Origin of the sequence: Paenibacillus sp. JMULE4, assembly GCF_013337105.1 — a bacterium.
Lineage (GTDB): Bacteria > Bacillota > Bacilli > Paenibacillales > NBRC-103111 > Paenibacillus_G > Paenibacillus_G naphthalenovorans.
On the sequence record NZ_SGWF01000010.1, the window covers coordinates 1 to 57,671 of the forward strand.

Here is a 57,671-nt window from a genome sequence, read left to right on the forward strand (position 1 = left end):
CTTTGTGCCAAACGAGCACTTCTCCGGAGAGCGTTTCACGTACCTCCACCGTTGTTCTGGCTTCAGTACGGAAGTCATAGGGATTAGCAAACGTATAAATTTTTCCGTTGTATGAAAGTGTATTTCCGTGCCCTAACTGACGGTACTCACGAATGGTAAACACATGGTCTACATTCACAGACGGATCCAGCTTCCTATACGCCGATTCCGCCTTTTTAGGCTTAACGGCAAATTTGCGATTATGCTTTTGAACTAGGCTTGGCAGTACGACGTTTGCCTCTTCCAGCGTGTTTACACCGAGCAGCCGCAGTTCGATCACCAAGCGGTCTTGGAATGTCTGCCATAGCCGTTCTACCCGGCCTTTAGCCTGCGGTGTAATGGCCTTGATATGCTCGATATGTAGATCAGCCATCGCCTTGCCAAAATGGGAAAGGGGCTTCGTTTCACCGGCCAATTCCTGCTCGATCGTTAACTTCTCGTTAGGTGAGCGAAAGATCGTATGGCGATCGCTGTAAAGGCCCAGTGGTACGCCGTACTCCTTGATGCCCTGTTGCATGACAAGGGAATAGCCTTCACGACATTCCGTCGGACGGAAAACGGCGCCTACTACCGTTCCGGTCGCATCGTCAATGGCTGCATGGAGAGCGAAAGAGGGGGCTCGATCTTCCAACCAAGCATACGGTGTAGCATCGATCTGCCACAGCATCCCCGCTTGTGGTTTGCGTTCACGCGGTCGATGAGCCTTACTGCGCCTCCGTTTCTTGGATTGTTTGATTCCACGATCTAACAGAATTCTCCGTACGCTGGAAGGGCTGATGCATATCGATTCATGCTCCTCCAACAGCTCTGCAAAGTGGCAATTATTGCTCCCGTGGTATTTCTCTCTGAATAATTCAACAACTCGTTCTTTCAGTTCATCCGTTAACGCGTGTACTGGTTTTCTCCCCCGATTTTTATGTGCAAGTTCTTGTGCTCCTCCAAATCGATATTTGTTCTTGAGGCGAATAACTTGTCGTTCTGTCAAACCTAAAGCCGCCGCTCCTTCCTTATTTGTCATCCGACCGTCAAAAATCTTTTCCACCACTAATACCTTTTTCAGTTCTACTTGTGTCAATGTCATTGTCTCCTGTCCCATGGTGACATTATCTCAGAACAGTTATGACGTGACATTATCACGGACGAACAACACCGCAGCGGGTGCCCAAGGTTGAGTCGGCTGAATATTAATGTTAATATCTAAATATTATGCGCAAGCGTATCATACATAGCAGGACTTAAGGAGGCTCGATGGCTTGGACAAATATACGCTTAACAATGGGCTGAGAGTCGTGGTAGAGAAAATACCGACAGGCCGCTCGGTGGCTTTCGGCATTTGGGTCAAAACCGGATCTCGCGATGAAAATGAAACGAACAACGGTATCTCGCACTTGATTGAGCACATGCTCTTCAAAGGTACGGATAAATATTCGGCAAAGGATATTGCCGAAATTTTCGACGGTATCGGCGGCAACGTGAATGCATTCACGTCCAAGGAATATACCTGCTATTATTGCAAAGTGCTTGATGAGCATCTGCCGATGGCGGTGGAAGTATTAGCCGATATGTTCTTCCGTTCCACGTTTGACCCCGTGGAGCTGGAGAAGGAAAAAAATGTAATCTATGAAGAAATCTCCATGTATGAAGATACGCCGGACGATATGGTTCACGATTTGATTGCCAAAGCGGCTTTCGGCAACCACTCGCTCGGATATACGATCATCGGCACGCAGGACAACTTGGCGGCCATGAGTTCCGATACGCTCAAGAATTATATGAAATCCCGTTATACGATAGAGAATACGGTGGTCAGTATTGCCGGTAATGTAGATGACAACGTCGTTGAACTGATTGAACGTCATTTCGGTGAATTTTCCGTTCAAGGCGGGGACCGCATCACGCCTCCGCCAGGATTTCGCAGCGACCTTCAGTATTTTCAGAAAAAGACGGAACAAAACCATATCTGCCTTTCGTTCCCGGGTTTTTCAGCCAAGGATGATCAACTGTATGCGATGATTCTGCTGAATAATGCGATCGGCGGAGGGATGAGCTCCCGGTTGTTCCAGGAAATTCGCGAAAAGCGCGGACTTGCCTATTCCGTGTACTCTTATCATACGGCTTATCAGGATGGCGGCTTGTTCACGATTTACACCGGAACGGCTCCAAAGCAAACAGAAGAGGTGCTTAAGATTACAATGGAGCTCCTCGCTGATTTGAAAGCAAACGGCTTAACGCCGGCGGAGCTGAAAAAAGGCAAGGAACAAATGAAGGGCAGTCTCATTCTAAGTCTCGAAAGCACCAGCAGCCGTATGAACCGTCTCGGCAAGAACGAACTGATGCTGGGTAAGCATTACAGCTTGGATGAGATGATCGAGCGGATTGAAAGGGTAGAGATGGAGCACATTCAACAGCTGACGGCAAGGCTGCTTTCCGAGCCGTTCGCTTTGGCAATGGTAGGGCAAACGGATGAAGCCATCGCCGGGTTCGGGAGGGATCGCCTTGTTTAATGCATTTGAAGTTAGAATCAAGCGTCTCCCGGGCAATGAGGATATCCCGCTTCCACAGAAAATGTCTCAGCTGGCAAGCGGGTTCGATCTGTATGCCGCGGTAACCGAGCCTGTGACGCTTGAGCCGGGCGCCCGGGCACTGATTCCTACCGGTTTTGCGCTTGCCATGCCTGACGAGCTGGAGGCGCAAATCCGGCCTCGCAGCGGGCTGGCATTCAAACACGGCATTACCTCCCTCAACAGCCCCGGGACGATTGATGCGGATTACCGGGGAGAAGTGAAGGTGCTGCTGATCAATCACGGTCAGGAGCCCTTCATCATCGAGCGGAAGGAACGGATTGCGCAGATGGTTTTCCAACTGGTGCCGCAAATCCGGCTTACGGAAGTTGAAGAACTGGACGATACGGTGCGCGGTGCAGGAGGCTTCGGGCATACGGGCACAAAATAATATCATATCCCGGAAGAAGGCGTTCTCCCATTCCAAGCCACGGCTCGGAACGGGAGAACGTTTTTTTTGTTCAAGAGAAGATGCGGCAGGGGCATTAGCCGGATTTTTTCAGAGTTCCGCTGTATTCCCGGCCGGCCCCTTGGAACCCATCTTTGGACTTACGCATAAGATGTTTTATCGAAAGCGACATAGAAAGAGGTGAGATTGATGCTGACCGGGATTCATGTGGCGCTGATCGGCGGCGATGCCCGTCAGCTCGAAGTCATACACAAATGCTCCGAGCTGGATGCTACCGTAGTGCTGATCGGATTCGACAATTTGCAAAACGGGTTCAGCGGAATCACCAAGGCAGAACTGACGCCCGAGGTTCTTGAGGGAATGGATGCCGTCATTTTGCCTGCTGTAGGTACGGACGACTATGGACATGTAGAAAGTCTCTTTGCGTCAAAGGAATTGCGTATAGAGGGTAAACATATAGCGGCGCTGCCGAAGAAGGCAAAGGTATTTGCCGGCATGGCGAAGACTTACTTGCGTGAACTGTGTACCAAGGAGGGTATAGAGCTGATAGAGCTATTTGACCGGGATGATGTGGCCATATACAATTCGATACCCACCGCCGAAGGCGCCATCATGATGGCGATTCAAAATACGGATATTACGCTGCACGGTTCCGAATCGATGGTGCTTGGTTTTGGCCGGACAGGGATAACGGTAGCCAGAACACTGCAGGGCATGGGCGCCAGAGTGAGGGTTGGCGTGAATAAACCGGAATATTATGCCAGGGCCTTGGAAATGGGGATGAACCCTTTTTATACCAAGGACCTGATCACCAATGTATCTCATGTCGACTTGCTTTTCAATACCATTCCGTCGATGATTATTACGGCCCAGATTATAGCCAACATTCCTCATCGAGCCGTCATTATCGATCTGGCCTCGAAGCCGGGGGGAACGGATTTCCGTTTTGCCGAAAAACGGGGAATCAAGGCGATCCTTGCCCCCGGGCTTCCGGGCATCGTTGCGCCGAAAACGGCAGGACGCATCATTGGAGACACCATTACGCGGATTATTATGGAGGATGCAAATTCAAGGAGGAATAGGTAAAATGAATTGGCAGGGTCTTACGGTAGGTTACGCTATGACGGGCTCTCACTGCACTTTTGAAGAAGTCATGCCGCAAATTCGGCGTTTTGTGGATGCCGGAGCCAAGGTGATTCCTATTGTATCCAATACGATCATGACGACGGATACGCGATTCGGAACGTCGGAAAGTTGGCAAAAACAGTTGAAACAGATCACAGGAAATGATATTATTTCTTCAATTGTAGATGCAGAACCGCTCGGACCTTCGAAGCTGCTGGATGTACTGGTTATCGCTCCATGTACAGGCAATACGACAAGTAAATTGGCCAATGCCATGACAGAGAGCCCGGTACTGATGGCGGCGAAGGCGCAAATGCGCAACGGCCGGCCGCTGGTGCTGGCGATATCGACGAATGACGGGTTGGGCCTGAACGCGATGAATGTGGGCAAGCTGCTCATTACGAAGAATATTTATTTTGTCCCTTTCGGTCAGGACAATCCGCAAGCCAAACCGAATTCGCTTGTGGCCCGGATGGACTTGATTATGGAAACGTGCGAAGCGGCGCTTCAAGGCAAGCAGCTGCAGCCGATGCTGATTGAACGGTTTAATTACTGATCATACATTTTACTTATATCATCATAGGGGAGAGACGTACACATGTCGAATCAAAAATTGTTTAATGTCGCTGTAGTAGGTGCAACAGGTGCTGTAGGAGAACAAATTATCCGTTTGCTGGCCGAACGGAATTTCCCTATTGGTGAACTCAAGCTTCTCTCATCCGCACGGTCAGCGGGCAAGAAAATCAATTTCAAGGGTCAAGAAATTACCATTGAAGAAGCCAAGCCGGAAAGCTTCCGGAATGTGGATATCGCTTTGTTCAGCGCCGGGGGCGACGTAAGCCGCGCGCTCGTGCCGGAAGCGATCAAGCACGGAACGATCTGCGTGGATAACACCAGCGCCTTCCGGATGGACCCGGATACACCGCTAGTGGTGCCGGAAGTGAACATTGATAAGATTAATGAAAACAAGGGAGTCATCGCGAACCCGAACTGCTCGACAATCCAAATGGTGCAGGCCCTAAAGCCGTTGTACGATCGTTACGGGATTTCGCGCATTATCGTTTCCACATATCAGGCTGTATCGGGTGCAGGGGCAAGCGCGATCAGGGAAACGCTGCGCCAATCCCGTGCCGTACTCGACGGCCAGCCGGTGGAACCGCAAATTTTGCCGGTCGGATCGCTTCCGGTCAAGCATCAAATTGCGTTTAACGCCATTCCGCAAATCGATAAATTCGTAGATAACGGATTTACGTATGAAGAAATGAAAATGATCAACGAAACCAAAAAAATTATGGGCGACGAATCTCTGGAGGTTACCGCCACCTGCGTGCGCATTCCGGTCGTTTATGGACATTCGGAGTCCGTATATGTCGAATTGAAAAGCGACTTTGACGTGGAGGAAGTGAAGAATATCCTCGCTGAAGCGCCGGGAATCGTCCTGCAGGACAATCCGGCGGAGCAGCTGTATCCGCTCGCTACGGAGGCGGCAGGCAAGCTGGAGACATTCGTTGGACGTGTACGCCGCGATCTGAGCAACCCTCGGGCGCTGAACATGTGGATTGTTTCCGATAATTTATTGAAGGGCGCTGCTTGGAATGCGGTCCAAATCGCGGAATATATCGCGATCGAAAAATAATCACGGACAACTTCGGCACCAAATCGGCTTCCTGCATGATGCGGGAAGCTTGGTTTTTGCTCTATCTTTGAAAGGCTACTCAAGAAGGGGAGATCTTAATGAAGATCCTAGTGCAGAAATTCGGAGGCACGTCCCTTTCCACAGCTGAAGCCAGAGCACACGTTATCGAGCATATCCAGGACGCATTGAAGCAAGAATACAAACTAGTAGTTGTCGTATCGGCTATGGGACGCAAGGGCGAACCTTATGCAACGGATACTTTACTGGAATGGATCCGTCAGAACGGAGACCGGCTGCCTGACAGGGAACAGGATATGCTGCTCTGCTGCGGAGAGCTGATCTCGGCGGCGACCTTATGCAGCCTGTTGAACGCGGCGGGCATTCCATCGACGGTGTTGACCGGCGCGCAAGCCGGAATACGAACCAACGATACGTTTGGCAACGCTCAAATCACATCCTTGCAGCCGGGGCGTATACTTGAACTGCTCGACCAAGGAAACGTTGTCATCGTTGCCGGTTTTCAAGGCGAAACGGCTGACGGCGATTTTACGACGCTGGGACGAGGCGGAAGCGATACGTCTGCAACCGCTCTGGGCGCTGCGTTGAACGCGGAGATTGTCGATATCTTTACCGATGTGAGCGGCATATTGACGGCTGATCCGCGAATCGTTGACGACGCACAGCCCCTGTCGGTCGTCTCGTATATGGAAATATGCAATATGGCGCATCTCGGCGCCAAAGTCATTCATCCCCGAGCGGTGGAAGTAGCCATGCATGCCGGTATTCCGGTTCGTGTGCGTTCCACGTTCTCGAAGGATCCGGGTACGCTTGTCACGCATCCTGACGCGATCAAGGCTGCAACGGGAACCGTTCAAGACCGATTCGTTACAGGGATAGCCCATGTGCCGGGTATTTCACAGATTCGCGTATCGGCAAAGGAAGGCAGCTATGACCTTCAGCTGAATGTATTTAAAGCGATGGCCCGTCAACGAATCAGCGTGGATTTCATCAATGTGAATCCTTCGGGAGTAGTGTATACCGTCTTTGATCATGAGGCCAACCGGGCGGCCGATACGTTGGTGGAAATGGGGCTCAGTCCCCAAATTACGCCGAATTGCGCCAAGGTGTCGATCATCGGCGGGGGCATGAACGGCGTTCCGGGCATCATGGCACATATTGTCGAAGCGCTGACGGAGGCAGATGTGCAAATTTTGCAGTCCGCGGACTCCAATACCACCATCTGGGTGCTGGTTCAGGAGGAAGACATGGCCAGAGCCGTAAGAGCGCTGCATAAGCAGTTCAAACTATACAGAACAATGAAGTAGGAGGAGTTTTGTCGTGGATTTTGGAAGACTTATAACGGCAATGGTAACGCCTTTTGATACCGACCTGAAAGTAGATATCGCTGGGTTTGAGAAATTGATCGACTACCTTATCGACGAACAGCAAAGCGATAGCCTCGTGGTTAGCGGTACAACGGGGGAATCTCCGACGTTGACGGAGGAAGAAAAACTGGAGCTTTTCCGGACCGCGGTGAAGCATGTCAATGGTCGTTGCCCTGTTATCGCAGGCACAGGCAGCAATGATACCGCCCACTCCATCCATTTATCCAGGGAAGCGGAAAAACTCGGTGTAGATGCTCTGCTGTTGGTGGCTCCTTATTATAACCGTCCTTCTCAAGAAGGTCTGTATCAGCATTTTAAAGCGATTGCCGAGTCGGTAAACATTCCGGTCATTTTGTATAACGTTCCCGGACGTACAGGTGTGAACATCGACGCCGATACGACGATCCGCTTGTCTCATATCCCGAATATCGTTGCCACGAAGGACTGTGCGGATACGGATCAGCTGACCCAGATCGTAAGCGGAGCTGCTCCGGGTTTCCTGGTCTACAGCGGTGACGACAGTGCTGCGCTTCCGGCCATGTCGGTTGGAGCACATGGCATCGTGAGCGTAGCGAGCCATGTAGTTGGAAAAGAAATGCAAAATATGATAAGATGTTATGTACAGGGAGATGTACAGGGTGCGGCAAGACTTCACGGTCAATTGCTTCCGATATTCAGAGGATTGTTCTTCTGTCCGCATCGCGTGCCGAATCCTGCGCCGGTGAAGCATGCGCTTCAACTCAAAGGAGTATCGACGGGAGGCGTGCGTTTGCCTCTCGTGAATGTTACCGAACAAGAAGGACAATTCATTGCATCCCTGTTTGAATGAGGTCTTCGAATGAATCGGTGCCATTCCGGCATCGGTTTTCTTTTTTTTGGATACAATACGAATAACTAACGGCGGACGGCGTGATGCTGATCAGCTTGTAAATGGTTAATTTGTTCATGTATAATGGTGGCAAGTGACTGGTGCGGTATATTTTTGGTTTTAGCTCATATCTGAATCGTCGTCAATTAATTTGAGGAGGTTTATGTACTTGTCCAAGAAAAATATAGACAAATTAACGATTTTCGCCTTGGGCGGCGTAGGTGAAATCGGAAAGAACATGTATGTTGTGCAATACGCGAACGATATTGTAGTGATTGACTGCGGATTGAAATTTCCCGAAGAGGACATGCTCGGAATCGATATCGTGATTCCGGATATTTCCTACCTGACGGAAAATCGCGATAAAGTCCGGGGCATTCTGATTACCCACGGACACGAGGATCACATTGGCGGATTGCCTTACGTGCTGAAGCATTTGAATGTACCTGTTTACGGTACGAGATTGACCATGGGACTCATCGAAACGAAATTAAAAGAAGCGAGTCTGCTTGGCGAAACCAAACGAATCGTCATTACGGCCGATTCCGAATTGAAGCTGGGCTGCATGACCGCAACATTCTTCAAAACGAATCATAGTATTCCGGATTCGGTCGGGGTGTGCTTGGAGACTCCGGAAGGGAATGTTGTGCATACCGGAGACTTCAAGTTCGATCAGACACCGGTAAACGAGCAGCATGCTGATCTCCACCGGATGGCAGCCATCGGACATAAAGGCGTGCTGGCCCTGTTATCGGACAGTACGAATGCGGAACGCCCGGGCTATACCGGTTCGGAACGCAGTGTCGGGGCGGAGATTGAAGAGGTGTTCCGCAAAGCGAAGCAGCGTGTCATTATCGCAACCTTCGCGTCCAATATTCACCGGATTCAGCAGGTAATCGACGCATGCGAGAGCACTCGCCGCAAGCTCGTTGTGATCGGCCGCAGTATGGTGAATGTAGTAAGCATCGCGAGCGAGCTCGGCTATCTGCATATTCCGGACGGCATGCTGATTGAGCCGGAAGAAGTGAATAAACTCGCTTCGGACCGTGTTGCCATTCTCTCGACAGGATCTCAGGGCGAACCTATGTCAGCCCTTACACGCATGGCGCGTTCGACCCACCGGAAGGTGGACATTTTACCGGGAGACACGGTCATCATCGCGGCCACACCGATTCCGGGCAATGAACGCTATGTGGGACGTACAGTGGACGAGTTGATGCGGATCGGCGCAAATGTGATTTACGGACCGGGTTCCATCACAGGTGTGCACGTCTCGGGACACGGAAGCCAGGAAGAGCTGAAGCTGATGCTCAACATCATGCGTCCTAAATATTTCATCCCGATTCACGGGGAGTACCGCATGCTGCGTCAGCATGGGATGTTGGCGGAGTCTGTGGGCATACCGCGGGAAGATATTTTCATCGTGGACAACGGGGATACCGTGGAGATCCAAGATGGCGTGGCGCGCAAGGGCTCCAAAGTTCCGGCAGGCAACATTCTGATTGACGGACTGGGCGTGGGCGATGTAGGCAACATCGTACTGCGCGACCGCAAACTGCTCTCACAAGACGGAATTCTCGTTGTCGTGGTGACACTCAGCAAGCAGGATGGGGCGATTTTGTCCGGCCCGGATATCATTTCCCGAGGTTTCGTATACGTGCGGGAATCGGAAGGGCTGCTTGAAGAAGCGAACCGCATTGTGACCAGCACACTGCATCGCTTGATGAATGAAAATGTGAATGAGTGGGCGTCTCTCAAAACTCATGTGAAGGACGCGCTCGGACGATTTTTATATGAACAAACCAGAAGAAGACCGATGATTCTCCCTATTATTATGGAAGTCTGAAACTGTCCACCAGTCATAGCACCGTTAACTTAATAAATGTCACTTACATGAAAAAAGACCGCCTGTGTCCATCATCGACGCAGAGCGGTCTTTATGCGGTTCGGCGCATATTTTTGCGCTCCCGTATCATACTAAGGGGAGATTTTAACACTCTAGGGGGAATGTGACATGGCATTTGAAAATAATCAAGAGCAGACGCAGCCCATGACAGAAGACGCGAGAAAGAACGCTACAGTCGATGCTATTCAGCAGTTAGGACAAACGAATGTTCCAACCAACGAGTCTAATATCTTCTGCATGACGATAATTGGCCAGGTAGAGGGCCATCTTGTGCTTCCTCCGCAAAATAAAACGACAAAGTATGAGCATATCATTCCGCAGTTGGTAGCGGCGGAGCAAAATCCGAAAATCGAAGGCGTATTGATCATTCTGAACACGGTCGGCGGCGATGTGGAAGCGGGGCTTGCCATCGCGGAGATGATCGCCACCTTATCCAAACCGACGGTGACGCTGGTTCTGGGCGGCGGTCACAGCATCGGCGTTCCCATAGCCGTTTCGGCCAATTACTCCATCATTGCCGAGACGGCTACGATGACCATTCACCCCATCCGGCTGAACGGATTGGTTATCGGAGTGCCGCAAACGTTTGAATATTTGGACAAAATGCAGGAAAGGGTTATTCGTTTCGTCACACGCCACTCCAGAGTCGAGGAAGACAAATTCAAAGAGCTGATGTTCAAAACGGGGGAGCTGACCCGGGATATCGGAACGACGGTGATCGGATCGGATGCGGTCCGCTATGGTTTAATCGACGCGTTAGGCGGCGTAGGGGAAGCGATTCAAAAGCTCAACGAGATGATCGAAGAACGGCGCAGAGCCCAGGGAGGAATGGTCCAATGATTCATTATACGGTGCTTCCGCTTGAAGCAGTGATGGAAGGCATTGATCATGAGGACTTTCCAAGACCGGTTGAAATCGTCATGAATGGAGTCACGATGCAGGTGCACCCTATCAATGCCCGGCAGGCGAAGATCGTCCGTTTAATCAGCTGCAACCTGCAGGACTATTTGAACCCGCAGTATGCACCCGGAAGAATGATTGAATTTCAGCCGTTTCTGCAGGGCTAAGGATCGAATTTACATTCCTTACATTCAGCTTCACCCCAGTTTATGGTATAATGAATCCTCGGGGGGTGAGCGGTCTTGTCCAAGAAGAGGAAGAGGGGCAAAGGACTTAAAACGAATTTGAAATTTGAACTGTACGGCATATTGATTTTGACATTGTCAATCATCGCTTTATCCCGTGAGGGTTCCGTAGCCCGCGCCCTGACTTATCTGTTTCGCTTTCTGATCGGAACGTGGGACTTTGTTATACCGTTAGTGTTTATATACGCTGCCTTGTATGCGATGATGAAGCGGTCGTGGCCGGTCTGGAGGACATCCCGTAAAACGGGTCTGCTGCTGATTCTTCTTTCCCTTCTGCTGATGAGCCATATTAGTCTGTTTGCCCAGCTTTATGAAAAAGCGGAGTTTACCGCAGGTCAAATCTGGTCGCAAACATGGATCGGCATGATTGACGGACTTGAACCGACGATGCAGGGCCAGGAAATTTTGACTGCCGGGGTAGGGGGCGGGATGATCGGCGCCTTGATCTACTCCGTTCTGTACTATTTGTTTGATAATTTGGGGGCGCGGCTGATCCAGTATACGTTGTTTATTGCCGGGTTTCTGTTGGTGACAGGTATCTCGCTGGGCGATGTACTCAACCGGGTAAGAGGCCGGAAGCCTTTTGCCGATACGCTGTTAGGTCAGTATATCAAACGGAAGCTGCTGGAACGTCATCAGCGGAGGCAAGCTGTCAATAAGGTGAAGAAAAGAAAACCGGCTGTTGCTTATATTCCGGAACCGGATGAAGAATATGACGAGGAAACGTACAAGCCGGAAAAGAAAAACCGCGGGTCCGGAAAGAAGCGCGCGCTTTTCTTCGAGCTGTTAAATCCCTCCAAAGGCGGCAGCAAATCGGCTGATAAGGTGTCAGGAGGTCCGGACTCCGACCATTCTTCCGATAGCGAGGAAGAGATGGTGACCGTGTATACCAGAGCAGAGGATGAACGATCGCTTCTGCCGGGAAATGAGCCTCCTGTGGCTGAATTCAATGATCCTGCCATCCCGGTTATCCGCGATTTCCAGGAGCAGGTACAGCAGGAGACGGTGTTAGCCACGGGAACCAAGGGAGAAGGCGGCGCTTCCTCCGGCTCTAAAGCCGCAGCTCAAGAGTCGGCCGAACACGAAGGCGGAACGGAAGATTTCGATATGAAGAACAAGCCTTTGGAGATTCCCTACGAGCTTCCGTCCCTCCAGCTGTTATCCAAGCCGTCGTCAGGCAAAGGCAGCGATGCGCTCGATTACAAAGCCGTTGCCCGTAAGCTGGAGGCGACGCTGGAAAGCTTCGGCGTTAGAGCGAAAGTGCTTGAGGTGGTCCGTGGTCCGGCCGTGACCCGGTATGAAATTCAACCTGATGTCGGTGTGAAGGTGAGCCGAATCGTCAGCTTAACGGACGATATTGCGCTTGCCCTGGCTGCCAAGGACATACGGATGGAGGCGCCGATTCCGGGGAAATCCGCTATCGGGATCGAGGTGCCGAATACCGAGGTGTCCGTCGTTACGATGCGCGAGGTCATGGAGAGCCCTACGTTCCAGGATGCCGCTTCCAAATTGTCTATAACACTGGGCCGGGATATTTCTGGACAGCCGATTGTAGGCAATCTCGCGCGCATGCCGCATCTGCTCGTTGCCGGAGCTACGGGTTCGGGAAAATCGGTCTGCATCAACGGCATCATCACGAGTATATTGTATAAAGCGAAGCCGGATGAAGTTAAATTTTTGATGATTGACCCGAAAATGGTGGAGTTGAATGTGTACAATGGCATCCCGCATTTGCTGGCTCCGGTCGTTACGGATCCGAAACGGGCTTCCTTGGCGCTGAAGAAGGTTGTCGTTGAAATGGAGAAGCGGTACGAACTGTTCTCCAAGAGCGGCACGAGAAACATTGAGGGCTATAATGCGATGCTGACGGAAACCCAAACGGGAGCTCCGCTGCCGTATATTGTGGTGATCGTGGACGAGCTCGCGGATCTGATGATGGTCGCTGCCAACGACGTAGAGGATTCGATCTGCCGTCTTGCACAGATGGCTCGGGCTGCAGGGATCCATTTGATCATCGCAACCCAGCGGCCGTCCGTCGATGTCATCACGGGCGTCATTAAAGCGAATATTCCTTCACGGATTGCCTTTGGCGTTTCATCCCAGGTGGATTCCCGGACGATACTCGATTCGGTCGGAGCTGAAAAGCTGCTGGGACGCGGGGATATGCTGTATTTGCCGATGGGCGCTTCCAAGCCCGTGCGTGTGCAAGGGGCTTTCCTGTCCGATGCCGAGGTCGAGGCCGTTGTGAGCTTCGTGCGGACGCAGGGAAAAGCCGAATATGTCGAGGACATGGTGCCTCAAGTGGAAGAAAAGCAGGAAGAGCAGAATGAATTTGAGGATGAGCTGTATGATCAGGCGGTTCAGATCATCCTGGAAGCCAAGCAAGCCTCTGTTTCCCTGCTGCAGCGCCGGATGCGCGTCGGGTACACGCGTGCGGCGAGGTTAATCGATACGATGGAAGCCCGCGGGATTGTCGGTCCGTATGAAGGCAGCAAGCCTCGCGAAGTGCTTGTTTCCCTCGAGCAGTATCAGATCAACCGAATGAGCTCGTGATGAAGGTCGTACATAACACCCGGATATTACCAATTCTGCTTGAATAGAAGCTGACTCCCTTTCTCATAATAACCGTAAAAAGGTTGCCAAAATGAAGTGGGAAAGGTGAGTATGATTACAATGAATAAACGATTGGTTGTTATTACCGTTTGTTTAATTTTCGTTTTGTTTGCCGGTTTTGAACTTAAGCATCGCTATAGCACGGAGCAAACGTTCAGCAAGAACGAAATCCGTTATGGAGCTTCCTCCACTGCGGATGTGTACGAGCTTCAAGGAAGGCTTAAGTTTTTGGGCTTTTATAAAGGAAGGGTGGACGGCGATTTCGGCTATCAGACCTTAAAGGCGCTCAAGTGGTTTCAATCCGAGTTCGGGTTAAAGGTTGACGGTATCGCCGGAAGTAAAACCAAATTGAAGCTTTGGGAAGCGACGAAGGCCTGGAAGCCCAAAGCCGAGGACTTGCCTCCTTGGGTTACCGGGGGACGGCAGGGTCAAGCCTCGGGCGGAGGCGGCCAGGAGCGGGCATCCGGGGCACCGACAGGAATGACGCCCTCAACGCGTTTCGGATTGTCACAGCAGGATCTGAATATTATGGCTAACGCTGTGTACGGGGAAGCCCGCGGGGAGCCGTATATCGGCCAAGTCGCCGTAGCGGCTGTTATCTTAAACCGCGTGAAGTCTCCAAGCTTCCCCAATACCGTTTCCGGAGTCATTTTTCAACCTAGAGCATTTACCGCCGTTGACGATGGACAAATCTGGCTGACTCCAAACGATACGGCACGCAAGGCCGTTCAAGACGCGTTGAACGGCTCGGATCCTACCGACGGCTGCCTGTATTATTTCAATCCGGAGACAGCGACGTCCGCCTGGATCTGGACGCGTCCTCAAGTCAAACAAATCGGAAAACATATTTTCTGCAAATAAAGCATCAAGTAGAAGTAACCCTGCTGCGGTTGCTTCTTCTGTTTATAGAGGAATATAATGGATCATGTGAAGGAAGGCGGATGGTCGCGATCATGAGAGGAGTTGTTTCGCCATTGAAGGATACCCAATTTCAGCGAGGTACGGTGCGTAACGTACGTGTACATGTGCTCCCGACGGAGCAGTTCAAGACATTCGCGTTATCGGTGTATATCGGCAGTCCGCTTGACGAGGAGACGGTGACCCCGACAGCTTTGATACCGTTCGTTCTTCGGCGCGGCAGCAAAGCTTACCCGCAGACAAAGCAGTTCCGGGAACGGTTGGACGACATGTACGGTGCGGGCTTTGGTTTTGACATCTATAAACGCGGTGATTATCAAATGCTGCAGTTCCGAATGGATGTAATCCAGGATGAATTCGTTTCGAGCAGCCGCTCGCTGCTGGAGCAGGCGATCGAGTTTATGGGCGGCGCCATAACGGAGCCTGCGCTCGAAGGCCGCACGCTGGTCCGAAAGTATATTGAATCGGAAAAAACCACGCTGGAGAAACGGCTGCAGGCGATCGTAAACGACAAAGTCAAATATGCGGCCGAGCGCTGCATTGAAGAAATGTGCAGCGAGGAGCCTTACCGGCTGCATCCGCTGGGCAAGCTTGATGTGTTGGAATCCATCGAAGCCGAGCCGTTGACGGCGCGGTTTCACGAACTGCTGCAGAGCGCACCTATGGATGTCTATGTTGTCGGAAATACGAATCTGGAGCAAGTGCTTCCATGGATTGACCGTTATTTCTCGGTGCAGCGTTCCGCGGCTCCTTCGTACAGTCTCAGGATCGAACACAGAAATGCGGCGCAGGTCAAAGAAGTGGTTGAGCGGCTTGACGTAAGTCAGGGCAAACTGAACATGGGACTTCGCATACCGACATCCTACGCGGACGAATCTTATCCTTCTGCGCTGCTGTACAATGGTATTCTGGGCGGTTATCCGCATTCCAAGCTGTTTACGAATGTCAGGGAGAAAGCAAGCTTGGCTTACTACGCTTCCTCGCGTCTGGACGGCCATAAAGGAATCATGACGATCCAATCGGGGATTGAGATTGCAAACTATGAGAAAGCCGTTACGATCATCAGAGAGCAATTAAAAGCAATGGAAGAAGGAAAGATATCGGACTTGGAGCTCCAGCAAACCAAAGCGATGATTTCGGGCCATTTGCGCGAGCTGCAGGATTCCGCATTCGAATGGATTGCTTTTGATTTCAACAACCGTCTGTCAGGTGCGGAGCGTACGGTTCCCAAGCTGATCGAACAAGTCGAACAGACGACCCCGGAGCAAATCCGGAATATAGCGCAGAAGGTTCAGCTTGATACGATTTATTTCCTGCGCGACCGCAAGGGAGGAGAATAAATGCAGGTCATCCCTTATCCACATGTGAAAGAAACATTGTATACGGAGCAGCTTCCGAACGGACTTTCCGTTTTCATCCTGCCGAAAGAAGGCTTTCAAAAAACGTATGCTACCTTTTCCACAAAATACGGTTCTATCGATAATCACTTTCAGGTAGAAGGCGGAGAGCGGCGAAAAGTTCCTGACGGCATTGCGCATTTTCTCGAGCATAAAATGTTCGAAGAGCCGACGGGCGACATTTTTTCCGTATTTGCGGCGCAAGGAGCCTCGGCAAATGCATTTACCAGCTTTGACCGGACGGTTTATTTATTTTCTGCCACCGGACATATCAAGGAAAACTTGACTACGCTACTGAATTTTGTTCAAAATCCGTATTTTACAGATGAGAACGTGGAGAAGGAAAAGGGCATTATCGGTCAGGAAATCAATATGTATAAGGACAATCCGGACTGGCGCGTGTATTTCGGGTTAATCGAGACGATGTACCATGTCCATCCCGTGCATATAGACATCGCCGGTACGGTGGAATCGATCGGTAAAATTACCAAAGAAATGCTTTATGATTGCTACCATACCTTTTACCATCCGAGCAATATGAGCTTGTTCGTCGTTGGCAGAGTGGATCCGGAGGAAATCATGGAACTGGTAAGGCAAAACCAGGCAGCCAAATCGTTCAAAGCTCAAGGGGAAATCCACAGATATTTCGATGAGGAACCGGCCGCGGTAAAGGCGCCGCGCAAGGTGGCCGTGCTGCCCGTTTCTTTGCCTAAATGCCTCTTCGGCTGCAAGGAGCCGGATCAGCCGCTCAGAGGACGGGAGATGCTGAAGCGGGAGCTGGCGATGAAGGTCCTGCTTGATATCCTTGTGAGCCCAAGCTCGGCCATTTATCAAAAGCTGTACGACGAGCAGCTGATTTCCGACAGCTTCGGTTCGGAATACAACATAGCGGAAAACTATGCCTTTACCGTGATGGGCGGAGACACAAAGGATCCTGAGAAATTAATTTCCCGGGTCCAAGAAGAAATCGACCGTGTCAAATCGGAAGGCATCGCCGTCTCGGATTTTGACCGAAGCAAGAAGAAAAAGATCGGCGCATTCCTGAGACAGCTCAATTCACCGGAAGCGATCTCTAATGAATTTACTAAGTACCGATTTAAAGGTATTGAGCTGTTTGATATTCTGCCCGTTTACGAGGAGCTGCAGCACGCCGATGTGAACGAGCTGCTTCACAGCCATTTTGATTGGAACCGCCTTGCGGCATCCATCGTGACAAGTGATTCCAATGGAGCATAACGCGAACAAACCATTTACGGAACAAACGGTATTGATCACGGGGGCGAGCCGGGGCATCGGCGCGGCGATCGCCCGCCGTTTTGCCTCTGCGCGCTTGAATGTAGTCATTCATTATCTGCAGTCTCATGAAGCGGCTAATGAAACCGCTCGTAGCTGTATGAGCCAGGGAGCCCGCGTGCTGACGGTGACTGCCGATTTGCGGTCGCAGGAGCAGGTGGAGCGAATGAAGGAGAAGCTGCTGCATCACGGAATGATACCCGATATTCTTGTAAACAATGCAGGCGTATCGCATTACGGAATGCTCGCCGACGTAACGGAAGAGCAGTGGGACGAAATGATGGGAATCAATCTGAAAGGAACCTTTCTCATGACCCGCCAGTTTATGCCCTATATGGTATCTCAAAAATACGGCCGCATCATCAATGTATCCTCCATATGGGGCATTTCCGGGGCTTCCTGCGAGGTCGCTTATTCTACCGCCAAAGGGGGCATTAATGCCTTTACGAAAGCGCTGGCCAAGGAGCTGGCGCCATCGGGGGTTACCGTCAATGCTGTGGCTCCCGGCGCTGTGGATACACTGATGATGGCCGGGTTTGATGCCGCGGAGAAGGCTGCCATCGAAAATGAAATTCCGGCAGGCCGATTCGGTCGTCCGGACGAAATCGCTTCGCTTGTTTATTTTCTTGCTTTGCCGGAATCGGGTTATATTACCGGACAAATCATCAGCCCCAACGGCGGTTGGCTGACGTAAGCCTGCCGTATAATCCCCTTTGTTATTGCAGACATTATAGTTGCAACGACCATTCATTCTTACAAGGAGGAATTGCGACATGGCTACGGTGCTGAAGGTGTTCGAGCGTTGGAAAGAATTCTTGGGTGAGCGCGTAAAGCAGGCTGAAAAGGCCGGAATGACAGAGGAGACGATTTCGAATCTGGCCTTCCAAATCGGCGAGTTTCTGGCCGACAAGGTTGATCCCGAGAACAAGGAAGAGCGCGTGCTGAAAGAGCTTTGGGATGTCAGTGACGAACAGGAAAGAAAAGTGTTGGCTCAGATCATGGTCAAGTTGGCTAAAGCGAATAATTAATCATACCGGTATTGTTGAAAGCCTCCTCTCGGGGAGGCTTTTCCTTGCTTTTTCCATTGGTTATGTTAAAGATTGTTGCGATATTTAGAGAGTAATCCGAGCTGTATTTGTCTCGACATTTGAATTATAATTTTTATGATAATTCTAATGAAACGAGGGATACACCCTATGGCTCTTCCATCCGTTGAAAAACAATTTGCAGATGCGTTGAAATCCATTGCTCGAAATTTGGAAATCAAGGAGTACGTTCAACAATCTACCGAACTTTATCCGATTGCCATAGAATCGCTGAATATCCACCCAACATTTATGCTGCCATTACGGATATGATCCAGGAGGGTCGAGACTCCTTTCAGCTTTACTGAGCCACTACATAATCCATACCTGTTTGTTCTTGTTTCAACATCCGAACATGGGTGTGGACAAAGTTCACATTAGCCTTTAACAGAGCCTTTCTGTTATACTGGATAAGGGATCATGGGTTGACAGAAGAGAGGTTGATATACGTTTTGAAGAAAACTTTAAAACGATGGATAATTGGAATATCTTTGCTTGGTATGGCCGTCATGGCGGCGGGATGCGCCAGTCAAATCCCGGAGATTGATCCGGCCTTGCTGGAGTCCAAAAAATCGATTCTTGTCATAACTGGACCGGAAATTTCGGATCCAGTCAAGAATACGCTGCAAAGCACGCTGCTTGAATGGCGCGAGCAAAAGCAAACGTCGTTCGAATGGATGCAAAATGCGTCGGCTCTGACGGAAGAACAGCTGGATCATGTTAGAACTCGGCCTTATGATATGATTTTAGTAGCGGGACATGAGTTGGTCCGAAATGTCCTGCCGGAAGCCGGAAAAGTACCTGAGCGCAACTGGTTGCTGCTCGATGATGTTATAGATCGGAAAGCATTCGCTGTATCTGAGCAGAATATCTCGCTCAAGCTGGTGACAGAGGAACAGCTTCAGGCTGAATGGGACGAATGGGTACGCCAGCAGCTTGTAAGCGGACGAAATATCGAATGGGTTACCACCTCGGCCTATCCGATTCCTTCGGAGTGGGCGCCTTCCGAAGAAGCGGAATACATCAGCTTGGCCGATGCGGAGGGCTGGTTTTCGCAATTGCAATATCAGGTTCAGGCGAACAGGCCTTCATGGATTGCCGTATATGCTCCACTTGAAGCCGCACAATTGCAGCGGTTGAACTCCCTTCGGGTTCCGGTGATGAATCTGGCTTCGACCCGGATTGAACTGCAGTGGCCTGGCATTTTGACCTCGGTCAGGGATATGTTGGAGCAAGGACGGTGGCAGCCGGGGATTCAGCCTTATACCAATGCGGAAATAAAATTTATCACGAAACGTGAATAAGTTAGTGCCTTTCGAGAGGATTTTATCGAATTTTGTAGAATATTTTTGTGGTGCGAGTTGCAAAAATTACGGATCGGAGAATAAACTCATGACAATAGAAGTAAATCAAGAAATTAAACAATGGTATATGGAGTACAAAATACATAAAAACCGTCCGGGACTTTTGGGAGATATCGCATCTTTAATGGGGATGCTTGATATCAATATCGTTACGATCAACGGGGTGGAAGACCGGACCCGCGGGATGCTGTTGCAAACAAAAGATGAAGAAAAAGTAGAATTAATGGGTAAAATGCTGAAAAAAGTGGATAATATAACTATAACGGCTTTGCGCACGCCGAAGCTGGTTGATATTTTAGCGGTACGGCATGGCCGTTATATTGAACGGGATTCGGACGACCGCAAAACGTTCCGTTTCACTCGGGATGAACTTGGACTGTTAGTGGATTTCCTTGGCGAAGTATTTAAGCGGGAGGGAAACCATGTCGTAGGATTACGAGGCATGCCGAGAGTAGGCAAAACGGAATCGATCATTGCGGGCAGCGTATGCTCGAACAAAAGGTGGACCTTTGTTTCCTCCACCTTGCTTCGCCAAACCGTGCGCAGCCAGCTGTCCGAAGAAGAGATGAATCCGAACAACGTGTTTATTATTGACGGTATTGTGTCGACCCTGCGTTCCAACGAGAAACATTATGCTCTCCTGCAGGAAATTATGGCTATGCCGTCCACCAAAGTCATTGAGCATCCGGATATTTTTATCCGTGAGTCCGAATATACGTATGATCATTTCGACTGTATCGTCGAGCTTCGCAATACGCCGGATGAAGAAATTTCATATGAGATCTTTACATCAGGGATCGACGATTATTAAGCATGGTTGACGCGAGCTGGCGTCTGTCCATAAGGTTGCTTCCACTGTTCTTGAAAGGAGTGACAACGTGTCCGATCTTGGTCAGATGTTAAAAAAAGCCAGACTGGAAAATAAAATATCGCTCGATGATTTACAAGAGACGACTAAGATTCGCAAGCGGTATCTGGAAGCCATCGAAGATGGCAACTATAAGGTACTGCCCGGGAATTTTTATGTACGGGCGTTCATTAAAAGCTACGCCGAAGCTGTCGGTCTGGATCCGAACGAGGTACTGAAGCTTTATCAAAATGTAATTCCGTCTCTTGAGCCTGAGCCAATGACTGAACCGATCCGCAGCAAGCGGACGACCCGTAACACGGAATGGATTGGCAAATGGGCCTCTAACCTAATGGTGATTTCCTTTGTCGTGCTGATCCTGGGGATTATCTATTATTTTGTTAATCTTAATTATACCGGCGGCTCCAAAGATGCCTCGGACGATTTGCCCAAGACGATTACCGATAAGGTAGCGCCCGCTCCCCAGACGGCGGAAGTCGATGGGGACGCCAATGCCAAGACGGGAGCTGCAGCGCAGCAAACGCCTGCACAGGTGCCCGTGCAGCCTGAACCTCCAAAAAGCGAAGTAAAGCTGGTCAAAAGCGAGAAAAACACCGATTATTACTCGGTAGCGGGAGTGCAGGAGCTGAATATCGAAATGACGGTGACCGGCGAGAAGTGCTGGGTTGAGGTGGAGTCCGCGGGCCATGAAAAGAAAGTGCTCGCTTCGCAAAACTTCCTGAACGGAAATACGCAAACGTGGACCGTTCCGGATACCGCGCGATTGGTTTTGGGAAGAGCCAGTGCTGTGGAATTGAAGATCAACGGCATCCCGATTAATGTAGGGGACGAAGCGAATGTCAAACGAATTCAGATCGACCTGCAGCCTTCTTAGCCTGGATTGCCTCCTGAGCGTGAACGGTTATCATGGAGAGGCAGCCGCGATTCTGCGGCAGTGTAAGCATAAGGGGATTACGCCATTGGCTATTTATGGTTTGGATTTGCACATATTATACAGCTGAAGACACTCGTAGGCTTTGTGCTGAAGGTGTCTTTTTGTTATGATTAAGAAAAGCATCTGTGGGAATCTTTTGCCAAGATGACGGACTGTGATTAGCGGCGGTTTTCTTGGTACAGAATGTCAAGAAAGGAAGAGATCATGCATGAGCAGCGAAAATTCATTCGACATCGTATCCAAATTGGATATCCAGGAACTGAACAATGCCATTCATCAGGCGGAAAAAGAAATCGCCACACGATTCGATTTCAAGGGGAGCAAGAGCAGTATAGCTCTCGAGAAGGAGGAACTGGTCGTCATATCCGACGATGAGTTCAAGCTTCAGAATGTACTCGACATTCTTCATTCCAAGATGGCCAAACGGGGCATCTCTTTGAAAAATTTGGACTATGGCAAGGTGGAACCGGCCGCATCGGGAACGGTCCGCCAGAAGATCAAGTTGAAGCAAGGCATCGATCAGGACAATGCTAAAAAAATCAATGTGCTGATTCGCGACTCCAAGCTGAAAGTAAAAAGCCAGATTCAGGGAGATCAGATTCGGGTAAGCGGGAAGAGCAAGGATGATTTGCAGCAGGTCATGCAGCTGCTCCGGAAAGCCGATTTGCCGCTTGAATTGCAATTCATCAATTTCAGGTAAGCGCCGAAGACGTGCGGATTGCCTTACGGACAAAAGCATTCGTAAGGCTTTTTATGATTTTGACACTCTTTAAACGGTTATATTATACTTGTAACTAGTCGTTGAGAAGGAACAGGTGGAGGATGTTACATGACAGAGAAAGTTAAAGTAGTAACCCTGGGCTGTGAGAAAAATTTGGTTGACTCCGAAATCATGTCCGGTCTTATTCACGAACGTGGTTACAGTTTGGTATCGGAAAAGGAAGAAGCTACGGTCATTATTGTCAATACATGCGGATTCATCGATGCGGCGAAAGAGGAGTCGGTGAATACGATATTGGATATGGCTGAACTGAAGCAAACCGGCAAATTGAAAGCGTTGATCGTATCGGGCTGTTTGACGCAGCGGTACAAGGAGGAGCTGATGAATGAGATGCCGGAGATCGACGGGATCGTCGGAACCGGTGATTTTGACAAAATCAACGATATTGTCGATAAGGCGTTGTCAGGCAAAAAACCGGTTATGGTAGGAAATCCGGTATTCAACTATGAGCAGAAACTGCCGAGACGTTTAACCACGCCTCGTTATACAGCCTATGTGAAGATTGCGGAGGGATGCGATAACGCCTGTACATTCTGCAGTATTCCGATCATGCGCGGAAAGTTTCGAAGCCGCAGTATGGAGTCGATTCTTGCCGAAGTGGAACAGCTTGCCGCTCAAGGTGTAAAGGAGATCAGTCTGATTGCTCAGGATTCCACCAATTACGGTACGGATCTTTATGACAAGTTCATGCTTCCTACACTAATGAACAAGGTAAGCGAGGTTGCTGGCATCGAGTGGGTAAGGCTTCATTACGCATACCCCGGCTTTTTCACGGACGAACTGATCGACGTGATTGCCAATAATCCAAAGGTATGCAAATACGTGGATATGCCTTTGCAGCACAGCGAGGACCGTATCCTGAAGCGGATGCGCCGGCCGGGCCGGCAGCGTGACGCTCGCGAATTGATTCGCAAAATCCGTGAGCGTATTCCAGGAGTGTCGCTTCGTACGTCCATCATAGTCGGCTTCCCGGGTGAGACCGAAGAGGATTTTGAGAATCTGAAGGCGTTTATCCGCGAAGTTCAATTTGACCGTCTTGGGGTATTTACGTATTCGCAGGAAGAAGATACGCCGGCTTCGCGTCTGCCCGATCAAGTCCCTGATGAGGTGAAGGAATACCGCGCGAACGTGCTGATGGAAATCCAGAGGGAAATCTCAAGCGAGAGAAACAGCAGCCGGATCGGTCAAGTCATCGATGTCTTGATTGAGAAATATGACGGCAGGGGCGATGTCTATGTAGGCCGCTCCATGTACGATGCTCCGGAAATCGACGGCGAGGTATTTGCCCGCGGGACGAAGCTTGAAATCGGCGAAATTGCGAAGGTAAGAATTACCCATTCATTCGAATTTGACTTGTCCGGGGAGGTCGTGGCATGAATTTGGCCAACCGGATCACGTTGGCGAGAATATTTTTAGTCCCGATCATTATGTTCTTTTTGCTCGTTAATGTGAAATTTCCCCACATCCGGATCGATCAGTTCAGCATTACGTATAACCAGATTATCGCGGCGCTGATCTTTATCGTGGCTGCAAGTACGGATAGTCTCGACGGCTACATTGCCAGGAAACGGAAGCTTGTCACGAATCTCGGCAAGCTTCTGGACCCGCTCGCGGATAAGCTTTTGGTGTCTGCCGTTCTGGTTTCCCTGGTGGAGATGGATAAGCTTGGGGCGTGGATTGTCATTGTCATCATCAGCCGCGAGTTCGCCGTCACGGGCCTTCGTCAAATTGCGCTGCTTGAAGGCATCGTCATGGCGGCAAGCAAGTGGGGAAAATGGAAAACAGCGGCGCAAATAACGGCGATTATCGCACTGCTCCTGAACAATTTTCCATTCGCTTTCATCGATTTCCCGTTTGACGTTGTCACCAGCTGGATCGCCGCAATTATTACCGTTTATTCGGGTATCGATTACTTTGTTAAAAATAAGCATGTGCTCAACTTTGACGAACAAAAACAGTAGGTGTTCCTATTGTTTTGTTTTATTTGGAGGCGAAACGTATTATGAAAGCGGAAATTATTGCCGTCGGAACCGAACTGCTGATGGGACAGATTGTGAATACGAATGCACAATATTTGGCACGCGGACTTGCGGATATCGGTGTCGGCGTTTATTTTCAGACGGTAGTAGGCGATAACGCTTCACGGATAAAAGAAGCGCTGCGCCTTGCCAAAAGTCGCGTGGATTTAATTATATGCACAGGCGGACTTGGTCCAACGCAGGATGATCTGACAAAAGACGTCCTTGCCGAGGTGCTCGGACAAAGCCTGGTGATTCATCAGCCGTCGCTGGACAAGATGAAGACTCTCTTTGAAGGCCGGGGAATTCCCATGGTCGAGAGCAACATGCGTCAGGCGCTCATGCTCGAGCATAGCGATCCTCTTGCCAACGATACGGGGCTTGCGGTCGGCAACGCCGTGACGCATGAGGGAACGCATTATATTCTGCTGCCGGGCCCCCCAAAAGAAATGAAGCCGATGTTTGATCGTTATGCACGCCCATGGATCGAGTCCAAGATGGATCATGTACAGCCTCTTTATTCTTTGATGCTGAAATTTGCAGGAATCGGTGAATCGTCGCTTGAACATGCGCTGATCGATCTGATTGAAGCCCAGTCCGATCCGACGATCGCTCCTTACGCCAAAGAAGGGGAGGTGGCCATTCGTCTTACGACCCGGGCGGCGTCGGCCGATGAAGCGGCCGGAAGGCTGAAGCCGCTGGAACAGGAGATCCGCAGCAGGCTTGGCGAATACATTTATGCGGCGGAGGATATTTCTTTGGAGCAGCATATCCTGCAGACGCTGGCCTCGCAAGGCAAGAAGCTGGCCGTAGCGGAGAGCTGCTCGGGCGGGCAATTGAGCGACATGCTGACCTCCGTTCCCGGCAGCTCGGATGCGTTTGTAGGAGGGATCATCAGCTATTCGAATGCGGCGAAACATAAGCTTTTGAGGATTCCTATGGAGCAGCTGGAGGGCGACGGGGCGCCGGGCGCGATCAGTGAAGAAACCGCCGCCGCTATGGCCGAGAATGTAGCGGAGCTGACCGGAGCCGACTATGGCGTTTCTATTACCGGCGTTGCCGGCCCGGGCGAATCGGAGGGAAAACCCGTCGGACTCGTTTACGTAGGCATTGCCAGGCGGGGAGAGAAAGCCTCTGTCGTCAAGCTGCAGCAGTCCGGCAACCGGGAGACGATCAAGCTGAGAGCATCCAAAAGTTCGCTCTACCATCTCTGGAAACTTTTAAAGTCATAGTTGCCACCATTCGGAAAATCAGGTATAATACATTATAGCGGAAGTACCGTAACAAGCCCACAACCTTTGTTACGGTTTTTCTTTTGCTCCACATGCGAATGTATGTTCGAAAAACAGCTTGGCAACGGGTGAAAAACCCGCTATGATGTAATTATACGAATATGTAAAAGGAAGTGAGTCTCTTGACAGACCGGCGCGCAGCCTTGGAGAATGCACTACGTCAAATTGAGAAACAGTTTGGTAAAGGATCTATTATGAAATTGGGTGAATCTGCCCATATGCAGGTGGAGACGATTCCTAGCGGTTCGCTTGCATTGGATATCGCCCTGGGGATCGGTGGTTTTCCTCGAGGTAGAATTATAGAGGTATACGGACCGGAATCTTCCGGTAAAACAACGGTAGCACTGCATGCCATTGCCGAGGTGCAGAAGGTAGGGGGGACGGCTGCCTTCATCGATGCGGAGCATGCTTTGGACCCGCTGTATGCCAGCAAGCTTGGCATCAACATTGATGAACTGCTGCTGTCCCAGCCGGACACAGGCGAACAAGCGCTCGAGATCGCGGAAGCGCTCGTGCGCAGCGGAGCGGTCGACATCATCGTTATTGACTCTGTAGCGGCACTTGTACCAAAGGCCGAGATCGAAGGAGAGATGGGGGATTCCCATGTCGGGCTGCAGGCTCGCTTAATGTCTCAGGCGCTGCGCAAGCTGTCCGGAGCCATTAACAAATCGAAGACGATAGCCATCTTCATCAACCAGCTGCGGGAGAAGGTCGGCGTAATGTTCGGAAACCCGGAGACGACACCGGGCGGACGAGCCCTGAAGTTTTATTCTTCGATTCGCCTCGATGTGCGCCGCGTGGAGACGATTAAGCAGGGAAATGATATGGTCGGGAACCGCACGCGGATCAAAGTGGTCAAGAACAAAGTAGCCCCTCCGTTCAAGCAGGCAGAGATTGATATCATGTATGGCGAAGGCATATCCAGAGAGGGCAGCATCATAGATATTGCAACCGAGATGGATATCATCCAGAAGAGCGGTGCATGGTACTCTTATAACAATGATCGGCTTGGTCAAGGACGGGAGAATGCGAAGCAGTTCTTGAAGGAGAACAAGAACATTGCGGATGAGATCGAAAAGCAGATCCGGGATAACAGCAATCTGGTCACTTCGGTTGGAGCGAACATGGATGAAGAGGAAGAAGAGGATTTCGCCGTACCTTTTGAATAACCTCCACGTCACATCAGCTACTCTGATGCGCCGGTAGATTGCACATAGCGATTTCACCAACCAGGGCAAGGGCACCTTTACGATGAGTGAAAGGTGTCCTTGCCGTTTGTAAGGAGCGTGTTACAGATGGCGGATCATACAGACGAATGTCTGGCACCGGGAGTCATCACCAAAGTTGAACAGCAGCGGAGATCCAGACAGCGTTATAACCTGTTTATTGACGAAAAGTTTGCTTTTTCCGTACATGAAGATGTCCTGGTCAAGCATCGGCTTCTGAAAGGGGAAGTCGTCGATGCTTCCCGACTGCAGCACATATTGTACGAGGAAGAGGTTCACAAAGCCTATCTTGACGCAATCCGGCTGTTGTCCAGCCGGCTGCGCTCCGAACATGAGCTGCTGACGCGTCTCAAGCAAAAAGGGTATTCGCCCGAAATCTATCAACTGACGGTTGAACGTCTCCGGAAGGAAGGTTACCTGAACGATTCGCTGTTTGCGGAGCAGTTGACCAAGCAGCGGCTGGAGTCGCAGAAAAAAGGGAGACGCTGGATTAAACAGGAGCTTCAGCAAAAAGGGATTGATAAAGTACATATCACAGAGGCCTTGGAGCAGGTGGATGAAGAGACAGAGTACCGGATAGCCTATCAGTTGACGATGAAGCGGTACGGTGCTGAGCTGGAGAAGGATGCCCTTAAAGCCCGGCGCAAAATTGCAGGGTTTCTTCAACGCAGAGGTTACCCGGGGGCGGTAGTAAGCAAAGTACTGAACCGTTTGCCTGTCCAGGGGCAAGAAGAAGAGCGGAATGAATCGGATATAGACGAAGATTAGGATGAGGTTTTCATCCAATTATTAAATGACTTTAATAATTAATGTGGTATATCAAAATTCAAGAAAACGACAATCTTCTTGACAAGCTTCTTTCTCAAAAGATAAAATGTTTATGTATAAACTTTATACACAAGAATCTTCCCCACCAGCCAAAGGGAATATTCACAAAGTAAAATCGCCAATTTTTACTTTTTCCTAGCGCTTGTAAAATGGATAAAAAACCTGATTATCCCAAGCTTACCCCTTGGAGAAACAACGAGGAGGTGAACTGGATGCAAGACTCAGTCATCTGGATCCTGATTGTTCTCGTTGTTGGTGCTCTATGCTTATGGATTGGTTATTTTATCCGCAAGTCCCTTGCAGAGGCGAAGATTTCCAGTGCTGAACAAGCTGCCGCACAAATTATTGATAATGCTCGCAAAGAGGCGGAAGCACTGAAGAAAGAAATGGTTCTGGAAGCGAAAGACGAAATTCACAAGCTCAGAACCGAAGCTGAAAAAGACATTCGTGACCGTCGGAATGAAACTCAACGACAAGAGAGACGATTGTTGCAAAAAGAGGAATCGCTGGATAAAAAATTAGAATCTCTTGAGAAAAAAGAAGAGCAGATTGCCAACAAGGAGAAGCGAATCGAAGAAACCCAAGTGCAAATTGATCAGATTTATAAAGATCAGGTTGCCGAACTAGAGCGGATTTCCACACTGACGATGGAAGAAGCCAGGAACATCATCTTGACTAACGTTGAGCAGGAGGTTCGTCACGAATCCGCACAGTTAATTAAAGAAATTGAACAACAGGCCAAAGAAGAAGGCGACAAGAAAGCCAGAGAAATCATCACGCTGGCCATCCAGAGATGCGCCGCCGATCACGTGGCTGAAACTACCGTATCGGTTGTAGCGCTGCCGAATGAAGAGATGAAAGGCCGCATCATCGGTCGTGAAGGTCGTAACATCCGGGCTCTGGAAACACTTACGGGCATCGATTTAATCATCGATGATACGCCGGAAGCGGTTATTTTGTCCGGTTTTGACCCGATCCGAAGGGAAATTGCCAGAACATCGCTTGAAAAGCTGGTAGCCGACGGACGAATCCATCCGGCCCGTATTGAGGAAATGGTGGAGAAGTCCCGCAAGGAAGTCGACGAGCGCATTCGCGAATACGGCGAGCAAGCTACGTTCGAAACCGGCGTCCACGGACTCCATCCGGATTTGATCAAAATTTTGGGACGCCTGAAATTCCGTACAAGCTATGGCCAGAATGTACTGAAACACTCGATGGAAGTTGCATATCTGACCGGGCTGATGGCTGGAGAACTGGGAGAAGACGTGACATTGGCGAAGCGTGCCGGACTTCTTCATGACATCGGCAAGGCGCTTGATCATGAGGTCGAAGGTTCTCACGTAGAAATCGGTGTCGAAATTGCAAAGAAATACAAAGAACATCCTGTGGTGATCAATAGTATCGCATCGCACCACGGCGACTGTGAAGCCACATCGGTCATCGCCATGCTTGTCGGTGCGGCAGACGCTCTTTCCGCCGCCAGACCGGGAGCTCGCAGGGAAACGCTCGAAACGTATATCAAGCGTCTCGAGAAGCTTGAAGAAATTTCCGAGTCGTTCGAGGGCGTAGAAAAATCGTATGCGATTCAAGCAGGCCGTGAGGTTCGCGTCATGGTTCAGCCGGAGAAGATCGATGATACAGAAGCGTTCCGTTTGGCCAGAGACATCACGAAGAAGATTGAAAGCGAGTTGGATTATCCGGGTCATATCAAAGTAACGGTTATCCGAGAAACACGTGCTGTAGAATATGCCAAATAATTTGCATACACTAGAGGAGAAGTGGCTGAAAAGCCACTTCTCTTTAATTACATAACGAACCGAAATCAGGCAGGAGGAGAAAGTCATTCGAATTTTATTTATTGGCGATATCGTCGGTTCCGTCGGACGTAAGGCGCTCAAAACATGTTTGCCCAAGCTGAAAACAAAATACAACCCTCACTGGATTATTGCCAATGGAGAGAATGCCGCGGCCGGCCGGGGAATTACTTCGGCAATTACCAAAGAGTTTCTTGAGCTTGGCGTGCAAGGGATAACGATGGGAAACCATACATGGGATCAAAAGGAAATATACGATTTCATCGACAAGGAAGACCGAATGGTTCGTCCCGCCAATTTTCCAAAGGGAACGCCGGGCCGGGGGATGACGTTCATTAAGGTGAAGGATCAGGAGCTTGCCATTATTAATCTGCAAGGACGCACCTTTTTGCCGCCGCTCGACTGCCCTTTTGAAAAAGCCGTCGAATTGGTGGAGCAAGCAAAGAAAAGAACCAAGTATATTTAGTCGATTTTCATGCCGAAGCCACGTCGGAAAAACTGGCTATGGGCTGGCATCTTGACGGGAAAGTGACGGCTGTTGTAGGTACGCACACGCATGTACAGACGAACGACGAACGTATACTTCCGCTCGGTACGGCTTATGTAACGGATGTAGGGATGGTCGGTCCGAGAGACGGCATCCTTGGTATGGAGCGTAATGCCGTGCTTCAAAAATTCAAAACGCAGCTGCCAGTCCGGTTTGTAGTGGATGAAGGAAAATGGCATTTCCACGCGGCTTGCATCGATTTGGATCCGGCAAGCGGGATGGGTAAAAAAATTCAACTGATTCGGATGGATGAAGACGGAGTACTCCTCGAATAAACCAGGCTATGAAAAAGAAGGAATTGACGGCCCACCTTCAGAGAGAAGGAATTATCGGGAAATTCCTAGAATATGAATAGTACTGGAAGCAATCATCATTCCCGAGGAGGTACTTTTCATGGAAGTATTAAAAGTTTCAGCAAAATCCAACCCAAATTCCGTTGCCGGCGCACTCGCCGGAGTGCTGCGTGAACGCGGGGCTGCTGAGCTCCAGGCCATCGGGGCGGGCGCTCTGAACCAAGCGATCAAAGCCGTAGCCATAGCTCGAGGATTTGTGGCTCCCAGCGGGGTTGACTTGATCTGCATACCAGCGTTTACAGATATTGTAATTGACGGGGAAGATCGGACGGCCATTAAATTGATTGTAGAACCAAGGTAAAATAAAAAATGCATATACGGTTGCGCCAGAACACCTGTTTACGTTGTAGACAGGTGTTTTTTGTCTAGAAGGCGGAGTCTGTAAAGGGTTGGGTATCTTTTGAACGGACTCCGTGCAGGAGTTTTTTCTATGTTGAGCCAGGGAGGAAAAGCTGATGAAGGTGATCGACGGGCACTGCGATGTGCTGTTAAAAATGTACTTGGATCCGGAAATCGACTTTTACGACGTTCATACCTCGCCGATGGACGTTACCTATTCCAGAATGCTTCATTCCAATGTAAAGCTGCAATGTTTTGCAATTTATTTGCCTGAACGTATAACTCAGCCTCATTTTGACCATTATTTGGAGTATATAAATATTTTTTATCAAAAGATCGTTCGCAGCGGTCTTATACAGGCCGTCAAAACCCGCGGGGATCTAGAATTGGTCATGAACAGCCGTGTTCCCGGAGCGCTGCTGACATTGGAAGGTGCCGATGCCCTTTACGGGAACCCCCTTTATACGCGTACTCTTTATCACCTGGGGGTTCGCATGATCGGAGTGACATGGAATTATGCGAATTGGGCGGCGGACGGGGTGCTGGAACCCCGGCAAGGCGGGTTTACCCGCAAAGGAAAAAGCTTTATTAAAGATTGCAATGATCTGGGCATCCTATTGGATGTGTCCCACTTGTCGGAAGCGGCATTTTGGGATTTGGCGGCAGCTTCCGCCAAGCCGTTCGTAGCCACGCACTCCAACGTCAAGAGGCTGTGCGGACATCCCAGAAATCTGGACGATGAGCAGATCAGAGCTTTGATTCGTGTGGACGGGCGGATCGGAGTGACATTTGTACCATGGTTCGTGGAAAGCAGCGGGAAGGCAAGCGTTGACGATGTCGTAAGGCATATGGAATATATTTGTGCGTTAGGCGGTGAACGCCAGCTTGTGCTGGGTTCGGATTTTGACGGGATAGACCGTCACATTCCGGGCCTGGAGCATACCGGCCAGTATGACCGTTTGGCTGAAGCGCTTTACAAAAAGTTCACAAAAGAGCAAATAGAAGGATTCTTTTATAAGAACTGGCACACATTTTTGAGTCAACACCTTCCCATTCACTGAAATTTAACATCTTTTTTATAGATATAAGACAACTAATACATTCTCAAATTGATATGGGTTTAATCTAAAATAACTATCTTTAAAAAATGCTCTAAACCCTTGCTTTTTAATGCTTTACGGCATAAAATTTGTTTGACAGGTGAGAAAAATTTTTTATCTCGCTTCACAAGCGTTTTAGTGTCAAGCTGCAGCGTCAGCGAATTTAAAAGGAGTGGACAACGGTGATTAGCCAATTATCTTGGAAGGTCGGAGGACAACAGGGGGAAGGCGTGGAAAGTACCGATAAAATTTTTTCCACGGCATTGACCAGACTTGGGTACTACTTGTACGGCTACCGTCATTTTTCCTCGCGGATTAAGGGCGGGCACACAAACAACAAAATCAGAATCAGTACAAAACCGATTCGAGCCATTTCTGACGATTTGGACATACTCGTAGCTTTTGACCAAGAGACGATTGATTTGAATGCGCACGAGCTGCGTGAGAACGGCGTCATTATTGCCGATGCAAAAGTAAATCCGGTAGTTCCTGAAGGCGTGAAAGCCAGATTGTTCCCGGTTCCGATTACGGCAATCGCTGAAGAATTGGGCACTTCCTTGTTTAAGAATATGGCTGCTTCGGGCGCATCCTGGGCACTGCTCGGTTTGCCTCTCGAAGTATTTAATAAAGCGGTGGAAGAAGAGTTCGGACGCAAGGGCGCGGCTGTTGTTGAAAAGAACGTAGAAGCGGTTCGTAAAGCGGCGGAATTTGTGCTTGAACTTACGGGCGGTCCTCTTCCGGAGTTTCAATTGGAGCCTGCAGATGGCAAAACGAAGCTGTTCATGATCGGTAACGATGCTATTGGTCTAGGCGCAGTAGCCGCAGGCTGCCGATTCATGCCTGCTTATCCGATCACCCCGGCTTCCGAGATCATGGAATATCTGATCAAGACGCTGCCGAAATTTGGCGGTACGGTCATTCAAACCGAGGATGAAATTGCGGCCTGTACAATGGCGATTGGAGCCAACTACGGCGGGGTTCGCGCATTAACGGCATCGGCTGGCCCCGGCTTGTCCCTGATGATGGAAGCGATCGGTCTTGCCGGTATGACGGAAACGCCTGTCGTTATCGTCGATACGCAGCGCGGCGGTCCGAGTACGGGACTTCCTACCAAACAAGAGCAATCCGACGTGTTGGCCATGATTCACGGGACACATGGTGAAATTCCGAAAATCGTATTGTCTCCTTCTACCATTGAAGAATGCTTCTACGATACGATTGAGGCGTTTAACCTGGCTGAAATTTATCAATGTCCTGTCATTTTGCTTACAGACCTTCAATTGTCGCTGGGCAAACAAACGAGCGAGCTGCTCGACTACAATAGAATTCAAATTAATCGCGGAGAATTGCAAACAGGCGATCTGCCGCAGCTTGCAGAGCATCAAATGTTCAAGCGCTATGCTTTCACTGAGAACGGCATTTCCCCTCGTTCGCTGCCTGGTCAAAAGTATGGCATTCACCACGTGACAGGGGTAGAGCATGCTGAAGACGGCCGTCCGTCCGAAAGCCCGGTAAACCGCAAAAAGATGATGGACAAACGGATGGCTAAGTTGAAGCATGTGAAAGTAACCGATCCGATCAAAGTGGATGCTCAGCATGAAAATCCGGATCTCCTGATCATCGGTATGGGATCCACCGGCGGAACGATCGACGAAGCCAGAGGCCGTTTGAACGGCAGAGGCATCACCTCGAACCACATCACGGTTCGCCTGCTTCATCCGTTCCCGGCTGAGGAACTGAAGCCTTACATTGAAAAAGCGAAAAACGTTATTGTCATTGAGAACAACGCAACGGCCCAACTGGCTTCTCTGATCAAACTTAACGTAGGCTATGCCGATAAAATCAAGAGCATGCTGAAATATGACGGTAACCCATTCTTGCCGGCTGAAATCACAAAATACTGTCAGGAGTTGAACCTTGTATGGCAACGTTAAAAGATTTCCGCAACAATATCAAACCGAACTGGTGCCCGGGCTGTGGTGACTTCTCCGTACAGGCGGCGATTCAAAGAGCGGCTGCCAATGTCGGTCTGGAACCGGAACAGCTTGCCGTTGTCTCAGGGATCGGCTGCTCCGGCCGGATTTCCGGTTACATTAATGCTTATGGGTTCCATGGTGTTCACGGACGTTCGCTTCCTATCGCACAAGGCTTGAAAATGGCTAACCGCGAATTGACCGTTATCGCGGCAGGCGGCGACGGCGACGGTTTTGCCATCGGTATGGGTCATACGGTTCATGCGATCCGCCGTAACATTAACATTACTTACATTGTCATGGACAACCAAATTTACGGCTTGACCAAAGGTCAGACTTCTCCGCGCAGCGCTGAGGGCTTCAAGACGAAATCGACCCCTTCAGGTTCGATCGAATCCGCACTGTCCCCGCTGGAAGTGGCTCTGGCTGCAGGCGCAACGTTCGTAGGTCAATCGTTCTCGAGTAACTTGAAGCAGTTGACTACGTTGATCGAAGAAGGAATTAAACATGAAGGCTTCTCCTTTATCAACGTATTCAGCCCATGTGTTACATTCAATAAAGTGAATACCTATGAGTGGTTCAAAGAGCATATCGTTGATCTGGAGGAGACGCCGGATTACGATCCGTCCAATCGTATTGCAGCAATGACCAAGATCATGGAAACCAACAGCCTGGTTACCGGTTTGATCTATCAAGATAAAACCAAAAAGAGCTATGAGAATTTGGTCGCCGGCTTTAAGCCAGAAGGACTTGCTAAGCAAGACTTGAAGATCAGTGAGCAAGATTTTGAAAAATTGGTGGCTGAATTTAAATAATTTTCCGAACTTTATTAAAGCATACGGCGCTGGCCGTATGCTTTTTTCGCTTGGGTTGGGTATAATGTGAAGAGAAGTGCAGGCGGAAGAAAAAGGAGTGTAGGGTATGAAGCAGGTGCCTATCGGTGTATCCGCAAGACATATTCATTTATCGAAGGAGCATATTAAGCTGCTGTTCGGTCCGGATTATGAACTTCAAGTGCTGAAAGAGCTGTCGCAGCCCGGACAGTTTGCGGCAAAAGAAACGGTTACTGTCGTTACCCCCAAAGGGCAAATAGATAAGGTCCGCATTCTTGGTCCGGCGCGCAGTCGATCGCAGCTGGAAATATCCCGAACCGATGCCTTTACACTGGGGATCGACCCGCCTGTAAGAGAATCGGGGCATATTGAGGGAACGCCGGGGATCAGAGTTATTGGCCCTGCCGGGGAGGTCGAACTGGAGGAGGGGGTTATTGTAGCGGCAAGACATATTCATTTTCATACAGACGATGCGGCCAAGTGGGGCATTACGGATAAACAGAAGCTGACCGTTCGGGTTGAGGGGGAACGCGCGGTTACATTCGAGCAGGTTATCGCCCGTGTTTCAGATCAATTTGCGCTTGATATGCACATTGATACCGATGAAGCCAACGCCGCGGGCGTGAAGACCGGGGATATCGGTTTTATATTGTCGTAGGATGCGGAGGATTCTTTTGAAATGCATGCCGTATTAATGATATAATAAAGGGTATGATCTTCGCGGCAAATTGCAGTTCAGGAGGAATTCGAGGAATGACGACGACAAAACAAAAATCCGAGAAAGATTATTCGATATATTTTCAGCCTCCTTCTCTCACAGACGCCAAAAAAAGAGGGAAAGAAGACATTGAGGTTCATTACGATTTCAACATCCCCGAAGAGCTGCGTGAGCTCGGGAAGGACAAGTATTATCTGATTCAAACGTACGGCTGTCAAATGAACGAGCATGATACGGAGACGATCAAGGGCTTGCTTGAGCAGATGGGCTATCGAGCGACCGAGGACCGCCGGCAAGCGGATATTATTCTGCTGAATACATGCGCCGTTCGGGAGAACGCGGAAGATAAGGTATTCGGCGAGCTCGGCCACTTGAAGCACCTGAAGACGGAGAAACCGTCGCTGCTGCTCGGCGTTTGCGGCTGTATGTCTCAAGAAGAGGCGGTGGTGAACCGCATTCTCAAGAAGCATCCGTTCGTTGATCTGATTTTCGGTACGCACAACATCCATCGCCTGCCTGTTCTGGTGAAAGAAGCGATGTTCAGCAAAGAGATGGTTGTTGAGGTATGGTCCAAGGAAGGCGACATCATCGAGAACCTGCCTAAGAAGCGCGAAGGAATCAAAGCATGGGTCAACATTATGTACGGCTGCGACAAGTTCTGTACTTACTGTATCGTGCCGTATACGCGCGGAAAGGAACGAAGCCGCCGTCCGGAAGATGTTATTGCAGAGGTACGCGATTTGGCGCGGCAGGGCTTTAAGGAGATTATGCTGCTCGGCCAAAATGTAAATGCATACGGGAAGGATTTTGAAGATTCCAATTACCGTTTTGGGGATTTGATGGACGATATCCGTAAAATAGATATCCCGCGGGTCCGCTTCACTACCTCGCATCCGCGCGATTTTGACGATCACCTGATCGAGGTGCTGGCTAAGAAAGGCAACCTGATGGAGCATATCCACCTTCCGGTGCAATCGGGAAGCAACGAAATTTTAAAGCGAATGAGCCGCAAGTACACGCGTGAGCGTTATTTGGAGCTGGTGAGCAAAATCAAGAAAGCAATCCCCGATGTCGTCTTGACGACAGATATTATCGTGGGTTTTCCCGGCGAAACCGAGGAGCAATTCGAGGAAACCGTTTCGCTTGTGCGTGAAGTTGGCTTTGACAGCGCGTTTACGTTCATTTATTCTCCCCGGGAAGGTACGCCCGCTGCGGATATGGAAGATAATGTTCCTCTTCAAGTGAAAAAAGAACGATTATACCGCCTCAACAATGTCCTTAATGAATTCAGTAAGGCCAGCAACGAGAAGCTGAAGGGCCAAACGCTTGAAGTGTTGGTTGAGGGCGAGAGCAAAAACAATCCGAACGTATTGGCCGGCCGCACGCGTACGAACAAGCTGGTGCATTTTGAAGGGCCGAAGGAGTTGATCGGAAAGTTTGTGCAAGTGAAAATTACAGAAACCCCGACGTTCTATATCAAAGGCGAATGGGTGCAGGAAGCGATAGTTCATTAAGTTAAAGATTAGGGGCGTGTGACGCATATGGCGGAGCAAAAATATACGAATTGCGGCATGGAATTGTACCACAACAAGGATCTAATCGTCCGTGAGGATATTATGGCCAAAGCGAAGGAGCTTGCGGCACTTTTGTCTACTTCCAACGAGGTTCAGTTTTTTCAAAAGGCTGAGAAGCAGATCGCCAATAACGATCATATCCAGTCACTGATCAGCGCCATTAAGAAAAAGCAGAAGGAAATCGTAGCTTTCGAGACTTTCCAGAATCAGAAAATGGTGGACAAAATCGAGAAGGAAATCGAGGAACTGCAAAATGAGCTTGACGCGATTCCGATCGTAAGTGAGTTCAAGCAGTCTCAGGAGGATATCAACTATCTGCTTCAGCTTGTAATGACAGTGATTCGAGATACGATTTCAGAAACGATCACGGTTGAGCAAGGAACGGTAACCAGCTCCTCCTGCAGTGACTAAGATATAACCAAGATGTAACTATAGGACCGATTGTGCATTGTCATAGGGCGCATGTCGGTCTTTTTATTTTACAGAGTCTGGTATATGATTGGAGCGGAAAATGGATACTATTGAGAAAAAAAGTGGAAGGAGTACGAAAATGTCAACGACGATGAATCCTATACCGGGTCCTAAGGGGCTGCCCTTTTCGGGTAATTTGTTTGCGTTTCGAAAAGACCCTTTGGGTTTTCTGACGAAAGTACAGCGCGAATACGGAGATGTAGTGTATATTCGCTTTGGGCCGTCCCGTCATGTCTATTTGATCAGTGACCCGGAGCAGATCAAGGACATTCTGCTTACCAAGCAGCACGCATTTCATAAGGCGAAGGGCTTGCAAACGGCCAAAGCGGTTGTGGGGGAAGGGATTCTCACGAGCGAAGGCGAAAAGCATATGCGGCAGCGAAGGCTGCTGCAGCCTTCCTTTCGCAAGGATCGGATCGGCCAGTATGCGGAAGCGATGGTGGACTATACGGAACACATGCTGCAGACCTGGCGGCCCGGCGAGACGCGCATCGTAACGGAGGACATGATGCAGCTGACGCTCGATATCATCACCCATACGATGTTTGGAACAGGTATTACAAGCGGTATAAACGAAATCGGCCGTGCGATTGAAGTCGGGATGAAATATGTCAGCCATAAAGCCTCGTCGTTTTTGGATATTCCGGAATCCATTCCGACCAAGAGTAATGTGGAGTTTAAGCGGTCGGCCCAAACGCTGGACCGTGTCATCTTCAATATTATTGAAGAGCGGCGCAAAAAGCCCGATGCCAACAGAGAAGATTTGCTGTCCATGCTGTTGAAGGCCAGGGACGAAGAAACGGGAACGGGGATGAGTGATAAGCAGGTTCGCGATGAGGTGATGACGATCTTCCTGGCTGGACATGAAACGACGGCAAACACGCTGTCCTGGACCTGGTATTTGCTTTCTCAGAATCCGGAAGCGGAGCAGAAGTTTCATGAAGAGCTGGATCGTGTGCTGGGCGGCCGCAGGCCGACACATGACGATATAGACCAATTGAAGTACACCCGGCAGATCGTCTGGGAGTCCATGAGGGTGTACCCTGCCGTCTGGGCCGTGAACCGTCAAGTGGTCAAGGAGGTTGAGATTGGCGGACGCCTTTACAAGCCAGGCGACACCTTGATGATGAGCCAATTCGTCATGCACCGGAACCCCAAATATTATGAGGAGGCAGACCGGTTTCTTCCGGAGCGGTTTGAAGGGGACTTGCTCAAGCAAATTCCTCAGTTTGGCTATTTTCCTTTTGGCGGCGGTCCAAGGGTGTGCATCGGCAATCATTTCGCTCTGATGGAAGCTACGCTGCTTCTTGCAACCATCGGGAGCCGTTACAAGCTGCGGTTAGCGCCCGATCACCACGAGGTGCGGCCGGAACCCCTTGTGACACTTCGACCTAAGAACGGCCTGAAAATGGTGGTGACAGCAAGAAAGGAATAAAATACGGGAAAAGCGGATATGCTTTTTTTACAGTAAATTTAGACTTGAAAGGAGGCTTTGTTGTGGATCTCGTCAGATTTACGATACACCCGAACAATGAGGCCGAGCTTAAGGCTCTGATGGATGAAATCAATGCCCACTCCATTCTCACGGAAACGGAGAAACAGCAGCTATTGGAAGAGCTGAACGACCTGCAATACGAAGTAGAGCAAACCTAAAAATGGACCCTTCTCCGGTTCGAGACTTGAGGGTCTTTGAATGGGTGGGGGAAAAGTCCCCGGAATTCATCTTGTCGGACAGTTGTGTTACAATATAGCGGTAAGCGTGATGTGAGATGAGGTGAATCCCGGTGGAAAAAGACGTTTTAACCCGGTTCGGCGTATCGATGCCGGAGGAATTGATTAAGCAGTTTGACCAGTACATTACGGACCAAGGTTACACCAATCGATCTGAAGCGATACGGGATTTGGTGAGAAGAGTGCTCCTTGAACCCGGGGGGCTGCCGGGGGATCAGCTTGTGGCGGGAACGATTGTGATGGTGTACGATCATCATGTGACGGATCTCCCCTTATATTTGATGGAGCTGCAGCACGATTATCATCATTTTATTATTTCGACAATGCATGTGCATTTGAACCACGACCAATGTCTGGAGATTATCGCTGTCCGCGGCAATCTTTCCGAATTAAGAGAGTTAAAGCAAAAAATTCAGGTGCAAAAGGGCGTTTTATACGCGGAGTTATCCGTTACTTACGTGGATGAACACGGATCAACCGGATCAAAGCATCAGCATACATAAATCAAGGACCCGGAGTTATCGTTAACCGGGTCCTCATTTGTTACGAACGCGGGATGAAAATAGGGTAGGCTCCATGAATGGAGCAAAGGAGGTTCGGCTGACGGGCTGTCGGCTAAGAGCAGAATAGGTGAAGAAGGGGACACTAGGAAAAAATCCTCTTGCTTCTTTCATAAATTTGTCATCGAATAACGCAGGACGAAGTATTTTTTCGAACGGAATTGTGGTATTTTGATAGACAAAAGCAAAAATCAGCTATCCGCAACCGAAAGGGGTCTATACGTTACATGGCGACAATCATACTGCTGCTTTGCTTGATTGTGATGGGTTCTTTCTTCAGTGTTTCCTTTGTTCTATTTTTTCAGAAAAAAAAGACCTTGGGATTTCTTTTCATAGCTCTTGGATTCATTAGCGCCTTCTTCTTTTACTATGCGATCTTTAATGGCTGGCTTGCTCTGCCGGAGGCTAAGTAAACGCAATGGACGGACGTAATCGTAAAGATATAGCGCCAGGTGCGGAAGTGGATATTGTGCTGAAGCAGGATCAGCGAACAGGCAAGCTGACCCGCGGAATCGTAAAGGATCTGCTGACCAAGTCATCTGTGCATCCGCATGGCATTAAAGTGAGGCTGACAGACGGCCAAGTCGGACGAGTCAAGCAAATCATCAAGCCCTGAATAGAAATAGTTTGCAGCCTTCCCGCGTACAATGAAAACAGCAGAGGGAAGGAGAGTTTGCGGATGGAAACGTTCGGCAGAGGGTGTCTGTACCTTGTGATCGGCTTCATTGTTGTTTTTGTCTTCGCATGGATCACACGGAGTACAATCAACATTCCCTGGTTTATTTTGATTCCTCTTGTGATTTTAGCTTTCTGGATAGCAGGTAAAAAGGGCAAATGAGCAAAGGACTTGGATCAGCCTCTTTGGATCATTGCAATGGACTGCCGTTGTATCCGGAAAGACCACCTTCGCATGCCCATTTGTTTCAGGGATGGTCCTCACTCGTGCTTGGCCATGTCCATCTCGTCGAATTTTTTACTTATCCGGTCAACGGAAGCGCGACGGATCAGCATGTGCATACATATCAAGGTCATACTTCAGTAGCTGTCGGACACTTTCATCGTTTCATCGGAAGGACAGGTTGCGCAATCCCGCTGCCGGACGGCTCGCATTATCATGACATAGACGCTATTGTTGACGAGGAACCTTTTGAGTTCAAAAAAGGCTATTATGTTACGGTAAGCCGGATAAAACCGCATACCCATGAATTTAAGGGATTTACCGGAACCGGACTCGGCTACGAACCTGCAGAGGGGTAAGGATATAGTGTTGAAAGAAGAGACTTGGCTCATGGGCCGAGTCTTTTTTAATTCCGGCGAATTCAGTGTATTCTGATGAGCTTACCTACATTATTCCATTATGGATAAAACTCTAGATAAAATAGATTATATACGATTTATTTGAAATAAAATTGAAAGAAAGTTTCATTTTTATTGGCGTCATTCCAAAAATAGACGAATTGATTATTCCAAATTGAAATAAAGTTAGGTATAATAGAGGTACGATATTGGAAAGCGGGGAGGGAGTCTCGTGAAAAGCCGGAAACATACTTTCAACCAATGGGCGAATATATTTTGGACATTTTTCAAAATCGGCCCTGTCACCTTTGGCGGCGGATACGCGATGATTCCAGCCATCGAGAGGGAAGTCATCAATAAGCGGCACTGGATTACGCAGGATGAGATGAGTGGAGTCTTGTCGGTGGCCGGGTCGGCGCCGGGAGGAATCGGGGTCAACGCAGCCGCATTCATCGGGTACCGATTGGCGGGAATTCCGGGAGCTGCGGCGGCGGTAGCCGGCATGACACTGCCGACGTTCGTTATCGTGTTCTTATTGAGCCTTGGCTTCAGCCAGGTGGTTGATTATCCAAAAGCAACTGCGGCATTTCAAGGCATTCAAGGCGCGATTGCGGCGTTAATTATCATCTCGGCATACAACATGGGCAAATCGTCCGTGGTGGATCGAACGACATTGGTCACGGCAGCATGTACGGTCGTCCTGCTGCTGGTGTTTCATTTGTCCCCTCTGCTTGTCATTGTCGCCGGGCTCATCATCGGACATTTACTTGTTCTTATTAAAAACAAACTTGGGGTTGTTGTGCGCTACAATAAAGAAGCTGCAGCAACTACGACATCTACGGGCTATAAATATGCGGATTATTATATAGCCGACGGGATTTGACGGATCGGGGTGTCCCCTATGCTTTGGAGCTTGTTTTATGTATTTTTGCAAATCGGGTTCGTATCGTTTGGCGGCGGCTATGCGATGATCCCTGTCATCCGTCATCAAGTTCTTCAATACGGGTGGATTTCCGAAAAGGAATTTTCCGAACTGGTGGCACTTGCGGGGATGTCGCCTGGACCGATTGCCACCAACAGCGCAACCTTAATAGGTTATAAAACGGCCGGTCTCGCCGGAGCGGCGGTTTCCACACTGGGAATGATTCTTCCTTCTTTGCTGCTTATCATTCTGATTTCCGCTTTCTTTTATAAAGTGCAAAAGGCCGATTGGGTGAAAGCGACGTTTTACGGATTAAAGCCTGTAGTGACGGGAATGATCATTTACGCAGCGATTCACTTTGGCATACCGAACGGTGGTTCCGGTTTGCTTTCCTGGCAAACAGCCGGTACCTTGATTATCATGGCGCTTTGTATTATTGCGCTGCTGAAATACCGGATGCACCCGTTTGCGGTGATCGTCTTGTCAGGACTGCTCGGTATCGCATTCTTTTAACAATAACTGAATGAATACGTTTTTCTTGCTTCTGCTTGTGGTACAATGAGGGTTGGATTGTTGGATTATCGGAGTGATGCTCATTGTTGAAACTGCCTGTAGAATCGATCCTTCCGAAATTGAAGGGCAAATTAAAAACGCATACTAACGCGGTGCTGATTGCAGCGCCGGGGGCAGGGAAGACGACCCGCGTACCGCTTGAGCTTCTTTCCGAGCCTTGGCTTGGCTCCCGCAAGATCATTATGCTGGAGCCCCGGCGTTTGGCCGCAAGGGCCGCTGCACGCTTCATGGCTGCGATGCTTGGAGAGCAGGTGGGAGAGACCGTCGGATACCGGGTGCGTTCGGATACAAACGTCAGTACCAAAACGCGAATCGAAGTCATCACCGAAGGGGTATTGACCCGTATGCTGCAGAGCGACCCCTCCCTGGAAGGGGTAGGACTCGTCATCTTTGACGAGTATCATGAACGCAGCATGCAGGCCGATCTGGGACTGGCCTTATGTCTGGAAGCCCAGGCTGTTCTTCGTGAGGATTTGCGGCTGCTGGTGATGTCCGCCACATTGGACGCCGCGCCCATAGCCGCGCTGATGCATAATGCGCCGGTCATCGTCAGTGAAGGCCGAAGCTTTCCCGTGGAGACCCGATACTTGAGCCGTCGGCCGGAAGGACGAATAGAACCTTTGGTCGTAAGGGAAATCATCCGCGGGCTGTCGGAAGGGGAAGGCGATCTTCTGGTCTTTCTTCCGGGTGCTGCCGAGATTCGGCGGGTAGAAGGTCTTCTGGCCAGCATGAACTTGGGAGCTAATATCCGAGTGGCGCCGCTGTACGGCCAAATGCCGCAGGAAGCGCAGGATCGCGCGGTGGCGCCATGCGGTCCCGGCGAACGCAAGATTGTACTGGCGACGTCGATCGCCGAATCCAGCCTCACCGTGGAAGGGGTAAGGATAGTTGTGGACAGCGGGTTGATGCGGGTGCCGCGCTTCTCGCCGCGTACAGGAATGACCCGGCTTGAGACGGTGCCCGTTTCCCGCGCTTCAGCGGATCAACGGTGCGGACGGGCGGGCCGTCAGGCACCCGGTCTATGCTTTCGGCTGTGGACGGAACAGGAAGAGAGAAACTTCGCGCAGTATACAACGCCGGAAATATTGGAAGCCGATCTCGCTCCGTTGGCGCTCGAGCTGGCCGCCTGGGGCGTGTCCGATCCGGAACAGCTATCCTGGCTGGATCCGCCGCCGGCCGCTGCTTACTCGCAGGGCCGCAACCTGCTCAAGCAGCTTGGCGCACTCGATGCAGCGGGAGCGATCACGGCTTACGGACGCCGGATGGTGGAGCTCGGGATGACGCCCAGATTGGGGCATATGGTGCTTCAGGCGATTCCTTTGGGCTATGGAGGGCTGGCTTGCGAACTTGCGGCGCTGCTTAGCGAACGGGACATGCTGCGCTTTGAGGCCGGCGTTCCCGATGCGGATTTGAGGCTGCGCGTGGAAGCGCTGGCCCGCCCGGAGGCACTTCCTGCCGGGGTTACGGTCGACCCCTCGATCAGGCAAAGAGTGAAGGTGGAAGCCAAGCATTGGAAGCAGTCGCTCGGATTACCGCTGCAGCAGGAAGCGGCAAATGCCGAAGCGTGCGGCTGGCTGCTCGCTTACGCTTACCCGGACCGGATAGCACAAAGAAGAGGCGGCGGACGTTATTTGCTCAGCAGCGGTCGGGGGGCCGTCTTCGGAACACAGCAGCCCTTATCTTATGCGCCTTATGCAGTTGCGGCCGAGCTTGATGATCAAGGAGCGGAGAGCCGAATTCACTTGGCGGCTCCGTTGGATGCGGATGTCATATACAGACATCATGCGGAACGTATCGTAACGGAAGATACGGTCGCCTGGGATGGCGGTTCCCAGTCGGTTAGGTCAAGACGGTGCGATCGGCTCGGAGCGCTGGTTTTGCGGGAGGAACCTCTGTCAAACCCGGATCCGGATAAATGGCTGGAGGCATTGCTTGACGGAATCGCAGAGGAAGGCTTAATCATACTGCCATGGACCAAAGGGGCCAAACAGCTGCGTCAGCGTATGGGTTACATGCAGAGGCATCATCCCGATTGGCCTGACGTATCGGAGTCCGGTCTTATCGCCGGCCTGAAACACTGGCTTGCTCCGCATGTGTATGGCATGAGAAGCCGAGACGATCTTCAGCGGGTGAATCTGACGGCTGCGCTCGAATCCATGCTGTCGTGGCCGCAGAAGCAAGCCTTGGATGAGAGTGTCCCGACACATATCGTGGTGCCGAGCGGCTCGCGCATTCCTGTCGATTACAGCGATCCCGACGCACCTGTCCTGGCCGTACGCCTGCAGGAGCTGTTCGGACTTCAGGAGATGCCGCGTATCGCAGGGGGGAAAGTGCCCCTTGTGCTGCACCTGCTGTCCCCGGCGCAACGCCCCGTACAAGTGACGAGGGATTTAGCAAGCTTTTGGCGGGAGGCTTATTTTGAAGTGAAGAAAGATTTGAAGGGGCGGTATCCGAAGCACTATTGGCCGGATGATCCGCTCGCCGCCATTCCGACGCATCGCGCCAAGCCGCGAAACCAGGCATAAGCCCGGCGGCTGTTATGGATGATACCTGAATTTGCCCCATCGCAAAGGACATAGGAAAAGCCGCACCGGATCTCCCGGGCGGCTTGCTTTATGCTAATAGCGGAAAACATTCGATCTCGTTTGGCCGCTGCGCAGAAGCCGCCAACCCAAATAGATCAACACTGCGGCAATCACCAAATTGAGCAGCTTCAACAGCCAATACAGCATCAGTCCGACCCCGGCGGCCATCATCAGAGCACTGCAGACTTTTTTCAAAGTGGAATCCGCCTCCATCCACAGCTTGTAGCCGAAGCCGACCATCACCAGAGCGACCAGATAAGCGAGCAGAGCGGCCAATCCGCCCCAAGCGATTAATCCCCAAACCCCGATCACGATCATAACGGCACCGCTCACGCTTTTTATATTCCATTTCATCGCTGTTCCCCCGTCCTTTTACGGATTGTCTTTGTTTTTATTGTAAACGAAAGGCGGCTGGCTGAAAACCGTCCGAAGACGGTTCGTTAACTGGACCTTGGTCGAGCACCGGGTCCGGAGCTGTTTTCATGGGATTAGGCATTTTCTTCAGAGAGCGATATAATTAGTAATAAAATGGATAAAAGGAGACGATATGGCGTTTAAATCCAGGTTTTTAACTATATATTTCGGGTTATTCGCTCTGTATGCCATTTTGATTGGCATCTATTTGTGGCTGGCTTCAGGCGATCAGATCCCGGATGCCCTTAAGGGAACCGCCGCAGATCCCGCCACATTTTTGACGGAAACTCAGCTGCAGCAAAGCGAGGTTTATTCCGTACTCCGCAATTGGCTCTTTTTTATCGGTTATCCTTGGGAATGGGCGATTTATCTCGTGCTGTTGTTCACCGGTACTGCCGCGCGATGGCAGGAGAAGCTGGCGCACACAGCCATGCCGGGTTATGTCCGGTTTCCTGTATTCGTGCTTTGGCTGAGCCTTGTTTCTTTTGCCGCTTTGCTGCCGCTTCGATTGGCCGGATACGCCCTGGCCCGTTACTACGGCGTATCGACCCAAGCGGTCTGGAGCTGGATCCGGGACAATGCGGTTTCATTCTCGATCCATTATGTGATGCTGGCGCTTGTCTCTTCCGTCGCATTCTTCTTTATTCGCCGCGGAGGACGCTGGTGGCTGAAGCTGTGGCTGTTGTCCGTGCCGTTCATTCTCTTTCTGATGTATATACAGCCCGTGGTTATTGATCCGCTCTACAACGAGTTTAACCGGCTTTCCAACCCGCAGCTCGAGCAGAAAATTTTAGCTTTGGCGGATAAAGCGGATATTCCGGCGCACAGGGTGTATGAAGTGAAGGTGTCGGAGAAGACGAATGCGCTGAACGCTTATGTCAACGGGATCGGCTCCAGCCTGCGGATTGTGCTTTGGGATACGACGCTGCAGAGGCTGGACGAGAATGAGATTCTGCTGATCATGGCTCATGAGATGGGTCATTATGCGATGCACCATTTGGAGTGGAGTGCTTTGGGTTCCGTTGCCTCCTCATTTTTCCTGCTTTGGATCGGCAGCATGCTCTATAAGGCGATGATTCGGCGGTGGGGCTCTCGATGGGGCATTCGAAAAGCGGGTGATGCTGCCGCCCTTCCGGTACTGCTGCTCATTATTTCCCTGCTTTCCTTTGCCTTCAGTCCTGCGGCCAATTTCATATCCAGACAGGCGGAGCGGTCGGCTGACGAGTATGCGATTCGTTTAATCGGCAGTACGGAAGGAGCGGTGACAATGTACCAGAAGCTTGCCGCAGCTTCTCTTAGTGAAATGAATCCGCCGCTGCTGGTGAAGCTGTTCCGGTCCACCCATCCAAGCTTGATGGAACGCATTGCAGGTGTTCGGATTCATGAAGAAAGAAAATAAGGAGCTGCAGCTATACTTGATGTGCGGAATGTCCACGTCACCGGATTTTATGGAAGACTTCCGGTATGAGCTAAGCAGACGGATGATAAAAGCGGGCTTGTCCGCGACCTCGCAGCTTTTATTCCCGTACGGGGATTGGAGCCGCAAAGCGGCTGCCCAAATGCTCGAGATTACCCACGATACGGCGCTTGGCCCTAAACAGTTTGCACGTTCTGTCGGAGGACGCCGGGCAGCGCAAGAGGTTAGCAGAGGCCATGCGGCATTTCGCGGAATTCGTGTGTTCATCGGTCATAGCGGGGGCGGAGTGGCAGCAGCGCATGCGTCCCGCCTTTTGCTGCAGGATTACGCTGAAAAAGATGATCTCAGGCACTTCATTATTCAAATCGGTTCGCCTAAGTGTGCTGTGCATCCTGAAGATCGGCAGGACACGCTCTATATCAGATTCGGCGGGGATGGCCGCAGGACGGACCCCGTGACCCGTATGGGCAGTTGGGGAGGATGGGAAAAAGCGGCGGGAAGATGGTGGCGCTGGAATCCGGAAAAGTACGCGCCGGCCAGCCGTGTTCAGCTTTCTTTAATCGGAGGCCATGCCGATTATTTCAGGCGCCACGATCCTTTTGTCTCTGGGGAAGGCGTGTCCAATCTGGAGAAAATGACGGATTGCATCCAACGCTGGCTGAAGGAGAGAATGAATGCAGCCGCCATGCTTTAATTACAGGGTCCCCGACCCGAAAAATAGCCTTGCAAACGCTTACCGTATAACTTATGATATAGTAAATTTATTCATAGGAGAGGACTGATGCAGCATATGAGAGTGTGTGAAATCACCGTACGCAGAGATATGGAAGCGCAGGAGCTGCAGTGGATATCGCATCAAGCCAGCCTATTTAGTTCGGATGTCATGTTCAAGTATGAAAACCTGAATCTTCAATTGGATGCCAAAAGTTTATTGGGGATGATGCTGCTTCCCATTCGGCGAGGTACGAAGCTGACGGTTCAAACGAGAGGAAAAGACGAACTTGAAGCGTTGGAGCATCTCATTCTCTTATTGGAGAAACAAGATGCACCGCGCGAACAAGGATAATTTCATGAACCCGCGGGATCGGGGTTTTTGAGGTTATTGCCGCTGATCGCGCTTTAACTGCACATCAAGCACAAACGTGCCGAACGGAACGAGCGATGCGATCAAAGCGCCGATTCCCCGCATAATCGACCAACGATGCACGAACATCACCTGCGCAACCGCGATAAGGAATAGAATGAAGAGCAGCCCGTGCAGCGCTCCTACGATCCTGACGGCCATAGGAAAATCGGCAAAATATTTGAGCGGCATGGCGATCAAGAGGAGCACAAGATAAGATATCCCTTCGTACAAAGCGGCGAGACGAAGACGCCCTAAAGGCGTTCTCCATGTCATAAATGCACACCTCCTTATAATACAATACTTTCATTATATACCAATTTTGCGGCAGATCTATGGCTGAATTTATTTGTTCGGAATATGTTCAATTTGTCGGTTCGTTTCATCATGGAGACAGGGAAAATATAGCTTGTGAAAGAGGTTGAAAATTCCGCTTTTTTGATTCACAATGGGTAAGGGTCTGTACCGGACGAGAACTCCATCATTTCCAAACATCGGGCGATAGCAAAGGAGGCTTGCCGCATGAACGGGCTCGAAATCGTGAGTACCATCGTGGTTATGAACGTGGTGTATGTATCTTTATTTACGATCCGTATCATTCTCGTAATGAAAGCAAGGCGATTGTTGGCCGCTTTGATCAGCATGGCTGAAGTGTTCATCTATTTAATGGCATTAAATATTGTACTGAAAAATATTGATGAACCAATTAATCTGGCCGCGTATTGTCTTGGCTGGGGTGCAGGCGTATGGCTCGGCATTAAAATAGAGGAATGGCTGGCGCTTGGGTATACGACTCTGCAGATTGTAGTCGATCATGAAGCAAACTTGCTTCCGCTCCAGCTGCGTGAGAAAGGCTTTGGCGTGACGAGCTGGTTGGCGGAGGGCCGGGACGGCCCCCGGTTGGTCATGCAGGTGCTTGCCAAACGGAATCAAGAAAAAAATCTGATGAAGCTCATTGAAAATATCGCGCCCAAGGCCTTCGTGATTTCGTATGAACCTCGGACGTTCCGCGGCGGGTTCTGGACCAAAATTCTGAAGCGCTAACCGCTTCACACTAGAAGAGCAATAGACCCTTTATTTGTTCTGCGGCTCTTTTATGCTGTTGCTGCGTTCCTCATATTGATCTTATGATGTTGTCATTTACCAAGGAGTATGAAGAAGACTAAAATCCCGTGCGGCAGGTCGTTTCATGCAATAATTCAAGCACTCCGGCATTCGCCGGATATCTTTGTCCTTCAGTGCTCCGAGCGCAGCGATCTGAAGCCAATTGCGTTTAAGCAAATAATCGCTCTCGTACTGCAGTTCAAAGCCTTGGTCGTACAAGTTGAAAAGGAACGGCTCCGAACGAGATGACGCAATCCAGCGCCAGAAGAAGCCCGTGTCTGCTGCTAATTTGTTTCAATCGATCCAGATCGTTCAAGACTCCGGTGGAAGTCTCCCCATGAACCGCCCACATCCATCCGTACCCTCCAGAGTTCGCGGTTTCCTCCAAACGCTCGTAATCCAAGGGCTCTCCATAGGGGGATGGAATGACATCAAAATCCAGATCCCAGCGGCGGGCATGCTCATTTAACCGCAAATCGAATTCCCCGTTAAGGGGGATGATCCCCTTGCTTTTCAACAGGCTTAACTGACCCGCGACCGCGTCGTTGGCCATCGTGCCGCTGCCCAGCGTACGTAAATCTCTCCCGTCCTTTAAGCGGATGATCCAATACCCTGTAAAAAAGCCTCCCAGCAAATAATTTAAGACCAGCATACTCGCTTCCATCCATTGCATCTCCACCATACTCCCAAGCAACCGCCGTATTCTTGAGCCTAACCCTAGCTAGGATCATTTTTATATTAAGGCCTGAAGCTTCGTGCAAAAAGTACTATTTTGATCTAGTACTTGGTCATCAGTTCGCTTCTTTACATGAAACGGGGATTGCGGGATTTGTCGGCTTATCCGTTTCGTGTCTGCGATGAGCTTTGAATGGCGAAGGTAGGCATCGGTTATGTAAACGAGGAATATAATGGTGTTATGACCGTAGTGAATAAGTAATCTGGTGATGAAGTTAAGAAATGACTGCGCGAGGAATACATGAAGCTTTCAAACCTTGGAATTTGTTTCATGACCGGACTCCGAGGTGAAGTACTGCATGTGTATATCGGGAAGGGGGAAGGAGAGATGCCGACTAAAGTGGAGCGGGACTTAGGAGGACAAGCTTCTTATGGCGGCTCCGGCAAAACTCCCGGTATGGGGAGATCCACAAAACCGCGGCTTCGCTGGACAAGCTTTCTGCTAAACCTTTACTGCCGGTTCCAAGACGATGATGTTCCCGCCATGGGTGCGCAGCTGACTTATTACTTGATACTGTCCTTTTTTCCTTTCCTTATCTTCGTTATTGCGGTTCTCAGCTTTACCGATCTTCACACTCGGGACGGGATCGGGAGCCTGACTCAGATCATGCCGGACACGTCCATCCAGTTGATTCAGAGCGTGCTTCAAGAAATGGATGGCTCGAACAGCGGTTCTCTGCTTTCTCTCGGTTTAGCGGCCGCTTTATGGTCAGCGTCCAACGGAGTCAATGCGGTCATCAAGGCTTTGAACAAGGCTTACGATGAAGAGGAGAACAGACCTTACTGGAAGGTTCGCGGTATTTCCGTACTGTTCACCGTTATTTTGGCGATGGGGATATTATTTACGTTCATCATGCTGGTCTTCGGCCGACTGATCGGAGAGGCGCTATACAGCTTCTCGCTTATGCCCGGCAGCTTCGAGACCTTTTGGAGAATCGGCCAGTTTGCCATTCCTTTGGTTGTTATGGTAATTGTGTTCGCGCTCTTGTACCGCTATACGCCGAATTTGCGGCTGACTTTCAGGGAAGTGCTGCCCGGGGCCGTTTTCGCGACCTTGGGCTGGGTGGTTACATCATTGTTGTTTTCGTTTTATGTGAACAACTTCGGCAGCTACACCAAAACATACGGAAGCATCGGAGGCATCATTGTGCTGCTCATGTGGCTTTATTTGTCAAGCATGATTATCGTGCTGGGGGGCGAGATGAATGCCGTGCTGCATTGTCACAAGGAAGGAAAACGGAGGCCAAGCTGCAAAACATTTGCGTTCGCTCTGCCCTTGCCTTTCGGCAAGAAAAATCGGCACAAATGAAGAATACCCATAGTTTTCAACAGCCGGAAAAAGAGCTGTCGACCAAACAGCACCGCAATGGCAGCTAAACAAGCGTACGGGAACCGCCTGAGGGCGGTTTTTTTGCATGGATCGGCGACGCCTTTACTCGCTAAGCAGACTTGACAGAATGCATCGGAGCGGATATCGTCTTTCTATGAGCCAAGACGTTTCTGGATTTGGGCAGCGGAAATCAACCATCAAACCGTACAGGGGGAGCCGCGGTGGAATTATGGATGATCTATTGGATTACAATCAATTTTGTCGCATTTTTCATCATGGGATACGATAAATCTCAGGCGAAAAAAGGCAGCCGGAGAATAGCCGAGCATACGCTTTTTCTTATTGCTGCGGTCGGAGGAGCTTTAGGCATGTGGTTCGGCATGCGAAAATGGAGACATAAGACAAAGCATGTTTCTTTTGTATACGGAATTCCGCTGCTTGTTGTCTTTAACGCGGCGATCGCTTTTTATTTCGGCTCAGCCTGATGCGGCTCCGAGTCCTATCGATGTTGGAGGATGTCTATGGAGGCAAGAATGGACTATGATTTTGCTTCCCGTCGTTAATTTCATCGAAAAACACTGTCTGAACTGGTTTCGGGCAGTGTTTTTTTATGCTGCGGCTAGTGACGGAAAGAAACGTCTGTGTTACACTATTAATTATTCGTGACACGATCAAATATAAAAAGATTCGGAGTGGAAAAAGTGAAGAGGCAATTCTTTCGCATGACCCTGGCATTCATTGCGGCATGTATTCTGATCAGCCTTATGGCAGGCTGTTCGAAGGAAACGGAGCAGCGTTCGGAAACGAACAATGAAGAACTTATACTGGCTGTTGGTTCCGAACCGGATACAGGCTTTGACCCGACCGCCGGCTGGGGACGTTACGGGTCGCCGCTTTTCCAAAGCACACTGCTGAAGCGGGATCATGAACTGCGCATCGTCAATGACCTCGCGACCGGCTACGAAATTAGCGGAGACGGGAAGGTATGGACGGTGAAGCTCCGCAACAATGCAAAGTTTTCCGACGGCAAGCCGTTAACTGCGCAGGACGTGCAGTATACATTTGAGACTGCTGCAAAGAGCGGCTCGGTCATTGATCTGACGAATATGCAAAGCGTAAAAGCCATCGACGAATATACCGTGCAGTTTACTTTGAAAGAAGCGCAGTCGACCTTCATCTATTTGCTGGTTACGACAGGGATCGTTCCGAAGCATGCGCACGGCCCGAATTATGCGTCCAACCCGGTCGGATCGGGGCCTTATCGGCTCGTGCAGTGGGATAAAGGACAGCAGTTAATTGTGGAGGCGAATCCGGAATATTACGGGACCAAGCCTTTCTTTAAGAAGCTGACGTTTTTGTTTCTGAATGAGGATGCTGCTTTTGCCGCAGCCAAGGCCGGTAAGGTGGACATTTCGTACATCCCCGCTGCATTCAGCAAGCAGACGGTGGAAGGAATGCGCCTTGAAGCCGTACGCACCGTCGATAACAGAGGGATTGTATTTCCTGTTGTCCCTTCCGGCGGCAAAACAAAAGACGGTCATCCGATCGGTAACGATGTAATGGCCGATATCGCCATTCGCAAAGCGATAAATATGGCGATCGACCGCAATGCCCTTGTAAAGGGCGTGCTGGAGGGGTATGGAACCCCGGCATACACGGTCAACGACGGTCTTCCTTGGTCAAACCCGAAAACGGTCTTCCCGGACGCTGATCTGGAAGGAGCCAAAAGTCTGTTGGCAAATGCCGGCTGGAAGGACTCCGACGGCGACGGCATTGTAGAGAAGGGCGGCTTGAAAGCGGAATTCCCGCTCATCTATCCGGCCAGCGATGTGACGCGCCAGTCTCTTGCGATTGCGGCAGCGGATCATATCAAGGCGATAGGCATTAACATCAAGGTCGAAGGCAAGAGCTGGGACGATATCAAAACGATGATGCACTCCAGTGCCGTGTTGTTCGGCTGGGGAAGCCACGACCCGCTCGAGATGTACAATCTGTTCAGCACGAAATATCGCGGTATCGAATATTACAACGCCGGCTATTACAGTAATCCGGTCGTCGATCAATATATGGAGCAAGCGCTGAAGGCGACCAGTGAGGAAGCGGCCATGGAGTTCTGGAAAAAAGCGCAGTGGGATGGTACCACCGGTGTAAGCGCCTTGGGCGATGCGCCTTGGGCATGGCTTGTGAATATCGATCATCTGTATTTGGTCAAGGACGGACTCGATATCGGAAAGCAGAAAATACACCCTCATGGTCACGGATGGCCGGTGACGGACAACATTGAAGAGTGGAAATGGCTGAAATAGAGGGAGAACGGAGTCATTACCCCATGATGCGAAGCATGATTACATTTATATGGATGAAGAGCATACGGCTTGTCTTTCTCCTGGTGGCCATCAGCTTTATTTCCTTTCTGCTCGTAAGCTACTCTCCGATCGATCCGATTCAAGCCTACGTCGGAGCCGATATGATGCGGGTAAGTCCGGAGCAGCGGGAACAAATTGCCCAATATTGGGGGTTGGACAAGCCTTTGTTGGAGCGCTTTTTTCATTGGGGAGCCGCCGTGCTGCAGGGGGATTTGGGAATCTCCATGATGCACCGCCTTCCGGTTGGGGAAGTGATCGCCGAACGGTTTGCCGCATCCTTTGCGCTGATGGGAGTCTCGTGGGTTTTATCGGGACTCATTGGTTTTACTGCGGGTGTAATCGCTGCGATGAATAAAGATACATGGCTGGACAAGCTGATCAAATGGTACTGTTATACGTTGGCTTCTACTCCCGCCTTCTGGCTGGGTCTGGTGCTGCTGATTTTCTTTGCCGTGTGGCTGGGCTGGTTTCCGATCGGCCTGGGTGTTCCGGCCGGGGTACTCGCCGAGAACGTCACATGGGGGGATAGATTGCTTCATATGACATTGCCCGCACTGACGTTAAGCGTCATCGGCATCGCCCCCATCGCGCTGCATACGAGGCAGAAGCTGCTGGACGTGCTCGCAAGCGATTATATTTTGTTTGCCAGAGCCCGCGGAGAGCGCGGATTTCGGCTGTTTTGGAGACACGGTTTGCGCGCAGTGGCGCTGCCGGCAGTGACCTTGCAGTTTACAGGCTTCAGTGAGCTGTTTGGCGGAGCCGTGCTGGCGGAGCAGGTGTTTTCGTACCCGGGTTTGGGTCAGGCCACGGTGGAAGCGGGCCTTCGGGGCGATGTCCCGCTTCTGCTTGGCATCGTCCTGTTCAGCGCGGTGTTCGTCTTTACGGGAAATACAGTTGCAGATCTGATCTATCGCGCGATAGATCCCAGGATCAGGGAGGGGCGTTCCGTATGAAGAGGGATATCGCCCCCGAACGACGCATCCTCCGTTCTGCATCCAAATGCAATCCAAGACAGAGGGCTTTGTTCCTGGCTGTGTCTGCGGCTGTTCTCATAGCAGGAACATGGTTCACAGGGCATTGGCTGGGTGACGTAAGCTTATCGACCCATCTGGAACTGCGCAATCGGGTTCCGTCTCTTGCTCATCCTTTCGGCACGGACTGGCTGGGAAGGGATATGTTTACACGCACCTTAAAAGGATTGACCCTGAGCATACAAGTCGGAATGATGGCTGCGGTTGCGAGTGTAAGCATTGCCGCCGTTCTGGGGCTGCTCGCCGCAACGATGGGGAAAACGGTTGATCGCATCATCGGCTGGTTGATCGATTTGTTTTTGAGTGTGCCTCATCTGGTCACGCTTATTTTGATCAGCTTTGTTCTGGGCGGCGGAGTCAGAGGGGTTGTCATCGGGATTGCCCTGACCCATTGGCCGAGTCTGGCGCGCATTATCCGTGCCGAAGTGCTGCAGCTGCGTTCGTCCGAGTTTGTTCAGATTTCGCGGCGATTCGGGAAGTCCCGCTGGTGGGTAGCCGTTAGACATATGACGCCTCATTTGATCCCCCAGCTGTTGGTGGGCCTGCTGCTTATTTTTCCGCATGCGATCCTGCATGAGGCGGCGATTTCGTTCTTGGGCATGGGATTGTCTCCTCATCAGCCGGCCATCGGTATCATCCTGTCCGAGTCTATGCGATATTTATCGACCGGCTTATGGTGGCTGGCGTTTTTTCCGGGCCTTTGTTTGCTGATCATTGTACGGGCCTTCGATACGGCAGGTGAAAATCTGCGGCTGCTCCTGGAAACGCACAGGTCGAATGAGTAGTTTTTTGGGGTCATGAGTCATACGTAAGGGAGGTTTTGTCCGGAAATGTCCGTTCTTTTGGAAGTGAATCATTTAAGCATCTCCTTCCTGCAGTATACCCGCGGTTTTCAGCAAAAAAAGCTGAACGTGGTACAGGAGCTGAATGTTACCGTCCATGCCGGAGAGATCGTTGCGTTAGTCGGGTCAAGCGGTGCAGGCAAGAGCCTGTTGGCCCATGCGATCCTGGGGATTCTCCCGGACAGTGCGGAGACCTCCGGCTCCATTCGTTATGATGGAGAAGAGCTTACGACAGCCAGACAAGCTGCGTTAAGGGGGCGCGAGATTGCTCTTGTCCCGCAATCGGTCAATTATCTGAATCCGTTGATGCGCGTAGGAGAGCAGGTTCGGACGAACCGCGGAGACGCTAAAGAAGCGGTTAAGAAACAGCGGGAGATTTTTGAACGGTATGGACTGGGGGCTGAAGTGGAACGCATGTTTCCTTTTCAACTGTCAGGCGGAATGGCCAGGCGGATTCTTGTCTCCACGGCAAGCATGAGCGGTGCAAAGCTTGTCATTGCCGATGAACCGACTCCCGGTCTCGACGCCGGCGTTGTCAAGGAGACGCTCGGCTTCTTCAAAGAGCTGGCTGATCAGGGATGCGGTGTGTTGTTCATCACTCACGATATCGAAGCAGCCCTGCAGATCGCTCATAAAGTAGCCATCATTTATGCCGGCACGACCGTAGAGACGGCCCGTCCGGACGATTTCGCCGGCAGCGGGGAAAAGCTTCGGCACCCTTACAGCAAGGCATTGTGGAGAGCGCTCCCGCAAAACGGTTTTGAGCCGATCCCGGGCTTTCAGCCGCATCCGGATGCGCTCCCTGAAGGCTGCAGGTTTGCTCCGCGCTGTCCGATGGCTACGAACGAATGCATGAACTCTCTGCCCGAGATGCGATGGCTGCGCGGCGGATCGGTGAGGTGCATCCATGCTTCTTGAAGGGCGAAATCTGGGTTTTCATTACGAAAGGGCCTCTTGGATATTCAGGGGGATAGACATCATGATCAAGCCCGGTGAAGTGGTAGGGCTGGTCGGGCCAAGCGGCTGCGGCAAGTCCACTTTAGCCCGCATGCTGGCCGGCTATGAGAAGCCCAAGGAGGGAAGCGTTCTGTTGAATGGCGCTCCTCTGCCTTCCAAAGGCTTTCTTCCGGTTCAGCTGATATTTCAGCATCCGGAAAAAGCGGTCAACCCGCGATGGCTCATGCGGTCCGTACTGAAGGAGAGCTGGGACCCCGATGAACAGCTTCTTGCCTCTTTAGGCATTGAGGAGGAATGGCTAAACCGGCGGCCCGGCGAGTTGTCCGGCGGCGAGCTCCAACGATTCTGTATCGCCAGGGCCCTTGGTCCTAACACCCGTTTTTTGATTGCCGACGAGATTACCACGATGCTCGATGCCATAACCCAGGCCCAAATCTGGCATGCGGTGCTAGAGGCGGCCGAAAAGCGCGGTATGGGAATGCTTGTGATCAGTCATGATCAGCATTTGATCGGACGGGTTTGCACCCGGGTAATGAAATGGGGCTCTTCAAGGACGCTTTAGGGGGTTGACAACAAGCCGCGAAATATAAAACTTCCGAACCGGCAGGGGACTGGAAATCGGCATGTAAAACACACCAGCTGCGAATTTAGTTTCGTACTGGTGTTTTTTTAATGTAAAAAGACCTAGATGATATTCTAAAATATAGTACTAAAGACTCGTAAAAATGATAGTCAAATTGTGGAAAATGTGTTAGAATAAAAGAAAAGATGTCGAAACACCATAAATTAACACTATCCATGTCGATAGTTTTGACGATATACATATTTCTTTTGCACCAAATTGTAAACAATGTACAACCAATGATAGTCCGATCAAGGCACAGCCATTGAAAAGTGGTGTCGCAAAGCTAAAGGGGCTAACGTGTGGAAACACACCATGCCAGCCAGCCGCCGGAATGAGGAAGAAAACCCTTCATTCGGAGGGTTTTATTTTTTTTTGTAATCGAAAAAGATGGCTTCGTTAAAAAGAGGATGTTGTAGCCTGTGAGGATGGTGAGAGGCCATGTACGGTGTTTTTAATGAAAAGCGATTGAAACATTTATCGGAAGAAATTGAGAGAATTCGATTCAAAATGCATGGCATATTCAACATCAAGCTTTGTTTATCCGATCCGGAAGTTAAAGCATTAAGCAAGGAATTGGATTGTGCGGTGATCAGATACCAAGAGTATATCAAGCGATTGACATGAATGAAATAAGGACAATGAGAGGT

The 57,671-nt window shown here is 50.3% G+C and carries 57 protein-coding genes, 1 pseudogene and 1 riboswitch; of the genes and pseudogenes, 54 read left to right on the top strand and 4 right to left on the bottom strand.

Annotation, left to right across the window (positions count from 1 at the left end; genetic code table 11):
• The coding region (locus EXW96_RS02235; protein WP_174349765.1) for an ISNCY family transposase at window positions 1-1,114 on the bottom strand (1,114 nt) is incomplete at its 3' end.
• A 178-nt stretch (window positions 1,115-1,292) separates the two neighbouring features.
• Between EXW96_RS02235 and EXW96_RS02240 the strand changes: the two genes are divergently transcribed.
• The 42 genes and pseudogenes from EXW96_RS02240 (at window position 1,293) to hrpB (ending at window position 45,020) form a co-directional block, all read left to right on the top strand.
• Window positions 1,293-2,543 carry a M16 family metallopeptidase gene (locus EXW96_RS02240; protein WP_074728459.1) on the top strand — a complete coding sequence of 417 codons (1,251 nt, stop codon included), beginning with the start codon at window positions 1,293-1,295 and terminating at the stop codon, window positions 2,541-2,543.
• On the top strand, window positions 2,536-2,991 hold the full coding sequence (gene dut, locus EXW96_RS02245; RefSeq protein ID WP_256830222.1) for a dUTP diphosphatase: 456 nt from the start codon (window positions 2,536-2,538) through the stop codon (window positions 2,989-2,991). Before EXW96_RS02240 ends, dut begins: the two co-directional genes overlap by 8 nt.
• Before the next feature lie 207 nt (window positions 2,992-3,198).
• Window positions 3,199-4,095: a dipicolinate synthase subunit DpsA gene (gene dpsA / locus EXW96_RS02250; protein ID WP_062408012.1), complete on the top strand. Its 897-nt coding sequence runs from the start codon at window positions 3,199-3,201 to the stop codon at window positions 4,093-4,095.
• 1 nt (window position 4,096) lies between these two features.
• Window positions 4,097-4,690: a dipicolinate synthase subunit B gene (locus EXW96_RS02255; RefSeq protein ID WP_054818110.1), complete on the top strand. Its 594-nt coding sequence runs from the start codon at window positions 4,097-4,099 to the stop codon at window positions 4,688-4,690.
• Window positions 4,691-4,732: 42 nt separating this feature from the next.
• Window positions 4,733-5,770 carry an aspartate-semialdehyde dehydrogenase gene (locus tag EXW96_RS02260; protein ID WP_062408016.1) on the top strand — a complete coding sequence of 346 codons (1,038 nt, stop codon included), beginning with the start codon at window positions 4,733-4,735 and terminating at the stop codon, window positions 5,768-5,770.
• Window positions 5,771-5,868: 98 nt separating this feature from the next.
• Complete coding sequence (gene dapG / locus EXW96_RS02265) at window positions 5,869-7,095, top strand: aspartate kinase (RefSeq protein WP_074728461.1); 1,227 nt, start codon at window positions 5,869-5,871, stop codon at window positions 7,093-7,095.
• A 13-nt stretch (window positions 7,096-7,108) separates the two neighbouring features.
• Complete coding sequence (dapA, locus tag EXW96_RS02270) at window positions 7,109-7,984, top strand: 4-hydroxy-tetrahydrodipicolinate synthase (RefSeq protein ID WP_054818111.1); 876 nt, start codon at window positions 7,109-7,111, stop codon at window positions 7,982-7,984.
• Window positions 7,985-8,192: 208 nt separating this feature from the next.
• Window positions 8,193-9,869, top strand: a complete 1,677-nt coding sequence (locus tag EXW96_RS02275; protein ID WP_054818112.1) for a ribonuclease J — start codon at window positions 8,193-8,195, stop codon at window positions 9,867-9,869.
• Window positions 9,870-10,037: 168 nt separating this feature from the next.
• Entirely contained in the window at window positions 10,038-10,769 is a 732-nt protein-coding gene (locus EXW96_RS02280; RefSeq protein ID WP_062408020.1) for a ClpP family protease, read from the top strand.
• Window positions 10,766-10,996: a YlzJ-like family protein gene (locus EXW96_RS02285; RefSeq protein WP_174349766.1), complete on the top strand. Its 231-nt coding sequence runs from the start codon at window positions 10,766-10,768 to the stop codon at window positions 10,994-10,996. Before EXW96_RS02280 ends, EXW96_RS02285 begins: the two co-directional genes overlap by 4 nt.
• A 75-nt stretch (window positions 10,997-11,071) precedes the next feature.
• Window positions 11,072-13,627: an FtsK/SpoIIIE family DNA translocase gene (locus EXW96_RS02290; protein WP_174349767.1), complete on the top strand. Its 2,556-nt coding sequence runs from the start codon at window positions 11,072-11,074 to the stop codon at window positions 13,625-13,627.
• Window positions 13,628-13,747: 120 nt separating this feature from the next.
• Window positions 13,748-14,548 (top strand): spore cortex-lytic enzyme, encoded by an 801-nt coding sequence (gene sleB / locus EXW96_RS02295; protein WP_174349768.1) that lies wholly within the window; start codon window positions 13,748-13,750, stop codon window positions 14,546-14,548.
• Between the two features lie 92 nt (window positions 14,549-14,640).
• Window positions 14,641-15,945, top strand: a complete 1,305-nt coding sequence (gene yfmF, locus EXW96_RS02300; protein ID WP_054818156.1) for an EF-P 5-aminopentanol modification-associated protein YfmF — start codon at window positions 14,641-14,643, stop codon at window positions 15,943-15,945.
• Window positions 15,946-17,238 (top strand): EF-P 5-aminopentanol modification-associated protein YfmH, encoded by a 1,293-nt coding sequence (yfmH, locus tag EXW96_RS02305; RefSeq protein ID WP_174349769.1) that lies wholly within the window; start codon window positions 15,946-15,948, stop codon window positions 17,236-17,238.
• Window positions 17,228-17,989 (top strand): elongation factor P 5-aminopentanone reductase, encoded by a 762-nt coding sequence (ymfI, locus tag EXW96_RS02310; RefSeq protein ID WP_054818114.1) that lies wholly within the window; start codon window positions 17,228-17,230, stop codon window positions 17,987-17,989. The genes yfmH and ymfI overlap by 11 nt, the downstream gene beginning before the upstream one ends.
• Before the next feature lie 79 nt (window positions 17,990-18,068).
• Window positions 18,069-18,323: a DUF3243 domain-containing protein gene (locus EXW96_RS02315; RefSeq protein WP_174349770.1), complete on the top strand. Its 255-nt coding sequence runs from the start codon at window positions 18,069-18,071 to the stop codon at window positions 18,321-18,323.
• A gap of 509 nt (window positions 18,324-18,832) precedes the next feature.
• The gene (locus EXW96_RS02320) at window positions 18,833-19,684 is read left to right on the top strand and encodes a hypothetical protein (RefSeq protein ID WP_235594268.1); all 852 of its coding nucleotides are present in this window, start codon (window positions 18,833-18,835) and stop codon (window positions 19,682-19,684) included.
• Between the two features lie 88 nt (window positions 19,685-19,772).
• The gene (locus tag EXW96_RS02325) at window positions 19,773-20,555 is read left to right on the top strand and encodes a DUF3388 domain-containing protein (protein ID WP_062408029.1); all 783 of its coding nucleotides are present in this window, start codon (window positions 19,773-19,775) and stop codon (window positions 20,553-20,555) included.
• 67 nt (window positions 20,556-20,622) lie between these two features.
• Entirely contained in the window at window positions 20,623-21,486 is an 864-nt protein-coding gene (locus EXW96_RS02330) for a helix-turn-helix domain-containing protein (protein ID WP_174349771.1), read from the top strand.
• A 268-nt stretch (window positions 21,487-21,754) separates the two neighbouring features.
• Window positions 21,755-22,246, top strand: coding sequence for a YajQ family cyclic di-GMP-binding protein (locus EXW96_RS02335; RefSeq protein WP_054818117.1), 492 nt, complete (start codon window positions 21,755-21,757; stop codon window positions 22,244-22,246).
• A 129-nt stretch (window positions 22,247-22,375) separates the two neighbouring features.
• The gene (gene rimO, locus EXW96_RS02340; RefSeq protein ID WP_062408032.1) at window positions 22,376-23,704 is read left to right on the top strand and encodes a 30S ribosomal protein S12 methylthiotransferase RimO; all 1,329 of its coding nucleotides are present in this window, start codon (window positions 22,376-22,378) and stop codon (window positions 23,702-23,704) included.
• Window positions 23,701-24,288 (top strand): CDP-diacylglycerol--glycerol-3-phosphate 3-phosphatidyltransferase, encoded by a 588-nt coding sequence (pgsA, locus tag EXW96_RS02345; protein ID WP_054818118.1) that lies wholly within the window; start codon window positions 23,701-23,703, stop codon window positions 24,286-24,288. The genes rimO and pgsA overlap by 4 nt, the downstream gene beginning before the upstream one ends.
• Before the next feature lie 41 nt (window positions 24,289-24,329).
• A complete protein-coding gene (locus EXW96_RS02350) occupies window positions 24,330-25,577 on the top strand; it encodes a competence/damage-inducible protein A (RefSeq protein ID WP_174349772.1) in 1,248 nt (415 codons plus the stop codon).
• A gap of 182 nt (window positions 25,578-25,759) precedes the next feature.
• On the top strand, window positions 25,760-26,806 hold the full coding sequence (recA, locus tag EXW96_RS02355; RefSeq protein WP_062408036.1) for a recombinase RecA: 1,047 nt from the start codon (window positions 25,760-25,762) through the stop codon (window positions 26,804-26,806).
• A 126-nt stretch (window positions 26,807-26,932) separates the two neighbouring features.
• Complete coding sequence (locus EXW96_RS02360; protein ID WP_174349773.1) at window positions 26,933-27,631, top strand: RecX family transcriptional regulator; 699 nt, start codon at window positions 26,933-26,935, stop codon at window positions 27,629-27,631.
• A gap of 272 nt (window positions 27,632-27,903) precedes the next feature.
• Window positions 27,904-29,448 (top strand): ribonuclease Y, encoded by a 1,545-nt coding sequence (rny, locus tag EXW96_RS02365; RefSeq protein ID WP_062408038.1) that lies wholly within the window; start codon window positions 27,904-27,906, stop codon window positions 29,446-29,448.
• A gap of 85 nt (window positions 29,449-29,533) precedes the next feature.
• Window positions 29,534-30,327 (top strand): annotated as a pseudogene (locus tag EXW96_RS02370) (TIGR00282 family metallophosphoesterase).
• Window positions 30,328-30,445: 118 nt separating this feature from the next.
• Entirely contained in the window at window positions 30,446-30,706 is a 261-nt protein-coding gene (locus EXW96_RS02375; RefSeq protein ID WP_006286829.1) for a stage V sporulation protein S, read from the top strand.
• A gap of 154 nt (window positions 30,707-30,860) precedes the next feature.
• Window positions 30,861-31,805, top strand: a complete 945-nt coding sequence (locus tag EXW96_RS02380) for a dipeptidase (protein WP_174349774.1) — start codon at window positions 30,861-30,863, stop codon at window positions 31,803-31,805.
• A 221-nt stretch (window positions 31,806-32,026) separates the two neighbouring features.
• Window positions 32,027-33,778: a 2-oxoacid:acceptor oxidoreductase subunit alpha gene (locus EXW96_RS02385; RefSeq protein ID WP_074728473.1), complete on the top strand. Its 1,752-nt coding sequence runs from the start codon at window positions 32,027-32,029 to the stop codon at window positions 33,776-33,778.
• Complete coding sequence (locus EXW96_RS02390) at window positions 33,766-34,632, top strand: 2-oxoacid:ferredoxin oxidoreductase subunit beta (RefSeq protein ID WP_054818122.1); 867 nt, start codon at window positions 33,766-33,768, stop codon at window positions 34,630-34,632. The genes EXW96_RS02385 and EXW96_RS02390 overlap by 13 nt, the downstream gene beginning before the upstream one ends.
• Before the next feature lie 106 nt (window positions 34,633-34,738).
• Window positions 34,739-35,308: a phosphate propanoyltransferase gene (gene pduL, locus EXW96_RS02395; RefSeq protein ID WP_174349775.1), complete on the top strand. Its 570-nt coding sequence runs from the start codon at window positions 34,739-34,741 to the stop codon at window positions 35,306-35,308.
• Window positions 35,309-35,403: 95 nt separating this feature from the next.
• Window positions 35,404-36,882, top strand: coding sequence for a tRNA (N6-isopentenyl adenosine(37)-C2)-methylthiotransferase MiaB (gene miaB / locus EXW96_RS02400; RefSeq protein WP_062408044.1), 1,479 nt, complete (start codon window positions 35,404-35,406; stop codon window positions 36,880-36,882).
• 27 nt (window positions 36,883-36,909) lie between these two features.
• Entirely contained in the window at window positions 36,910-37,353 is a 444-nt protein-coding gene (locus EXW96_RS02405; RefSeq protein WP_054818157.1) for a YlbF/YmcA family competence regulator, read from the top strand.
• A gap of 139 nt (window positions 37,354-37,492) precedes the next feature.
• Window positions 37,493-38,848 (top strand): cytochrome P450, encoded by a 1,356-nt coding sequence (locus EXW96_RS02410; protein WP_174349776.1) that lies wholly within the window; start codon window positions 37,493-37,495, stop codon window positions 38,846-38,848.
• A gap of 62 nt (window positions 38,849-38,910) precedes the next feature.
• A complete protein-coding gene (locus tag EXW96_RS02415) occupies window positions 38,911-39,066 on the top strand; it encodes a hypothetical protein (protein ID WP_174349764.1) in 156 nt (51 codons plus the stop codon).
• 131 nt (window positions 39,067-39,197) lie between these two features.
• The gene (nikR, locus tag EXW96_RS02420) at window positions 39,198-39,647 is read left to right on the top strand and encodes a nickel-responsive transcriptional regulator NikR (protein ID WP_174349777.1); all 450 of its coding nucleotides are present in this window, start codon (window positions 39,198-39,200) and stop codon (window positions 39,645-39,647) included.
• Window positions 39,648-40,122: 475 nt separating this feature from the next.
• Window positions 40,123-40,320: a YwbE family protein gene (locus EXW96_RS02425; protein ID WP_062408046.1), complete on the top strand. Its 198-nt coding sequence runs from the start codon at window positions 40,123-40,125 to the stop codon at window positions 40,318-40,320.
• A gap of 218 nt (window positions 40,321-40,538) precedes the next feature.
• Window positions 40,539-40,961 carry a YmaF family protein gene (locus EXW96_RS02430; RefSeq protein ID WP_174349778.1) on the top strand — a complete coding sequence of 141 codons (423 nt, stop codon included), beginning with the start codon at window positions 40,539-40,541 and terminating at the stop codon, window positions 40,959-40,961.
• 271 nt (window positions 40,962-41,232) lie between these two features.
• Entirely contained in the window at window positions 41,233-41,883 is a 651-nt protein-coding gene (locus tag EXW96_RS02435; protein WP_082660709.1) for a chromate transporter, read from the top strand.
• Window positions 41,884-41,901: 18 nt separating this feature from the next.
• On the top strand, window positions 41,902-42,435 hold the full coding sequence (locus tag EXW96_RS02440) for a chromate transporter (RefSeq protein WP_062408049.1): 534 nt from the start codon (window positions 41,902-41,904) through the stop codon (window positions 42,433-42,435).
• Window positions 42,436-42,518: 83 nt separating this feature from the next.
• Window positions 42,519-45,020: an ATP-dependent helicase HrpB gene (gene hrpB / locus EXW96_RS02445; RefSeq protein WP_174349779.1), complete on the top strand. Its 2,502-nt coding sequence runs from the start codon at window positions 42,519-42,521 to the stop codon at window positions 45,018-45,020.
• Between the two features lie 93 nt (window positions 45,021-45,113).
• Here the strand turns inward: hrpB and EXW96_RS02450 are convergent, their stop codons facing one another.
• On the bottom strand, window positions 45,114-45,434 hold the full coding sequence (locus EXW96_RS02450) for a hypothetical protein (RefSeq protein WP_062408051.1): 321 nt from the start codon (window positions 45,432-45,434) through the stop codon (window positions 45,114-45,116).
• 193 nt (window positions 45,435-45,627) lie between these two features.
• On the opposite strand from EXW96_RS02450, the gene EXW96_RS02455 reads away from it, so the two are divergent.
• The 3 genes from EXW96_RS02455 to EXW96_RS02465 all read left to right on the top strand — a co-directional run bounded on the left by EXW96_RS02455 (window position 45,628) and on the right by EXW96_RS02465 (window position 47,977).
• A complete protein-coding gene (locus EXW96_RS02455) occupies window positions 45,628-46,893 on the top strand; it encodes a M48 family metallopeptidase (protein ID WP_174349780.1) in 1,266 nt (421 codons plus the stop codon).
• Window positions 46,877-47,605 carry a hypothetical protein gene (locus EXW96_RS02460; RefSeq protein ID WP_174349781.1) on the top strand — a complete coding sequence of 243 codons (729 nt, stop codon included), beginning with the start codon at window positions 46,877-46,879 and terminating at the stop codon, window positions 47,603-47,605. The genes EXW96_RS02455 and EXW96_RS02460 overlap by 17 nt, the downstream gene beginning before the upstream one ends.
• A gap of 87 nt (window positions 47,606-47,692) precedes the next feature.
• Complete coding sequence (locus tag EXW96_RS02465) at window positions 47,693-47,977, top strand: HPr family phosphocarrier protein (protein ID WP_235594270.1); 285 nt, start codon at window positions 47,693-47,695, stop codon at window positions 47,975-47,977.
• Window positions 47,978-48,010: 33 nt separating this feature from the next.
• Here the strand turns inward: EXW96_RS02465 and EXW96_RS02470 are convergent, their stop codons facing one another.
• The gene (locus EXW96_RS02470; protein WP_054818129.1) at window positions 48,011-48,310 is read right to left on the bottom strand and encodes a DUF3817 domain-containing protein; all 300 of its coding nucleotides are present in this window, start codon (window positions 48,308-48,310) and stop codon (window positions 48,011-48,013) included.
• Between the two features lie 246 nt (window positions 48,311-48,556).
• Between EXW96_RS02470 and EXW96_RS02475 the strand changes: the two genes are divergently transcribed.
• Window positions 48,557-49,078, top strand: a complete 522-nt coding sequence (locus EXW96_RS02475; protein WP_054818130.1) for a DUF2179 domain-containing protein — start codon at window positions 48,557-48,559, stop codon at window positions 49,076-49,078.
• A gap of 259 nt (window positions 49,079-49,337) precedes the next feature.
• Here EXW96_RS02475 and EXW96_RS02480 read toward each other — a convergent pair whose 3' ends face one another.
• On the bottom strand, window positions 49,338-49,811 hold the full coding sequence (locus EXW96_RS02480) for a pyridoxal-phosphate-dependent aminotransferase family protein (protein WP_174349782.1): 474 nt from the start codon (window positions 49,809-49,811) through the stop codon (window positions 49,338-49,340).
• 390 nt (window positions 49,812-50,201) lie between these two features.
• Between EXW96_RS02480 and EXW96_RS02485 the strand changes: the two genes are divergently transcribed.
• The 8 genes from EXW96_RS02485 to EXW96_RS28435 all read left to right on the top strand — a co-directional run bounded on the left by EXW96_RS02485 (window position 50,202) and on the right by EXW96_RS28435 (window position 57,648).
• Complete coding sequence (locus EXW96_RS02485; protein WP_174349783.1) at window positions 50,202-51,182, top strand: YihY/virulence factor BrkB family protein; 981 nt, start codon at window positions 50,202-50,204, stop codon at window positions 51,180-51,182.
• A 242-nt stretch (window positions 51,183-51,424) separates the two neighbouring features.
• On the top strand, window positions 51,425-51,688 hold the full coding sequence (locus tag EXW96_RS02490; RefSeq protein ID WP_309224990.1) for a DUF1294 domain-containing protein: 264 nt from the start codon (window positions 51,425-51,427) through the stop codon (window positions 51,686-51,688).
• 279 nt (window positions 51,689-51,967) lie between these two features.
• On the top strand, window positions 51,968-53,509 hold the full coding sequence (locus EXW96_RS02495) for an ABC transporter substrate-binding protein (protein WP_254611223.1): 1,542 nt from the start codon (window positions 51,968-51,970) through the stop codon (window positions 53,507-53,509).
• Window positions 53,510-53,535: 26 nt separating this feature from the next.
• The gene (locus EXW96_RS02500) at window positions 53,536-54,522 is read left to right on the top strand and encodes an ABC transporter permease (RefSeq protein WP_375256435.1); all 987 of its coding nucleotides are present in this window, start codon (window positions 53,536-53,538) and stop codon (window positions 54,520-54,522) included.
• Window positions 54,519-55,385 carry an ABC transporter permease gene (locus EXW96_RS02505; RefSeq protein WP_074728386.1) on the top strand — a complete coding sequence of 289 codons (867 nt, stop codon included), beginning with the start codon at window positions 54,519-54,521 and terminating at the stop codon, window positions 55,383-55,385. The genes EXW96_RS02500 and EXW96_RS02505 overlap by 4 nt, the downstream gene beginning before the upstream one ends.
• 45 nt (window positions 55,386-55,430) lie before the next feature.
• Entirely contained in the window at window positions 55,431-56,360 is a 930-nt protein-coding gene (locus EXW96_RS02510; protein ID WP_137670042.1) for an ABC transporter ATP-binding protein, read from the top strand.
• On the top strand, window positions 56,350-56,961 hold the full coding sequence (locus tag EXW96_RS02515) for an ABC transporter ATP-binding protein (RefSeq protein ID WP_174349786.1): 612 nt from the start codon (window positions 56,350-56,352) through the stop codon (window positions 56,959-56,961). Before EXW96_RS02510 ends, EXW96_RS02515 begins: the two co-directional genes overlap by 11 nt.
• 305 nt (window positions 56,962-57,266) lie before the next feature.
• A riboswitch (cyclic di-GMP riboswitch) is annotated at window positions 57,267-57,355 on the top strand.
• A 107-nt stretch (window positions 57,356-57,462) separates the two neighbouring features.
• On the top strand, window positions 57,463-57,648 hold the full coding sequence (locus tag EXW96_RS28435) for an aspartyl-phosphate phosphatase Spo0E family protein (protein WP_054818135.1): 186 nt from the start codon (window positions 57,463-57,465) through the stop codon (window positions 57,646-57,648).
• The last annotated feature ends 23 nt before the right edge of the window (window positions 57,649-57,671 follow it).

Bases quoted from the DNA above. Each gene is read 5' to 3' on its own strand.
- dpsA (WP_062408012.1), top strand. From the start codon at position 3,199: ATGCTGACCGGGATTCATGTGGCGCTGATCGGCGGCGATGCCCGTCAG.
- EXW96_RS02255 (WP_054818110.1), top strand. From the start codon at position 4,097: ATGAATTGGCAGGGTCTTACGGTAGGTTACGCTATGACGGGCTCTCAC.
- EXW96_RS02260 (WP_062408016.1), top strand. From the start codon at position 4,733: ATGTCGAATCAAAAATTGTTTAATGTCGCTGTAGTAGGTGCAACAGGT.
- dapG (WP_074728461.1), top strand. From the start codon at position 5,869: ATGAAGATCCTAGTGCAGAAATTCGGAGGCACGTCCCTTTCCACAGCT.
- EXW96_RS02280 (WP_062408020.1), top strand. From the start codon at position 10,038: ATGGCATTTGAAAATAATCAAGAGCAGACGCAGCCCATGACAGAAGAC.
- EXW96_RS02285 (WP_174349766.1), top strand. From the start codon at position 10,766: ATGATTCATTATACGGTGCTTCCGCTTGAAGCAGTGATGGAAGGCATT.
- sleB (WP_174349768.1), top strand. From the start codon at position 13,748: ATGAATAAACGATTGGTTGTTATTACCGTTTGTTTAATTTTCGTTTTG.
- yfmF (WP_054818156.1), top strand. From the start codon at position 14,641: ATGAGAGGAGTTGTTTCGCCATTGAAGGATACCCAATTTCAGCGAGGT.
- yfmH (WP_174349769.1), top strand. From the start codon at position 15,946: ATGCAGGTCATCCCTTATCCACATGTGAAAGAAACATTGTATACGGAG.
- ymfI (WP_054818114.1), top strand. From the start codon at position 17,228: ATGGAGCATAACGCGAACAAACCATTTACGGAACAAACGGTATTGATC.
- EXW96_RS02315 (WP_174349770.1), top strand. From the start codon at position 18,069: ATGGCTACGGTGCTGAAGGTGTTCGAGCGTTGGAAAGAATTCTTGGGT.
- EXW96_RS02325 (WP_062408029.1), top strand. From the start codon at position 19,773: ATGACAATAGAAGTAAATCAAGAAATTAAACAATGGTATATGGAGTAC.
- EXW96_RS02335 (WP_054818117.1), top strand. From the start codon at position 21,755: ATGAGCAGCGAAAATTCATTCGACATCGTATCCAAATTGGATATCCAG.
- rimO (WP_062408032.1), top strand. From the start codon at position 22,376: ATGACAGAGAAAGTTAAAGTAGTAACCCTGGGCTGTGAGAAAAATTTG.
- pgsA (WP_054818118.1), top strand. From the start codon at position 23,701: ATGAATTTGGCCAACCGGATCACGTTGGCGAGAATATTTTTAGTCCCG.
- EXW96_RS02350 (WP_174349772.1), top strand. From the start codon at position 24,330: ATGAAAGCGGAAATTATTGCCGTCGGAACCGAACTGCTGATGGGACAG.
- EXW96_RS02360 (WP_174349773.1), top strand. From the start codon at position 26,933: ATGGCGGATCATACAGACGAATGTCTGGCACCGGGAGTCATCACCAAA.
- rny (WP_062408038.1), top strand. From the start codon at position 27,904: ATGCAAGACTCAGTCATCTGGATCCTGATTGTTCTCGTTGTTGGTGCT.
- EXW96_RS02375 (WP_006286829.1), top strand. From the start codon at position 30,446: ATGGAAGTATTAAAAGTTTCAGCAAAATCCAACCCAAATTCCGTTGCC.
- EXW96_RS02380 (WP_174349774.1), top strand. From the start codon at position 30,861: ATGAAGGTGATCGACGGGCACTGCGATGTGCTGTTAAAAATGTACTTG.
- EXW96_RS02390 (WP_054818122.1), top strand. From the start codon at position 33,766: ATGGCAACGTTAAAAGATTTCCGCAACAATATCAAACCGAACTGGTGC.
- pduL (WP_174349775.1), top strand. From the start codon at position 34,739: ATGAAGCAGGTGCCTATCGGTGTATCCGCAAGACATATTCATTTATCG.
- miaB (WP_062408044.1), top strand. From the start codon at position 35,404: ATGACGACGACAAAACAAAAATCCGAGAAAGATTATTCGATATATTTT.
- EXW96_RS02405 (WP_054818157.1), top strand. From the start codon at position 36,910: ATGGCGGAGCAAAAATATACGAATTGCGGCATGGAATTGTACCACAAC.
- EXW96_RS02410 (WP_174349776.1), top strand. From the start codon at position 37,493: ATGTCAACGACGATGAATCCTATACCGGGTCCTAAGGGGCTGCCCTTT.
- EXW96_RS02425 (WP_062408046.1), top strand. From the start codon at position 40,123: ATGGACGGACGTAATCGTAAAGATATAGCGCCAGGTGCGGAAGTGGAT.
- EXW96_RS02430 (WP_174349778.1), top strand. From the start codon at position 40,539: ATGAGCAAAGGACTTGGATCAGCCTCTTTGGATCATTGCAATGGACTG.
- EXW96_RS02440 (WP_062408049.1), top strand. From the start codon at position 41,902: ATGCTTTGGAGCTTGTTTTATGTATTTTTGCAAATCGGGTTCGTATCG.
- EXW96_RS02450 (WP_062408051.1), bottom strand. From the start codon at position 45,434: ATGAAATGGAATATAAAAAGCGTGAGCGGTGCCGTTATGATCGTGATC.
- EXW96_RS02455 (WP_174349780.1), top strand. From the start codon at position 45,628: ATGGCGTTTAAATCCAGGTTTTTAACTATATATTTCGGGTTATTCGCT.
- EXW96_RS02460 (WP_174349781.1), top strand. From the start codon at position 46,877: ATGAAGAAAGAAAATAAGGAGCTGCAGCTATACTTGATGTGCGGAATG.
- EXW96_RS02465 (WP_235594270.1), top strand. From the start codon at position 47,693: ATGCAGCATATGAGAGTGTGTGAAATCACCGTACGCAGAGATATGGAA.
- EXW96_RS02470 (WP_054818129.1), bottom strand. From the start codon at position 48,310: ATGACATGGAGAACGCCTTTAGGGCGTCTTCGTCTCGCCGCTTTGTAC.
- EXW96_RS02475 (WP_054818130.1), top strand. From the start codon at position 48,557: ATGAACGGGCTCGAAATCGTGAGTACCATCGTGGTTATGAACGTGGTG.
- EXW96_RS02480 (WP_174349782.1), bottom strand. From the start codon at position 49,811: ATGCAATGGATGGAAGCGAGTATGCTGGTCTTAAATTATTTGCTGGGA.
- EXW96_RS02485 (WP_174349783.1), top strand. From the start codon at position 50,202: ATGCCGACTAAAGTGGAGCGGGACTTAGGAGGACAAGCTTCTTATGGC.
- EXW96_RS02495 (WP_254611223.1), top strand. From the start codon at position 51,968: ATGGCAGGCTGTTCGAAGGAAACGGAGCAGCGTTCGGAAACGAACAAT.
- EXW96_RS02500 (WP_375256435.1), top strand. From the start codon at position 53,536: ATGCGAAGCATGATTACATTTATATGGATGAAGAGCATACGGCTTGTC.
- EXW96_RS02505 (WP_074728386.1), top strand. From the start codon at position 54,519: ATGAAGAGGGATATCGCCCCCGAACGACGCATCCTCCGTTCTGCATCC.
- EXW96_RS02510 (WP_137670042.1), top strand. From the start codon at position 55,431: ATGTCCGTTCTTTTGGAAGTGAATCATTTAAGCATCTCCTTCCTGCAG.
- EXW96_RS02515 (WP_174349786.1), top strand. From the start codon at position 56,350: ATGCTTCTTGAAGGGCGAAATCTGGGTTTTCATTACGAAAGGGCCTCT.
- EXW96_RS28435 (WP_054818135.1), top strand. From the start codon at position 57,463: ATGTACGGTGTTTTTAATGAAAAGCGATTGAAACATTTATCGGAAGAA.